The organism is Nitrobacter hamburgensis X14, from assembly GCF_000013885.1.
In the GTDB taxonomy this organism is placed as follows: domain Bacteria; phylum Pseudomonadota; class Alphaproteobacteria; order Rhizobiales; family Xanthobacteraceae; genus Nitrobacter; species Nitrobacter hamburgensis.
In genome coordinates this window covers 3752798-3810468 of the sequence record NC_007964.1, presented here as the reverse complement: position 1 = coordinate 3810468, position 57671 = coordinate 3752798, and the positions used below count along the sequence as shown (strand labels likewise).

Genomic DNA, 57671 nt, shown 5'->3' with positions numbered 1-57671 from the left:
CGTTCTACAACTGGTTCTGCCGCGCCACCGGTTTCAATGGAACCACGCAGGTCGCAAAAGTCGCGCCGAGCGCGGCACCGCTTGCGCGCACGGTGGCGGTGCGCTTCGACTCCAACATCTCCGGCGGGCTGCCGTGGAAGTTCGAGCCGGAACAGACCGAGATAAACGTCCGGATCGGCGAGGTCGCCACCGTATATTATACCGTCACCAACCATGCGGCGACCGCCACGACGGGGCAGGCGGCCTATAACGTCACGCCGCTGACGGTCGGATCGTATTTCACCAAGATCAACTGCTTCTGTTTCACCGAGCAGACCCTGGCGCCCGGTGAGAAGCGGGAGATGGCCGTCGTCTTCTATGTCGACCCGAGCTTCGCCGCCGACAGCGAAAATGACGGCGTCAGGACCATAACCCTGTCCTATACCTTCTTCCCGGTGAAGGACGCCGCGCCGAAGCCGGTGGCGGCGAGCGAACCGGACAGGCCAGGGGGAAGCATCTGACCTTCGACGGCTGACGCGTTTGGTTGCTGACGCGTTTTGTTTTTGGGATGGATTAGGTGCCAATTCAATCGGCACCGCTAACGCAGACGGAGAGAGACCGCAATGGCTACGGCGCAAGTCAAGCACGATTACCACCTTGTCGACCCGAGTCCGTGGCCGATCGTAGGCGCGACCGCGGCCTTCGTCATGGCCGTCGGCGCCATCCTGTGGATGCATCATCTGACCGCGGTCGCGCCGATCATTTTCGGCATCGGCGTGGTCGGCGTGCTCTACACCATGGCGAGCTGGTGGGCGGACGTGATCCGCGAAGCCGAGCACAAGGGCGACCACACCCGCGTGGTGCAGATCAGCCATCGCTACGGCATGATCCTGTTCATCACCTCCGAGGTGATGTTCTTCGTCGCCTGGTTCTGGGCCTTCTTCAATTCGGCGCTGTTCCCGGGCGATCCCGTGCACGCGACCCGCGAGGTGCTGTTCGGCGGCGTCTGGCCGCCCAAGGGCATCGAGACCTTCGACCCCTGGCACCTGCCGCTGCTCAACACCCTGCTCCTGCTGACCTCGGGCACCACGGTGACCTGGGCCCATCATGCCCTGCTCAATGGCGACCGCAAGGGACTGAAGTGGGGGCTGATCCTGACCATCGCGCTCGGCGCTACCTTTACCTGCGTGCAGGCCTACGAGTACTCTGAAGCGGCCTTCAGCTTCGCCGGCAACGTCTACGGCGCCACCTTCTTCATGGCCACCGGCTTCCACGGCTTCCATGTGCTGGTCGGCACCATCTTCCTGATCGTCTGCCTGTTCCGCGCCAATGCCGGACACTTCACGCCGACGCAGCACCTCGGCTTCGAATTCGCCGCCTGGTACTGGCATTTCGTCGACGTGGTGTGGTTGTTCCTGTTCGTCTGCATCTATGTCTGGGGCAACGGCGCCTCGGCCATGGCGCACGCCGCGCACTGATCCGGGACGCAAGCAGCTCAAATATGGAAAGGGCGGCCGCTGGGGCCGCCCTTTTCTCTTCCGGGGAATGTCCGATGTCCAATTTTTACGCCCGGGCGACCTTGTTCGAGGCCATCCTGCGCGGGGTCGCCTGCAAATGTCCGCGCTGCGGCAAGGGGAAGCTGTTTTCCGGGTTCCTGACGCTGCGGCCATCCTGCCAACGCTGCGAGCTGGATTACGCCTTCATCGATTCCGGCGACGGCCCCGCGGTGTTCATCATCCTGATCGGCGGCTTCATCGTCGTCGGCTGCGCCCTGATCGTCGAGGTCAAGTATCAGCCGCCATACTGGGTTCACGCCGCGCTCTGGATCCCGCTGATCCTCGCCGTCACCCTGGCGCCGCTGCGCGCCATGAAATCGCTGCTGATCAGCCTGCAATTCCACCACAAGGCCGCCGAAGGCCGCTCCATCCGGCCAAACCCATGACCAAGCTCGCAAACAAAAGCGGGCTCGGCCTTGGTCTCTTTACGCTGGCGGTGATCGCTCTGTTCATCGGTCTCGGCGTGTGGCAACTGCAGCGCCGCGCCGAAAAGCACGCGCTGATCGCGGCGCTCACCGAGCGGCTGGCCGCCACGCCCAGCGCCTTGCCCCCGCTGGCAGACTGGGCGGCATTGTCGCCGGCCAGGGACGAGTTTCGCCGCGTGAGCTTTTCGGCGACTTACGAGTCGCGGCCCGACGCAATGGTCTACAGCTCCGGGTCGGCGGTGCGCCCCGATGTCGGTCTTGGCACTTGGGCATTTCTGCCGGCGCAACTGCCGAACGGCCGCACTGTTATTGTCAATACGGGTTTTGTGCAAAACACCATGCAGGACCGCAGCCAGCAGGATCGTGCCGTGAGGCCGCTGGTGACTGGCCAGTCTGTCGCGATGACTGGCTATCTCCGCTTCCCGGAGAAAGCTGGTCTGCTGATGCCGCCACCGACTCGCGACAAGCGGCTGTGGTTCTCCCGCGATATCGGCGAGATGGCGCAGGATCTCGGCTGGAAAAACGTTGCACCCTTCTACATCGACCTTGAGATGCCGGTGCCTGCGAGCGGCGTTCCGAAGCCCGGGCCGCTCAACGTGCATCTGAAGGACGATCACATGCAATACGCCATCACCTGGTTCGGCCTCGCCGCCGCCCTGCTGGTCGCCTTTGGCGTGTGGTGGCGCAGCCAGCGGCGTTCGACGTAGCTCGCAAATTTTCCCCGACTGGTGCGCGACTTTTTTTATATGCCCAGATAATATTGGCGTCCTGCGCGGTAAGGCGTGGTCGGCGCTTATGTGCGAGAAGTCCAGCTTCTTCAGGAACGTCGAATAATTGCGCTCGTGACAGTCAACCGGCGGCCTTGCCGCACATCCTTCGACATTCGCGCCAGACGAAGTTCGGTCGCCGGATAGTCCGCCCCAATTCTCCCGTTGATCCCGTGGCCAAGTCCTCCTCGGTCCAAGGAATCATGGTTTGCGCAGTGGAGGACCATCCCGATGAGTCACGATCCGCCCATCGGTAACGCCTCCACGGCGAGCCGGAGCGACCTCGTCTCGACACCACAGCACCGGCATCAAGCCGCCGGCATGCCTTGATGGATCGCTTTCCTGACTTCCATGCGGAACTCCGGCGTGTCCTTCTGGCCATGCACCGTTGTCGCGTGCTGCACGGCAGCGTTCACGAGTTCATCCTCGCTGTCGGCCGAAATGGAAACAGTGCATTTCATCTCGCTCGGGAATTCCCGGCAATCAATGTACTTCCGTGTCATTTTTGTCTCCCAATGTTCGGAGCCCTCCCTTATGCCGATGTCCTAAAATACACCCGCGGGATTGGCCGAACAAATCACAAAGCAGCCGTCTCCATGGTGACGATGCCCCGTCGCCACAACCTGTCTCGGCCCTCCAGAGCGTTTTTCGAGTAAGGCATGTCCTCGGGCTCGACCCGAGGGATGGGTACCGGTTCGCAGGAAGAAAACGCGTCAAATCAAAATCATAGAGCCCGCTCCTGATTCCATCAGAAGCGAAAGGCTCCAGACTAATCATCCCAAGACAGACATCCCCCGCACGCCTATACACCTTGAGGTTGCCGGATATGCTGGTTCCCAATTTATCAGCACCAATGCGGGCGATCTATTTCTTCTGTCTTCGTTGGTGCCGGCAGGCTGACGGTGGAGGCGAAGGACAGCTCAACTGCTTCGGCGAAAGCCGCGGGGGTGGGGCGGCGCGACCGGATCGTGCGTTTGCAATTCTACCGCTGATACCGTGCTCGAATCTTTTCTCAGTCCCAAGAATTTTTCTCAGTCCTAGGAATCATGATTTGCGATGCGGAGGGATCTCCCGATGAGTCACACTCCGATGCCATCGGTATAAGCTCGCAGGAAGACGACTGTGCGGCGGTGCGGATGTTCCGCGGCGGCTGTTATTGCTGTCGGGATTGTTGATAACATAATGTGGCCGCTTCGAGCGCGGGCACCAACCCGGCCCGACATAGGTCAGAAAAGTTCGGCCGTTGATCGGCTCATTCGATCGGCGGGGGCCGCGGATCCGGTTATGGCGCGATCGCATCGCCTCCCGTCGCCTACGTCATGCGGTAATAGCGATCGAACATGATCCATAGCGTGCCGCCGACCAGAATCAGGAGCACGACGGCGGCGAAGCAGAGCGCGACCAGTTTATTCTGCGATGACGGTTTGAAGTCGAGATGCAGGAAGTACCTCAAGTGGACGACGACCTGTGCAATCGCCGCGACGCCGATGATGACAAAGGTCTGTATCGGCGGCAGCGTGTGAGCAGCGACGAGGCCGAATGGAATCGCGGTCAGCGCCAACGCTAGAACGACGCCGATAAGGTACGACTTGATCGTGACATCCGCGCGGCGCGGCAGAGTCGGTCTTTCGGACGATCGCGGCGCGGCCGCCATGCTAGAGAAGCCCCGGCAGGTAAACGAGGGAGAAGATGTTGACCCAGACGATAACGAGGAAGTGCCAGAACAGGCCCAGCCGGTAGAGGCGCGAGGCAGCAAACGGGGTCAGCCCGCGCACTGTGACCTCGCATCCCAAGAGAACGATCCAGACCAGGCCGATGCTGACGTGAGCGCCGTGGGTGCCGACCAGCGTGAAGAAGGCCGAGAGAAAACCACTCCGCCACGGGCCGGCGTCGGCGACGGCCATGCTATAGAATTCCGAAATCTCCATGGCGACGAAGCCGAATCCGAGCAGGAACGTCACGCCCAGCCAGACCACGGTGCGTCGACGTTGGCCGGCTGCGATCGCAACGCTGGCGAATCCGAAGGTCGCGCTGCTCGCCAGCAGTAGCATGGTTTCGGCAAAGATGCGTGGGAGCCGGAATAACGTGTGTCCGGCAGGCCCGTCAGCGGTGCTATGCGCCATCGCCACAAAGATTACGAACAGCAGCGCAAAGACGATCGCGTCGCCCATCAGGCAGAGCCAGAAGCCGTAGGTCTTCTCCTCGATGGCGCGTTGGGCTGTTTCGGCTTCTGTTTCATCGCCGTGATCGGCGGTGACGACGGCGTCGGTCACGTCGGCGCCTCAAGTGCGAGTGCGGGGGATATAGCGCGGCGGCTCTCGATTGCTTCGACTTCGCTCGCCGGGATGCGATGCTCGGCGTGATCATGGAACGTCTGCGACAGCGCCGCGGCAAACATGCCCAGCCCTCCAACGGCGGCCAGCCACCAGATTTGCCAGATCATTGCAAAGGCGAATACGAACGACATCGCACCAAGCACGATTCCGGCACCGCTATCGTCGGGCATGATAATGTCGTGAAAGCGGGCGGGTCCGCGGTCCGCCGCTCGCGTCTGCTTCATGGTCCACCATGAATCAATGCCATGCACCTGTGGCACGACGGCGAAATTGTAGGCCGCCGGCGGCGAGGCGGTCGCCCATTCGAGTGTCCTGCCGTTCCACGGATCGCCGCTCGAGCCTGCAAGCGCCGCGCGGTCGCGGATGCTGACGGCGATCTGGATGGCGAGGCAGGCGATGCCGCACATGATGAAGAGGACGCCGAATTGGGCGACGATGAGATACGGCTGCCAGTCGGCGACAGCGTTGCGATTGAGGCGCTGCGGCATGCCCATGAGGCCGAGAACATACAGCGGCATGAAGGCCAGACAGAAGCCGATGATCCAGCACCAGAAGGCTCGTCGGCCCCACTTTTCCTCGAGACGAAAGCCGAACGCTTTGGGAAACCAATACTGGTAGCCGGCGAAATAGCCGAACAGCGCGCCGGGGATCAGCAAATTGTGGAAATGCGCCACCCGGAAAGTGGTGTTGTGCATATCAGACGGTGCGACCGCGAACAAAAAGCCGGTCATGCCGCCTACGAGGAACGTTATGACAAACCCAAGCGTAAACAGCATCGGCACCGAGAATTGCACGCGGCCGCGATACATCGTGAGCAACCAGCCGACGATCGTCACGACTGTCGGCACGGCGATGAGCGGGGCCGCGCTGCCAAAGAAGGCGTTCACGTCGGCGCCTGAACCCATGGTGAAGAAATGGTGCAGCCAGACGACGAACGAGAGCGCGGTGATGGCCACGGTGGAGTAGACGAGCGGGGTGTAGCCGGACAATCGCCTGCCCGAGAAAGTTGCCACGACTTCGGAATAGATGCCAAACGCCGGCAAAATCAGGATGTAGACGTGGGGATGACCCCAGATCCAGAACAGGCTGACATAGTTCGTGACGTTGCCGCCTTCGCCGGTGAAGAAGTGCATGCCGAGATGGCGATCGAGACCAAGCAGTGCAGCGGCAACGATCAAGGCCGGATAGGCGAATATTATCAATATGCCGGTGCATAGCGCCGTCCACGTGAACAGCGGCATCATCATCAGCCGCATGCCGGGTGCGCGACGCTTGACGATGGTGACGAGAAAATTGAGTCCGCTCAGCATCGCGCCGACGCTGCTGAGCAGGATTGCCCAGATCCAGTAGTCGACGCCGACGCCCGGACTGAGTTGCACTCCCGATTGGGGCGGGTAAGCGGTCCAGTAGGCAGTGGAGAACTTGCCGACAACCAGCGAGATCATCACCAGGGCGGCGCCGGACGCGGTCAGCCACAGGCTCGCCGAGTTCATGAACGGAAACGCCATTTGGCGCGCACCGATCTGCTGCGGAACGACGATGTTGAACAGGCCGAGCACAAACGGCATCGCCACGAAGAACATCATGATGGTGGCGTGGGACGTGAAGATCTGATCGAAATGCTCCGGCGGCAGATAGCCGTGCGGTTCGAATGCGAACGCCTGCTGGGTCCGTATCATCAGGGCGTCGATGACGCCGCGCACCAGCATGATCAGCGCCAGTGCCACGTACATGATGCCGATTTTCTTGTGGTCGAGGCTCGTCAGCCATTCGGTCCACAGATAGCGCCATCGGCCGAGCCACGTGATGAGCACGACCACGCCCAGCACGCCGCACACGACGGTCAGCGCACCTGCCATGGCGATGCCGCTATAAAACGGCAGGGCGTCAATCGTCAGCTTACCGAACATATCAATTGGTCTTCGGACAGGGAGGGGTGCTGTCGCGACTTATAACGGAATGGGTCGATGCATTCTCCAGCATTTCGAGAGTACCGAGTAGGACCACGAGGTCAATTGAAATCGCGGGCGGGTCGTGCAGATCGATACAGTATCTGCGTATGTCATTGACATATATATTGATTCCTGGCGCAATCGATATTGTCTGCGCGGGATACTGAACTGCAGTGTCCGGCCGCGACAGGTCATCCGCCGGTCGGCGGCGCGTCGCCGGCAGCAGGCCCCGGCGACGAAACGGGACAGGCTCTCGTGGATGCTGTCGAAAGACGACTCGGGGCTCATCGAGGGGCCGAATTGGATACGCGGTCCGCCATCCATTGGCGTTCGCCATCGACCGCGAAGGGGGCATATTCGAGTGAAGCGGGGGCGAACGGAAAGGTCGATCGCCGGGCTACACAGGCTTGCCGGGCGGCGTCTCTTTTAGACACTTGGGTTTAGAGCCTTTATCGCTTCCGATGGAATCAGAAGCGGGAGCCCGGCTTTGATTGCATCAAAGCCGGGCTGGTTCTAGTCGTCTTGCGCGCTCTCCAGGTCTTTCACCTTGAGGCCGTGTTCGATGAAAAAACGATATTGTCTGGAATTTTCCTCGTAGAACGGTTTGTCTTCTACTGGTCCGTACAGCTCAAAGGCGTAGTTGTTAAACTCACCGGATGGCGACTCGTCCTTGACCGAGGCCATTTCCAAAATCACGCCAAAAGACGGGGCGCGCAGAACCCTCAATTGATCGATCAGCTTGGTTGCCGCCTTGACGGACGTCCGCTGCAAGGTCAGCACCGCAGGCGGCCAATTTTGCCGATCCGGAAATGAACATACGATCGAATACATGCGCGCGGCGGCAGGCGGCGAATTAGGGTCGTTCGGATTATAGCTGCCCCGTTTATTCAGACCCGACGCCGCCACCGTACGGCCAGTCCGCCATGTCACGTCGTCGCCATTCTTGAGCTTGACCGTAAACTCGGTATCGGCGGGCGTCCAATGCTTGCCGTCGTCGGCCCGAGCAAGAATTCCGCCGCCTGCCTCCCGCGGGCGCCACAGAATGAAGCACCAGTTGATAAAAACCGGGCAGATGCGAATGCTCGGTCCGATGTTTTTGCCGAGCAGGCTGTGCCAAAACTCGCCCTGCCTGGCGTCCTCGAATTGTGCAAGCTCAGGCGACGAGGCCTGAAGCAATTTCAGTCGCGGCACTTCCACGTTGCCAAGGCTGCCAAGACCAGGATGGTCCTGCAGGAACGCGGGCAAGTGCGACTTAGCCATGATGGTCTCCTAGGCCGTGGGGAGGGAACTCCGGCACATGATTGAGGATTCCGCGCCGGGCTTCAATGTAATTGATGGATCGCCGGCCATTTCGATGGCCCGTGTGTCCGCCACGATCGACGGGACTGGATTTGCGCTGCAGTTGTGTTCTGCAGTTGTGTCTGCGTCTCATTGCCGCGCCGCGGCCAATGGCAGCGCGTCTATTGCGGAGACTTGGTCTCACCGTGGCCGTGTCGCGCCGTTGTCTCGATTTACGATTAAGTACTTGATAAGCCGATGAGCAGGAAGCGCAATCTGAGCCTTGCGCACCAAGCTGTCGATGCGCTCGCGCAGGCTGGGAATATACGAGTTATCGGGCATCGATCTCGGCGACTGCTCTTTCGCTGATCACACGATAGTCGGCGCTTAATCGCGCGCGAAAAAAATGCACATTTGTGAGATCAACGCCCTTGCGCTTTCTAACGATTCTAGTCTAGCATAAACCTACCGTCGCCGATCATGTGGATCTGAGAACGGCGGGTCACGAGCGGGAAACGTCTGTTTTTCTACCATAAACTTAACGCCCGCCCGATCATATGGATCTGAGGACGAGGGATCATGAGCAAAAAGCCCCTAGCGTCACGGCAAATATTGCCTCTTGTTGCGCTAGTTACGACTACAGCCATATGGGCAGCGTTGCCGACCGTGGCTAACGCGGCCGATGCAGCGGCAGGTAAAAAGTTATTCGACGAGAAGACGTGCAATGCATGTCACTCCGTCGGTGGTGGGGATCTCGTAGGCCCCGACCTGAAGAACGTCACGAAAGAGCGTTCGCACGAGTGGCTGCATGAGTGGATCATGGCGCCAGACGCAATGATCGCCAAAAAAGATCCGGTCGCGATCGAGCTGCTCAAGAAGTATAACGGCATGGAGATGCCGAACCTTGGGCTTAGTGCCTCTGACGTTGACTCAATCCTTGCATATCTGGGTTCGGCTGCGGGCGGCGCTGCGTCGACGGCTGCGCCTGCGCCCGCTCTCAAGGGTGATGCTGAGAAGGGCAAGGATCTGTTCACGGGCAATGATCGTTTCGCCAATGGTGGGCCGCCGTGCATGGCCTGTCACAGCACCGGCGGCCTCGGGGCTTTCGGTGGTGGACACCTTGGGCCTGATTTGACCGAAGTGGCAAAGCGCCTCGGTGGAGTGACCGGTCTTAATGGCTGGCTTGCAGGCTTGCCCACGCCGACCATGAAAGCTGTGTGGACGAAGCAGCCGCCGACTCCGCAGGAACGCGCCGACGTTGCTGCCTTCCTTTCTCAGGAAGGGCTGGCTGTGCGCTCGTCCTCGGCGATATGGCAACTGGCGGGTCTGACCGGGCTCGGTGCTCTGATCCTGTTTCTAATCGCGGGCTTCAGATGGCGGAACCGATTAAAGTATGGAGTGCGGCGTCCGATGATGGCTGCGCCCACGACCGGACGAAGCTCCGGCCCATATAACGGCGGTTGGTTTACGGGTATGTATCCTGACGGCTGGATAGGCAGGTTTAAGGGAACTGACGGTAATAGGCCCCGCGGCCGGACGAATGCACCGAGGAGACACTAATGAGCTGGATTCTTGACCTGGTTAATCCCCGGGAGCGCAAGTGGGAAGAGTTCTACCGCAACCGCTGGTCCCACGATAACGTTTTCCGCAGTACGCACGGCGTCAACTGCACCGGTGGCTGCTCCTGGGCGATCTACGTCAAGGACGGGATCATCACCTGGGAGATGCAGCAGACGGACTATCCGCTCCTTGAGCGCAGTCTGCCTCCTTACGAGCCGCGAGGCTGCCAGCGTGGCATCTCCGCCTCGTGGTATGTCTACAGCCCGATCAGGGTGAAGTATCCCTATATCCGCGGTCCGCTTCTCGACATGTGGCGCGAAGCGAAGGCGTCGAGTGCCGATCCGGTGCAGGCCTGGGGCGCGCTGATCGGAGACGAGCAGAAGCGGTCGCGCATTCAGAAGGCGCGCGGCAAGGGTGGTTTCCGCCGTGCCAAGTGGGAAGAGCTGGTCGAACTGATTGCCGCTGCCAGCTTGCACACCGCGCGCAAGCACGGGCCGGACCGGATAATGGGCTTCTCGCCGATCCCGGCGATGTCGATGCTGTCGTTCGCGGCCGGCACACGCTTTTTGTCGCTTATGGGCGGTTCGCTCATGAGCTTCTACGACTGGTACGCCGATCTGCCGACCTCGTTCCCGGAAATCTGGGGCGATCAGACCGACGTGTGCGAAAGCGCGGACTGGTACAACTCCAAGTTCATCGTTTCGATGGCGTCGAACATGAACATGACGCGTACCCCCGACGTGCACTTCATCTCGGAAGCGCGCACCGAGGGAACCAAGTTCGTGGTTCTCTCGCCGGACTTCAGCCAGATCGCCAAATACTGCGACGAATGGATTCCGATCCAGGCCGGACAGGACACGGCGTTGTGGATGGCGGCCAACCACGTCATTCTCAAGGAATACTACGTCGACCGTCAGGTTCCCTATTTTGTCGACTACATCAAGCGTTACACCGACCTTCCGTTCCTTGTGGAACTGGAGTCCAACGGCAACACCTACAAGACGGGTCGCTTGCTGCGTTCCAACCGCGTTCCTCGCTACAAGGATGTCGAGAACGGCGACTGGAAGATGCTGTTGCTTGACGCCAACAGCGGCGAGCTACGGGCGCCGAAGGGTCAGGTCGGCGACCGCTGGGGTTCTGTGCACGGTAAATGGAACCTGTCCGGCGAGGACACCCTGGACAACAGTCCGCTCGATCCGGTGCTGAGCTTTATCGATCGATCCGATGACGTGGTGCAGGTTGGGTTCGACGATTTCGCGAACGGACGTATCGTCTCGCGAGGCGTCCCGGTGAAGCGCGTCGCCACGGACAAGGGCGAGATTCTGTGCGCGACCGGCTTCGACATCATGATGTCCCAGTTCGGCATCAGCCGTGGCCTGGAAGGCGCTTTTGCGACCAGCTATGACGACGAGGATGCGCCCTATACCCCGGCGTGGCAGGAACGCCATACCGGTATCGGTCGTGAAACCGCGATCAGGTTTGCGCGTGAGTTTGCGACCAACGCAGAACTCACCAACGGCAAATCGATGGTGATCGTGGGCGCCAGCGCCAATCACTGGTACTACAACAACCTTTGTTACCGGTCGGCTACGGTCGCTCTGATCCTGTGCGGTTGTTGCGGCGTCAACGGTGGTGGTATCAACCACTACGTCGGCCAGGAAAAGCTTGCGCCCGTTGCGCCTTGGGCCACGGTTGCGCTGGCTCTCGACTGGGCCAAGCCGCCGCGGCTCGTGCAGTCGTCGACCTGGCACTACGCCCATAGCTGTCAGTGGCGCTACGAACAGGAGTTTACCGAGTACGGCCTGACGGCGCCGAATCCGAAATGGGCCAAGGGTCATGCGATCGACCTCGAGGCAAAGGCGGTGCATAATGGCTGGATGCCGTTCACGCCGCACTTTAACCGCAATCCGATCGAAGTTGCGGCTGAGGCCGAGCGGTCTGGCGCGAAGAATGTTCAGGATATCGAGACTTATGTTGTCGATCAGGTCGTCAGTAAGAAGCTTCAGATGGCGATCGACGACCCCGATGCTGCCGAGAACTGGCCGCGGATGTGGTTCATCTGGCGCGGCAACGCGATCCAGTCGAGCGCCAAGGGGCATGAGTTCTTCCTGCGGCATTACCTCGGGGCGCACGACAACGCCATCGCCGAGGATCGAGCCAAGGGCAAGGCGCAGGTAGTAAAATATCATGAAACGGCGCCGCGCGGAAAGTACGACCTGGTTATCGACCTTAACTTCCGCATGAATACGACGTCGCTCTACTCCGACATCGTGCTGCCGACGGCGTTCTGGTACGAGAAGAACGACCTCAACACGACTGACCTGCATTCGTTCCTGCATGTGCTGGGACAGGCGGTTCCGCCGGTGTGGGAATCCAAGACGGACTGGGAGATATTCAAGCTGATCGGTAAGAAGGTCAGTGAGTTGGCTCCGCTGGCGTTCTCCAAGCCGGTGCGCGATGTGGTCCTTCAACCGCTCATGCACGATACGCCGGACGAGTTGGCGCAGCCGGAGATTCTCGACTGGTCCTTGGGTGAGTGCAAGGCGGTACCGGGCAAGTCGTTCCCGCACGTGCGGGTGGTCGAGCGTGACTACGCGAATTTGTACAACAAATTCATCTCGTTCGGACCGAAGGCGCGGGAGGACGGCATTTCTGCGGTCGGGGTGCAGATCCCGATCAAGAAGCAGTACGACCAGATGCTCGACAATCCCATCATGCCGATGCCTGATCCGAGGCATATGCGGTGTGTGGAGTGGGGTGGCAAACGGTATCCGAGCCTTGAGGACGTGCTCGACGCCTGCAACACGGTGTTGCTGTGTGCTCCGGAGGCGAACGGTGAGGTTTGCTACCAGGCCTTCCATAATGAGGAGCATCACGTCGGTCTTCCGCTTGTCGACCTTGCTGAGCCTAACCGCAACGTTGCGGCGACGTTCTATGACCTTACGCGTCAACCGAGGCGAATCATTACGAGCCCCTGCTGGACGGGCATGGTTAACGACGGTCGCGCGTATTCGGCGTGGTGTATGAACGTCGAGCGCCTGGTGCCTTGGCGGACGCTGACCGGCCGGCAGTCGCTGTATCTCGACCACCAGTGGTACCTTGATTTCGGCGAGCACATACCGACCTACAAGCCGCGGCTCAATCCGCGCAAGACCGGCGATATCGTGAAAAGCCGGGTCGATGACCGCTCTCTGGTGCTGAACTACATCACTCCGCACGGAAAGTGGAACATTCACTCGACCTACAAAGATAACCACCGCATGTTGATGTTGTCTCGCGGCATGGATCCGGTGTGGATCAATGACAGGGACGCGGAGAAGGTAGGGATCGAGGATAACGACTGGGTCGAGGTCTACAACGACAACGGTGTGGTCGTGACCCGCGCCAACGTGAGCCGCCGAATTCAGCCTGGCACCTGCATGTACTACCACGCGGTCGAGCGTACGGTGTACATTCCGAAATCGCAGGAGCGTAAGTGGCGTGGCGGCGGACACAACAGCCTGACGCGTACTCGTATCAACCCGCTGTTCCTGGCCGGTGGCTATGCCCAGTTCACGTACGGCTGGAACTATTGGGGTCCGACTGGTATCTTAACGCGCGACACCCACGTCGTCGTGCGCAAGATGGAGAAGTTGGAATGGTAGGTGATCTCGCGACGCATGATCATGATCACGAACATGATCATGAACCGGCTCCGGCGCATTTCGGTGCGCCTGAGCGGGTTAGCGTCGGGAAATACGTGACCATTAACTACACGCTGCGTACCAACGGTACGATCCGTCACATTCGATCTGCTGTGTGGGGCGACGAACCGTTGGAATATCAGCAGGGCAGTGGGCGACTCCTGCCTGCCCTCGAGCGAGCGCTCGAGGGCAAGGTTGCGGGCGAGCGCTTCGAGGTGATTTTGCCTCCCGAAGAGGCTTACGGAGAACGAGACAAGGCGTTGCAGCAGCGAGTGCCGGCTGAAACGTTTGGTGGTGTTGATCAAATAGAGCCGGGTATGTGTTTTCTCGCGCATAGCGACGACGAGCGTCGGGTTGAGAACGTGTTGGTCACCGAGGTTGATGAGGATAACGGGTATGTGGTGGTTGATACCAATCACCCGCTCGCCGGCATGACGCTTGAGTTTGAGGGTAGCGTTGTGGCAGTGCGGGACACTCCAACCCCGGCGGGACATGTCGATCCGACGATGGCGAGTATGGGCGATGGGCTGGCGCTTGCTGCGGCGCAAGCGACAATTGACTCGCGGCGCAAGCGGACGATTGATGAGTCACCGAAACCATCGACGCCCGGCACTGTCAATGACACTGGCAACGCATAATCGCGAAGCGATAACCTAAAACGAAGCCATAAGAACGAAGCCATAGGAACGAAGGAGTACTACAACATGGACATCCGAGCTCAAGTTTCGATGGTCTTTCACCTGGATAAGTGCATCGGTTGCCACACCTGCAGCATCGCGTGCAAGAACATCTGGACCGATCGCAAGGGCACCGAGTACATGTACTGGAACAACGTGGAGACCAAGCCGGGTACGGGATACCCGACACGTTGGGAAGACCAGACCAAGTATCGCGGCGGCTGGGTGGTCGACGGGACGAGGCAGAAGAGCCTGCGGCTGCGGCTGCAGGGCAAATGGGGAACGCTGAGCAATATCTTCTACAACCCCTATCTGCCGACGCTCGACGACTATTTCGAGCCATGGACCTACGACTATCAGAACCTGATCAACGCGCCCCTGGCCGACGAGCAACCGACCGCGCGCGCCATCTCGATGGTGACGGGCAAGTACATGGACACGATCGAGGCGGGCCCGAACTGGGACGACGATCTTGGCGGCTCGCAGGTCTACGCCAACAACGATCCGAACTTCGATGGCGCCTCCGACGAGGAAATGCGCCAGATCAACGAGATCAACAGCACGGTCTTTTTCTACCTGCCGCGCATCTGCAACCATTGTCTCAATCCGGGCTGCGTGGCGGCGTGCCCGCAGGGAGCGATCTACAAGCGCGGCGAGGACGGCGTGGTGCTGGTCAGCCAGGAGCGCTGCCGTGCCTGGCGCATGTGCGTCTCCGGCTGCCCGTACAAGAAGACCTACTTCAACTGGTCGACCGGCAAGGCCGAAAAGTGCATCCTGTGCTATCCGCGCCTCGAGAGCGGCCAGCCTCCGGCCTGCTTCCACTCGTGCGTGGGACGCATCCGGTATATCGGCCTCGTGCTCTACGATGCCGATGCGATCGAGGAAACCGCCAAGGCCCCGCAAGACCAGTTGGTGATGGCGCAGCGCAACATCATCAAGGATCCGTTTGATCCTGATATCATCGCGGCTGCCAGGGCCAACGGTATCCCCGATTCGAAGATCGAGGCGGCGCAGAAGTCGCCGGTCTACCAGTTCGTCAAGAAGTGGGGCATTGCGCTGCCGCTGCATCCGGAGTTCCGCACGCTGCCGATGCTGTTCTACGTACCGCCGCTGGGGCCGGTGCTCGCCAAGGTGGAAAACGGCGTGTACGACAACATTGCCTCGGAATCGCGACTGGGTCCGTTGATGAGTTCACTCGAAAGGTCGCGTATACCGCTTCGCTATATGGCGAGCCTGTTGTCGGGCGGTAATGAGGACATCATCCGCGACGTCTACAAGAAGCTAGTCGCGGTGCGCGTCTATATGCGCTCGAAGAAGGTCAAGGACATTCCGGAGGAAGAGGTGCAAAGGGCGCTCGCCGAAGGCAAGACCACTGCGGCCGAGGTCGAGGCGATCTGGCGGCTCACCTCGTTGCCGACCTTCGAGGAACGCTTTGTGGTTCCGCCGATGGAGCGTGAGACAGCAGTCGATTCGCTGTTCCCGCAGCTCGATCCGGTGTCACGCAACTACCCGGTTCGGAAGGGTGAGGTCGGCGTCGGCTTCCACACCGACCCGGCGAGAGGACCATAGGCTTCTTCTCGTCACGATGCAGGCGCGAGACAGCGGTTGGGTTTCATATACCCAACCGCCGGGTCTCGCGTAATCGTCCGGCTCGCAAGGCGAGGCCGGAGAGTTTATAGATCGGTCATCATAGCAGATCATGAGTCGCTTTTCGCACCGCGCAGAGGTTCTGTATTCGAATCGCTCCAAGGTTTTGGGGTTGTTCGCGGACATCCTCGATTATCCCGTCCCGGGATTGGAACGTAAGGCGGACGAATGTGCGGCGTTGGTCGGTGCGGTGCAACCGCAGGCAGCCGCCTTGCTCAAGAGCTTTCGGAACTTTACTGAAGAGACTTCGGTCGGGAAGTTGCAGGAGGTTTACAGCGGTTTTTTTGATCTGAACTCGATATGCCATCCGTATGTTGGCTATCAGCTGTTCGGTGAAAACTACAAACGCAGCATTTTTCTAGTTGAGCTTAAGAAGAGCTATCGCGCGAGTGGGTTTGAATCCGATGCCAGCGAAATTCCTGATCGGCTGTCGATCGTGCTGCGATTTGCTGCGCAGAGCGACGGCGAGGAGATCGATGCGCTGTTGAATAAGGGGTTGCTGCCAGCGCTTGAGCGCATGACGACGAAGCCAGAAACCGAGAGTCACCAGCATGGGGCGGCTGATATCGATGGCGATACCGGTATAGAGCGGGCTAAGCTGGATGACCGGGAATTGCGCAAGCAGCAAAAAGACCAGCAGCGCGAGGCACGAAAGGCGCTTGAGGGGCAGAGTCAGGGCGACGATCGTCAACAGCTCAAGGGGCAAAACCAGGGCGACGTTCTTGAAGCCGGGTTTCTGTTAGCGATGAGCGAAGATTATGATCTCCAGGAAGCGGAAAAACGCACGCACCCTTACCATCAGGTGCTTGATGCACTTCGCCTGTTGTTACATGAAGGCATGACGAAGAAGCGTGCTGACCGTACGGCGGAGCAGGAGCGTGTTCTTAGCTGGACGCGTGAGCGTTTCAACCTCGACGAGGACGAAACCATTATGGTGTCGGAACTTCCATGTTCTGATCCTGGTTGTCCGCCGGTTGAAACGCATGTCGTGTTCTGGACGCAGGCCGGGCGGCAACACTTCAAGGTTTTCAAGCCACTCGCGGAGGTCGCCGCAGACGACCTGCTGGATTGGCGGGCGTGAGAGGCATATCCTATGTATGACGGAGGCAACTTAAATGTATGACGTGTTCCTATTTTCGGTCGTGCCATACTTGGCGATCGGGGTTGCGGTAGTTGGAGGTGTCTACCGTTACCGCAATAATCGCTTCTCCTATTCCACGCTGTCCTCGCAGCTCCTTGAGAATCGTCGGTTGTTTTGGGGCTCAGTGCCGTGGCATTACGGCATTGTTGTGGTTCTGTTTGCGCATCTAATAGGGTTCCTTGTGCCTGGCATGTGGGCGAGCCTTACGGCTACACCGACAGCCCTGTACACCATCGAGTTGATCGGCTTTACGTTCGGTCTGGCTGCGCTGATCGGGTTGTGCGTACTGATTGTACGCCGTTTCACGACGGAGCGGATTCTCGCCGTCACGAGTCCAATGGATGGCGTGTTGCTACTTGCACTGCTCGTGCAGGTAGCGCTCGGGTTCTGGGTTTCTCTGGCTTACCGCTGGGGTGCTGATTGGTACATCGATACGGCGGTGCCGTGGCTTATCTCCCTTGTCTCTCTGAACCCTCAGACCCACTATGTTTCGGCGTTGCCGCTCGCGGTCAAGGCGCACATGTTGACCGGGTTCGTGGTGATCGCACTGTTCCCATTCTCCCGACTAGTGCATCTGATTATGTTCCCGTTCTGGTACTTGTGGCGGCCGTATCAACTTCAGATCCGAAACACCGTAAAGTCTGCTCACTAACGCTTGGCGCAGTGATCAGCATCTGATAAAGTAATCGTGTGGTGTTTAACATGCACATCGCCGGCGAGTTTTACTCGCCGGCGAGTGTTGTGCGACAGTAGAGAACAGAACGGAGGGGGTAAGGCTTGGCTAAACCGTTGGGGCAACCGCGGCGGTAAGCCGGTAGCTTAAGATTCAGTCAGCAGCTAGATAGCCTTTATCCAGATCGTCTTTGTGAAGCACGCAGCGCTAACCAGCTAGATACATTTCTCGTAGGAGCTACCGGTGGAACATCCAGTTGTCGGGGTTAATGCGACTGACGAGCCGCAGGGCAACAGCAGGGTTTTGTTTATATCGACCATGGCGTTTTCGCTCGGTTTTGCGATTTGGGGGATGTTTTCCGCGCTCGCCCCGTTTCTGATCGAGTGGTATCATTTCACGAGCACTCAGGTGCTGGTATTGGCAGCGATGGAACCGCTTTTCGCGGCAGCCATCAGCATCCCGCTTGGGATCTGGACTGACAAATATGGCGGCCGAACAGTTTTTACGATTTTGCTGGTTTGCCTTTCCGTAGTTCTGATTTGCGGAACCTTTGCGGAGGGCTATTACTCATTCCTGTTTCTGGGTTCGATGCTCGGACTTGGAGGCGCGACGTTCGTGGTCGGTAACGCTCACGTCTCGTGCTGGTATCCCAAATCGAGGCAGGGGATGGCTTTGGGCCTCTTCGCTCTGGGCAATATCGGAATTACCGTCGGGATGGTGGCAGTTACATTCATTATTACCAGCGTCGTGGACCCGAACGATCCGGAGGGTTGGCGTATCATATTCCCGATCTTCGCCATTCCTACGCTGTTAATGGCGGCGATCTACATGTTTTTTACGTCCGATCCTCCGAATCGAAAGCTCAAAAATACGTCGATGCGTGAGATCTTCGCCGTATACCGCTCGGGCGTGATCGTCTGGCTGGTGCCTGGTCTTTACTGGGTGGCTTTCGGCACCCTGGTTTTCTTCGCGTCGATGATGCCGACTTATCTGGTCGACTATTGGCATGTGGACGCAACCAGCGCGGTCGCGTTTTATACCCCAGTGCTCGTGGTCTGTGTTGCCATTACCAGGCCGCTTGGTGGCTGGCTCGCTGATCGATACGATGTTCTGTCAATTCTGAGCTGGATGTTCGGTGTTATGTCCGTTCTGGCCGTGCTGATGGCTTTGCAGATATCATTGAGTGCCGAGTTGTTCGCATTCTATGGGCTTGCGCTGTTGTCCGGCGCCGCCGCGGCGGCGGTCATCAAGCTCATCCCGATCTACTTTGAGCACGTCGGCGCGGTCAGCGGCTTGGCGAAAGCCGCCGGCGCGGCCTGCGGCTTCACGATGACTGCGGTCCTGGCCGCCAGCAACTTCCTTCTGGGCGGCTACACCCTGGGGTTCGTCGTCTGGGCGCTGATGAACATGGCCGCGTTCTACGTCTCGTTCTCGCGAGTCGGCTTCAGGGATGCAAAACCGCTCCATGGAGCGATTGCAGTCGCTCCCGCACATTGAAGCCGTCCATTAGGATTGCCTCGAATTTGATGTCGGTCTATTCAAGCATCGCTACCGCCCTGGCGACGGGGTGGTAGCGCCGCCAGCGGTGCTTAAGCTCAAGGTCAAAAAAATCTAGTGCAGCCGTTCGACAAATCGAAACGTCGCTTTCGGCTTCGCATGCGCGGTGCCCGCCGCCTTTCACCGGCTTATTTCGCGTTGGTCATGGCCACCGGGATCGTCTCCATCGCCTCAGAGAAAGCTGGATTCCACTTTATCGCCATTGCCCTCCTGTGGCTGAATGCGACCCAATTTGTGGTGCTCTGGGTCCTCACGTCGTGGCGACTCGTGCGCTACCGTCGGGCACTGATTGCCGATTTGACAGACCATCGATCGGCGCCAGGGTTCCTCTCCGCAGTGGCCGCTACCGGCGTAATGGCAAACCAGCTGGTACTCGCTGGCGCTGTGGACGTCGCCATGGGACTCTGGGTTTTCGGCATTTTCCTCTGGATCACCCTGACTTATACGATTTTCGCTAACCTGACGATCATGGAGTCCAAGCCCACGATCGATCAGGGGATCACCGGAGCTTGGTTGCTCGCGGTTGTCTCGACGCAAGCAATCTCGCTCCTCAGCGCGCTTCTCGCGCGCCATATCAGTCAGCCCCTCCGTCTGGATGTCAATTTCCTCGCCCTGTCGATGTTGCTATGGGGCGGCATGATGTACATCTCGATTATTTCGCTGATTTTCTATCGCTACATGTTTTTTAAATTTTCGCCGGCCGATTTCGTGCCCTCATACTGGATCAATATGGGGGCGATGGCCATTTCGACGCTCGCCGGCTCGATCCTGATTGAGAATGCCGCGGATGCGTGGTTCCTCGAAGAGCTGCTTCCTTTTCTCAAGGGGTTCACGATCTTCTTTTGGGCTGCGGGAACCTGGTGGATCCCCCTGCTTATCGTTTTGGTCTTTTGGCGGCATTTCTATCGGAGATTCCCGCTCAGATACGACCCGGCGTATTGGAGCGCTGTCTTTCCGTTGGGTATGTATACTGTCTGCACCTACGAAATGGCCGGCGCCATGAGACTGGAATTCCTGCGCCCGATCGCAGACGTGTTCGTTTACGTGGCGCTATTGGCGTGGGCGGCCGCCTTTGTCGGCCTTGTCAAGAAGCTCGTCGGTAATCTGATCCCCGCACTCAATCCCCGCTAATGACGACGCTTTCAGGCAGCCTGGATCCCGATCAAAGGCCAGATTCGGAATCCGACGCCCAGCGGCTTGGATGCCCTTGAACTTGTAATTGACGGAGCGGTTGCCACTCGGACGGAAACATCTCGATCCGGAAGATGGATGATGGCGTGCTCGTTCGCGAAGACCTCCCAAGCCGTTGATTTGGAATTCGAGAACAACACGGCTCTATAATGGATTTGCCGTGGGCCTGTGGAGCAGGATTCCTTGCAAACTTGACTTGTGTTTCACTCGCCTCCGACTGCTTTGGACGAGGAAGGGGACTATGCGACCGCGGGAGCGGAGCGAGACCGGAGAGCAGGATCTTTGGCTGCTCCGGCTCGATCAGATTATCGACAAGAGGCACCCGCTGGTGACGCTGGGCCGCAAGGTGATTGGGGCTTCCTGGAGGTGCAGATCGGCGAGGCCTTGACGTGCGCCAAGCCGGTCGCCGTTGCCGACGCGTTTGATCGCGGGGCTGGGGCCATCTTCAAACACACTTACGATGCCCGACGAGGCACTGCTGCGAACGGCGGGTGGAGAACCCTCTGTTACCGGTACTTCTGCGGCGACGAGGCCATCGACTGTTGTTCGATCGCTCGTCGCTGACGTGCCGGCGCAACCGAATGAGCGAAGAAGTTGCCACCCGCCCGACTGTCGCGGGTGATCGTCGACACGACAGTGTAGCCCAAGAACGTGACGTCCCCACCGATGCGAAGCTTCTGAACCGGGCGCGCAAGAAACGGTGCGGCTGGCGCTACGCCATCGGGTGGTTTTGCGCCAGCCTTATGTGAGGGTGGGCATTACCCACGCTGATCCAGCATCCGCACTATGCCCACGTCAGGCACTTCAGCGTGCCAGCCGGATGCTCAAAAAGCAGCGCGCTTTTCTCGGTCGCGTCGTTCGCAACATCGCCAGCAAAACCGAGCAAAATCGAGGGAAACGGTATGCTTGAAGCGACGTTCACTGCGGCGCGCGCGCGAGCGCCATCAGCGCGGACCGAAAGTCTATTCCCTGCACGCGCGGAAGGTCGAATGCATCGGCAAAGTCAAGGCTCATCGGCCTTACGAGTTTGGCGTCAAAGTCTCCGGCGCCACCACGAGAGACCACGCCAAGGGCGGCCGTCACCCATTGCTTGCACGCTGGCCACGGTGAATCCCGGACATGGAGGCGCTCGTCCGTCAGCCATGTCATGACCGACAACGGCAGTTGTTATATATCCTTCGCTTTCCGCGATGCCTGCAAAGAGCTGGACCTCATTCGCACCAGGCCCTATCCTCCGAGAACAACCGGCAAGGCCGAGCGCTTCATCAAACCGCGCTCAGGGGATGGGCCTAGGCCAGAGCCTGTCCAACATCAGCCCACCGCGCCGAGGTGTTGGCGATCTGGCTGCTTCGATACAACCGACATCGGCCTCACGGCGGTATAAAATATCGCACTCCAATCAGCAGAGTCAGCCTCGCCGAGGGCAACCTGTTGAGGCTCCACAGCTATAGCGTTTTCGAGCGAAGCATGTCCCCGGGCTTGACCCGGGGATGGGTACCGGTTCGCGTCAAGAAAACGCGTCAAACAAAAAGCTGGAACTCGACTTTGATTCCATCAGAAGCGGAAAGGCTCTAGCAGGCTGTTGAAGAAGTCTCTGGCGCAGCGGTTCTGGGCATGATTCTCTTGATGCGGATGCGTCGAGGGGGGAGCGATGCGGGGAAGCGACGAACGGTCAGGCTCGCTGTTCAGCTATGTGGACTTGGAGGCTCGGATTCGCTCCGACCATCCGCTGCGAACGATCCGACAGATCGCGAACGCGGCGTTGAATGATCTGTCGAGGGACTTTGACAAGCTCTACACGGCGTTCGGCCGTCCCTCGATCGCACCGGAGAAGCTGCTTCGGGCAATGCTGCTGCAGGCATTCTACGGGATCCGCTCGGAACGGCAGTTGATGGAGCGGCTGGAGTTCGACCTGCTGTTGCGCTGGTTCGTGGGCTTGGGCGTGGACGACCCGGTGTGGGACCACTCGACCTTCTCGAAGAACCGCGACCGATTGCTTGAAGGTGAGATCGCCGCGAAGTTCTTGAACGCGCTGATGGGGCAGCACCAGGTCAAGCGGCTGTTATCAAGCGAGCATTTTTCGGTCGACGGCACGCTGATCGAGGCGTGGGCATCGATCAAGAGCTTCCGGCGCAAGGACGGCGGTGACCAGGACAGTGATGGACCGGGACGCAACGCCGAGCGCAGTTTCCACAACGAGAAGCGCTGCAACGAGACGCATCAGAGCACGACCGATCCCGAGGCACGGCTCTATAAGAAGGGCGGCGGCCAGCCGGCGAAGCTTTGCTACATCGGCCATGCCCTGATGGAGAACCGCAACGGACTGGCGGTGCTGGGTGGCGTGAGCCGGGCGACCGGAACGGCGGAGCGGGATCAGGCGTTGGCGCTGATCGACTGCCACCGCGGCCAAAGCGAGCGGCGGATCACGCTGGGCGCCGACAAGGCCTATGACGTCACCGCATTCGTCGAGGACTTAAGACGGCGTTCGGTCACGCCGCACATCGCCATCGACGGGCATTTGAGCAAGACCGGAAAGCCGCGCAAGACCGCGATCGACCAGAGGACTCTCCGTCATGCCGGATATGCCGTCAGCCAACGCTGTCGCAAGCGCATCGAGGAGGTGTTCGGCTGGATCAAGGCCTCCGCCGGACTTGCCAAGATCAAGCTGCGAGGCCGCGACCGCGTCAACGCCACCTTCACCCTGGCGCTGGCGGCCTACAACCTGATCCGCTTGCCCAAACTCCTGGCAGCCGCCGCGTGAAACACAAGTCGTGCACCGTCAAGATGCTCGATCAGGACCCTGATGGTGGCGCCGCCCGCAGATCACGCTGACTCCATTCCATATCCGTCTCCGTGGGAAACTTCTTCAACAGCCTGCTAGGCGTAGGCGAGCGGATGCGGTGCCGTTCTTCGAACGGTCACGCCCGCGCGTGTCGGAGCCCGGATTGATTCCGGGTAATCGAGATAAAGCCAACTATAAATGTGGAAGATAACTGCGCGGGATGGCCAAGACGGTAATGGGTCTCCGGTCACAAAACTCAGAAAATATGAGCTGCAGCCCTTTCCAAAGCAAACCTGTGTTGGTACATACGTTTCGCGCTGCGAGCGTTTTGCTCGGGTCGCCTTCTCAGGATCCTAAGGACGGAATTGATCGGCGCCTCGAGTGCCGATGAAGTACCACCCGACATGGATGTTCGAAGGCGCGCAGAAGCTTAGCGCGGGGTGGAGCAGCCCGGTAGCTCGTCAGGCTCATAACCTGAAGGTCATAGGTTCAAATCCTATCCCCGCAACCAGTCGCTAAGCCCCTGAAAACATGATGTTTTCAGGGGCTTTTGCTTTCTGGTTTCTGTCGCCGAAAATTGACTCGTGAAAGCGCCGTGAAGCACCCGGAGGACAATCGCAGCGTAGAATCTGCGGAGTTTGGCTGCGATGATCTCACTCACTCCCGACCAGGCTGCTCGATCAATCGGATCCCGGCGCGCGCGGAGGAGCCGCGATTTTGCCTGCGTCGATCCGGCACAAAAGCTTGTTTCAGACCCTGCGAAATGCGGCCGACTCTCGGTGATGGGCTTGGGTCTGTGACTGATTAAGGTGCAACTACGACGTTTGCCGCTGTCTTCCTGGTCGCCGCCACGCATTACTTGGACCAGCACCGCTCGGATATGAGGATGGGCCGATCGGCTATGATCGATTAACGGTCGCTCCCATGAGATATCGAAGCGTCGCATCTTATTAGCGAGGTGCAGGCCAGCGCCGCGATTGCGATGCTCGGCCCCAAAGTCCGCTCTATTCGCCCTGAAAGCAGTCGGTCAGCTATCGGCCCTTCCAGTTGTCTACACAATACGCTAAGTGTCTGCTGCTGGTGCCTTGTTGCAAGGCGACGGACGGAAAGGCGCATCAATGATCGCCATCACGGCGAAGCTGCTATGAAGGATATCTCCATGATTCTTCCTGCTGACGCCGATGATCGCCACCGCCCTCGAAATCCTCAAGACCGTCTACGGCTATGATGCGTTCAGGGGGCCGCAGGCGCGCATCGTCGCGCATGTCATTGGCGGCGACAACGCCTTTGTGTTGATGCCGACGGGCGGCGGAAAGTCGCTCTGCTACCAAATCCCCGCCATCGCTAGACCCGGCATGGGACTTGTGGTGTCGCCGCTACTGGCGCTGATGGCCGATCAGGTGGCGGCCTTGCGGCAGGCGGGCGTGAGGGCGGCCGCCCTCAACTCGGATCTGCCGGCCGACGAGCGGCGCGCGCTGTGGCGCGACATCCACGGCGGCAGTCTCGATCTGCTCTACGTCGCGCCCGAGACGCTACTGCGCCAGGCGGTGCTGGAGCGGCTCGGCCAGACGCGGCTGTCGCTGATCGCCATCGACGAGGCCCATTGCCTGTCGCAGTGGGGACACGACTTCCGCCCTTCCTACCGCCAGCTCGACGCCCTTGTCGGGCTGTTTCCCGACACGCCGCGCATGGCGCTGACGGCGACGGCCGACGAGCCGACGCGCGCCGAAATCCTGTCGCATCTCGACATCGCCGAAACTGACGCCTTCATCGCCGGTTTCGACCGGCCCAACATCCGTTACACGATCGAGGAAAAGGACAATCCGCGCGCGCAACTGAAGGACTTCCTCAAGCGCCACAAGGGCGAGAGCGGCATCGTCTACTGCCTGTCCAAGCGGAAAACGGAGGAAACCGCCGCCTGGTTGCGCGACCAAGGCTATGACGCGCTCGCCTATCACGCGGGGATGGACAGGGCCGCGCGGGAGGCCAACCAGATGCGTTTCCAGCACGGCGAGGCGGTCGTCATGGTCGCGACCATCGCCTTCGGCATGGGCATCGACAAGCCGGACGTGCGCTTCGTCGCCCATATCGACCTGCCGGGCAGCATCGAGGCCTATTATCAGGAGACGGGCCGCGCCGGGCGCGACGGCCTGCCGTCCGATGCGCTGATGCTTTACGGTTACGAGGACATCGCGCTGCGCAGCCGCTTCATCGAGCAATCGGATACGCCCGACCCGCGCAAGCGCATGGAGCGCCAGAAGCTCGACGCGTTGCTGGGGTTGGCCGAGACGGCGGGCTGCCGCCGGCAGGTGCTGTTATCCTATTTCGGTGACGATTGCGAGCCATGCGGCAATTGCGACACCTGCGCCGAGCCGCCAAGGTTGTTCGATGGCACGATAGCCGCGCAGAAGGCGCTGTCGTGCGTCTACCGCACCGGCGAGCGCTTCGGGCAGGCCTATATCGTTGACGTGCTGCTCGGCGTCGAGAACGACCGCATCGCCCAGTTCGGCCACAATCGTGTTTCCACCTTCGGCATCGGCACCGAGCACGACAACCGCACTTGGCGGGCGATCCTGCGCCAGTTGATCGCGCTGCGCCTTGTCGACGTCGATCTGGCCGGCCATGGCGGCCTGTCGATCACGCCGGCCGGCCGCGACTTTCTGCGCGACAAGCCGACGCTGATGCTGCGGGTGCCGGCGGCTCCGCGCGCGCGGCGCCAAAAGGTCGCGCGCAGCGCGGCGCAGTCTGCCGTCACTGAGGCGGACCGTGACCTGTTCCAGGCGTTACGGCAAAAGCGCATGGACATAGCGCGCGCGCAAAACGTGCCGCCCTATGTGATTTTCCACGACAAGACGCTGATCGAACTGGCGGCGGCGCGGCCCGCGTCGCGCGCCGAGATGGCGAAGGTGCCCGGTGTCGGTGACGCCAAGCTCGACCGCTATGGCCCGGCCTTCCTGGCGGTGATCGCCGAGCACGCATGACGAGGTGGCGGCGGGACCGTGCGGCCACAAATCCGGTTGCGTGGCTTTCTATGTCGGGCAGGGTGGAAACCGCTCCGGACCTTCAGGTCAAATACGGACAGAACCGTTTGACATAGGAGAGGAAGCGCTCCGCCATCGATGGTTTGCGCTCGTTGCCCGGGTGAGGCCAGGAATGATTGCCGTTTGCGTCAGCCATGGATCCCTCCGGATAGGTGAGGGCATAGAGCTCTCAATTAGAGCGTTTTCTTCACGCGAACCGGTATCCATCCTTGGGTCAAGCCCGAGGACATGCTTCGCTCGAAAACGCCATAGACACCTCGTTAGAGGCGATCAGCTTTCATCCGGGCTGCCTTAACGGCGATGCCGGTCAGATCCTCTCGGCGATAAACACCATCCGCTGCAGCCTTTAGAATCTGTTCTGCCATGAATGCCTTGGTTGAGGAATCTGACTGGATTTGGATGGCAGCATCATCAAGAGCTGCGCATAGTGTTCGGATAAATTCCGGTGAGAATTGCGACACGCGGTTCCTCCGGTTTTCGCTTTTTGGTGCTCCATTCGTTATATTTTATAGAATATATCGTAGCCGATGTAGAGATGTCCATGCATAAAATGGCAGGCGGCGATCGTGATCGTGGCGGCAATCGTGCTGCTCGCGCTTCGCCGGCTGATGTCATGACCATGCGAAATTCAGCTATACAATTTCGAGGTATTGCGCTATATTCACACGAATACGCCGGTGGGAAAGGTTCCCCTTCCGTCCGTATCCGCCGCAAGGCGGTGGTGACCAGTCCAAGTCGCTAGAGCGTCGGGCGATCATTTGGAATCGCGGCGGATTCACAAACGAGGCTCAAGGTGATTCAAAGTCTGCGGGGGTGATTTGCCATGCCGCATCCTTTGTCGAACGATCTGCGTGAGCGTGTTGTTGCCTATGTCGAGGCGGGGAACTCGTGCCATGGGGCTGCTGCCCGTTTTGGGACTTCGGTATCTTTTGCGGTGAACCTGATGCGGCGCTGGCGGGAGACGGGTCGGGTCGATCCGCGTCCGCGTGGCGGGTTCCGGCATGGCAAACTCGGTCAGCACCGCGACTTCATTCTTGCGACAGTCGCGGCCGAGAGCGACATCACCATGCCTGAACTGGCGGAAAAACTCGCCAAGGCCAAGGGCGTCAAAGCAGACCCGTCGAACCTGTCGAAGTTCTTGATCGCCTGCGGGCTCAGCTTCAAAAAAAACTCTGCGGGCCAGCGAACAAGACAGGCCTGAACTGGTCAAGGCTCGGGCCGAATGGAAAGCAGGCCGCCAGCCCATCATGCGCAAGCAGCGCGAGCGGCTGATCTTCATTGACGAAACCGGCACCACCACCAAGATGGTTCGCCAGCGTGGACGATCGCTGAAAGGAACGCGGCTGAACAGCAAGGCTCCATTCGGTCACTGGGGAACGCAGACCTTCGTAGCAGGCCTCAAGTGCGATGGCCTCGTCGCCCCCTGGGTTATCGATGCCCCAATGAACCGGATCATCTTCGAGACCTATGTCGACACCCAACTCGCGCCCGCCCTCAGGCCCGGTGATGTCGTCATCCTGGATAATCTCTCCAGCCACAAGAGCGAGAAGGCCGAAAAAGCCATCCGCGCACGGGGCGCGTGGCTCCTGTTCCTGCCGCCCTACAGCCCGGATCTCAATCCCATCGAAATGGCCTTCGCAAAACTGAAAGCTCATCTGCGAGCCGCCGCAGCCAGAACCATCGACGCTCTCTGGAAAGCCATCGGCAACATCTGCGCGCTCTTCTCTCCGCAAGAGTGCTCAAACTACTTCAAAGCCGCAGGATACGGATTCAATTGACTACCCGAGGCTCTAGCGTTCCCAACCAGAACTTTCCGCGCTGTCCGCCTGGGTGGACAGCGCGGGCTTTTCTTTATGATGATGCGGAGAAGAGAATGTCTACAGGTACGGTAAAGTGGTTTAACAGCCAAAAGGGTTTTGGATTTATCCAGCCGGATGGTGGCGGCAACGACGTGTTCGTGCACATCAGCGCGGTTCAGCGCGCCGGGCTGAACGGTCTTGGAGAAGGTCAAAAGGTGTCGTTCGAAACCAAGACCGACAAGATGCGTGGAAAGGCGAGCGCAGAAAATCTGTCGCTAAGGTAATGACTGGCAGTTCACGGATGTACTGAGCTGACCGGTGGCGGAGCAGTCAAGACGAGTCTTGAGAGCGAACGGGAGCAAGGGTGCGGTTTCAGGAGTCACTGTCGCGCACGAAAAACGTTCCCCGCCGCACGCTTGGCGATCGTTTCTCGAGACGGCCAGACCGCTGGCCGGCTCGCCTCGGCAAAGGTTTATCTCGCTGCTGAAATCAAAAGCCTCAGCGTAAAAGACCTCATTCCACACTACTCGCCCTTCGTTGACTTCGGAGCTGCTATGCTGTCCTGACAGCTTCGCGACTTCGTCCAGATACTCAACTCCCTCATCACACGCTGGAAGACAGACGCTTATCGCGTTCGTCGTCCACTATGGCGTTCATCGCGATGGTCTCCCGGTCGGTCCGCTTCACCTCGGCCCCGGACGTGTCGACGTCTATTTGTTTGCCGTCGGCGCCGATGAGACAAATTGAGGGGCGGCGTATCTGGCGCCGAAGGTCCTTCAGCCCTTATTCGGCCGGCGCTTTGCCCGGTCATGGAAAACGCCGGTCGGCGATGATGATCGCCTGTTGAGCTGCCCGGCCGCGGTGGGGCCGTCGGTGATATTCCCTTAAACTACCTGTTCGCCCGCTCGATGACGGCCATCAACTCGGTGATCTTGCGGCGCTGATCGGCCTTGTCGCCGCTTGTGATCGCGTGCTCGACGCAATGCGCCACGTGATCCTTCAGCACTTCCTCCTCGACGCGCCGCAGCGCAGCGCGCACGGCTGAGATCTGCGTCACGATGTCGATGCAATAGCGGTCTTCCTCCACCATTCGGGACAGGCCGCGCACCTGACCTTCGATCCGGTTGAGGCGCTTCCGGCAGGATATCTTGATATTGTCGCGCATGGGGTCTATATACCCCACCAGGGTATACACTGCAAGGCCGATTGCGGAGATCCGGATGAGCACAGCAGGGCAGGCAGAGTCCAAAAATGGAAACGACTGCGGCTGCGCGGCCGAGGCGCAGCCCGCATCATCCGCCCGCGCATCAAGCGGGTCGAACTGCTGCGGCGGGGAAGCTGCGACCGCCCATGCCCACGGCGCGCACGCACATCATCACGAGCATCACCATGGTCACGCGGCCGACACGAATGATGGAAAGGTTCTCGATCCCGTCTGCGGCATGACCGTCGATCCGCAAACCAGCAAGCATCGCTTCGATCATCACGGCACGATCTATCATTTCTGCTCCGCCGGTTGCCGGACCAAATTCGCCGCGGCGCCGCAGTCGTATCTCGACAAGCCCAAGACTTCCAAGTTCAAAACTCCACCGCCGGCGGATGTGCCCGAAGGCACCATCTACACCTGTCCGATGCATCCGGAAGTTCGCCAGGTCGGCCCCGGCCCCTGTCCGATCTGCGGCATGGCGCTGGAGCCCGAGCTGGTGTCGCTGGACGACAAGCCAAATCCCGAACTCGCGGATATGTCACGCCGGTTCTGGATCGGGTTGATCCTCGCTGTGCCTGTGATCGCGCTGGACATGGGCGGGCATATTGTCGGAACGCATGGCTGGATCGGGCAAACGCTGTCGAACTGGATTCAGCTCGCGTTTGCGACGCCGGTGGTGATCTGGGCCGGCTGGCCGTTCTTCGTGCGCGGCTGGCAGTCGCTGATGACCCGCAACCTCAACATGTTCACGCTGATCGCGATGGGCACCGGTGTTGCTTATATCTACAGTCTTGCCGCTACCTTTGTGCCTGCGATGTTCCCGCCGGCCTTTCGCGGACACGACGGTGCGGTCGCGGTCTATTTCGAGGCAGCGGCGGTCATCACGATCCTGGTGCTGCTCGGGCAGGTGCTTGAGCTGCACGCGCGTGAGGCAACGTCGGGTGCGATCAAGGCGCTGCTCGATCTCGCGCCGAAGACCGCGCGCCGCGTCGATCTGTCGGGCGCGGACCACGACGTGGCGCTCGACGATGTGGCTGTCGGCGACCGGCTGCGGGTTCGCCCCGGCGAGAAGGTGCCGGTGGACGGCGTCATCGCCGAGGGCCGATCGTCGCTCGATGAATCCATGGTGACCGGCGAATCCATGCCGGTCAGCAAAGAGGCGGGCGCCAGCGTGATCGCCGGCACCATCAACCGGTCCGGCAGCTTCGTCATGCAGGCCGAAAAAGTCGGCCGCGATACGCTCTTGTCCCGGATCGTGCAGATGGTCGCGCAGGCGCAGCGGTCCCGCGCGCCGATCCAGCGTCTGGCCGATCAGGTGGCCGGCTGGTTCGTGCCCGCCGTGATCGCTGCGGCCGTTGTGGCATTCGCGGTCTGGGCCTTCGTCGGACCCGAGCCGCGTCTGGCGTTCGGCCTGGTTGCAGCGGTGAGCGTGCTGATCATCGCCTGCCCATGCGCGCTCGGACTCGCGACGCCGATGTCGATCATGGTGGGCGTCGGGCGTGGCGCGCAGGCCGGCGTCCTGATCAGGAACGCCGAAGCGCTCGAGCGCATGGAGAAGGTCGACACGCTGGTGGTTGACAAGACCGGCACCTTGACCGAGGGCAGGCCCAGGCTCGTTGCCATCGAGGCTGCGGAAGGTTTTCAGAAAGACGACCTGCTGCGTCTTGCCGCGAGCGTCGAGCGATCCAGCGAACATCCGCTGGCGGACGCCATCGTGGCCGCGGCAAGGCAACGCGATCTGCCGTTGAGCGCGGTGCAGGAGTTCGACGCTCCGGCTGGCAAGGGCGTGACCGGAAAGGTCGAGGGCAGGGCGGTGCTGATCGGTTCGGCATTGTTTTTGGAATCGCGCGGCGTTGCGGCGCAGGCCATGCAGGACCGGGCCGAACAACTGCGCGCCGGCGGCGCTACCGTCATCAACGTCGCCGTCGACGGGCGGCTCGCCGGTCTGCTCGCGATCGCCGATCCCGTTAAGCCGTCGACGCCGGCCGCCCTGAAAGCGCTGGCAGGCGACGGCATCAAGGTCATCATGCTGACCGGCGACAATCGCACCACCGCCAACGCGGTAGCAAAGCAGCTTGGCATCGCCGATGTCGAGGCGGATGTTCTGCCCGAGCAGAAGAGCGCCGTCGTCGCCCGACTTCAGAATGAGGGGCATGTCGTAGCGATGGCGGGAGACGGCATCAATGATGCGCCGGCGCTCGCCTTCGCCGATGTCGGCATCGCCATGGGCACCGGGACCGACATCGCCATGGAGAGCGCCGGCGTGACGCTGCTCAGGGGCGATCTCATGGGGATCGTTCGCGCCCGCCGTCTCTCCGAGGCGACAATGCGCAATATCCGGCAGAACCTGTTCTTCGCCTTCATCTACAACGCCGCCGGCATTCCGATCGCGGCCGGAGTTCTCTATCCGATCTTCGGCCTGCTGCTGTCCCCGATCGTGGCGGCGGCGGCGATGGCGCTGTCGTCGGTGAGCGTCGTCGGCAACGCGCTGCGGCTGCGCGCTGCAAGGCTTTGAGGGCGGTGCTATAGCGCTTTCGAGCGAAGCATGTCCTCGGGCTTGACCCGAGGATGGATACTGGTTCGCGTAAAGAAAACGCGCCAGATCAAAACCATGGAGCCTCGCTCCTGAATTCTATCAGAAGCGGAAAAGACTCCAAAGACTCTAGGGTTGGTCCTGTTCTTCAGCGGCGGGAACGTGTCCACATTTCTCCGCTGCACAACACGCCGACGCAGCCTTCGACGCGTAGCGCGCCGGGTCCCGCGACAGAGACGTTGCTGGCGTAGGTGTTGCCGTCATCGGCGTTGTAGATCGTGCCGGACCATTTGTTCGGGCCGCTTTGCGACATGCCATGGAACAGCGGCAGCCCGATCATCGGTCGCCTGGCCAGCGCCGGGTTGCGATTCTTGTCGTCGACGGCCGGCCTTCCGGTCGCGGGATCGATCGGGCTGCGCAACCAGACCACAACGCCGCAAATTCCGTCGCGGCATCTGCTGACACGGACTTTGGCGTCACCGGCTTGTGTCAACCAGATGCCGGTGGGGTCGGCCGGTGTCTGTGCGTCGGCAGCAGATAACAGGACGGCAAGGATTGCAATCGCAAAACCAGATCGCACGAGCATGACAACCTCCGGAGATATCCGGTGTGCATAACAAAAAAACCGGGTCTTGCAACGTCATATGGGCGGCGAAGCCGTGTTCGGTCGCGACAGGATGCCTCAGCGATTGCCCTGCCGGCACCGCCGGACATCGCCACGGTCAGATCGCGAGCCGCAACAGCGTCGGCAGCTTCGGGTAGCAAGCTGATGTTGGCGGCCAGCCGTGCATCTCATGAATACGCAGCCTGCAAGACTAGATACTCAGCGTTGACCACTCTTATGTTATGGTATGTAACGGCTATTGTAGCATGTACTGGCCGAGAGCCCCTGGTCGGGGGGATCCTGTCAGGCCCCCCTTTAATCTCCTATAATTCGGACAATAACCCATGACCTTCACGCTTCCGGACCTGCCTTACGCCCATGACGCGCTCGCGCCCTATATGTCCAAGGAAACCTTGGAATATCATCACGATAAGCATCATCAGGCTTATGTGACCAACGGCAATAACGCGCTCAAGGGGACCGAGTACGAGGGGAAATCGCTTGAGGACATCGTCAGGGCGGCGCACGGCAAGAACCCGTCAGTCTTCAACAACGCGGGTCAGCACTACAACCATCTGCATTTCTGGAAATGGATGAAGCCGAACGGCGGCGGCAACAAACTGCCCGGCCGTCTGGAGAAGAAGATCATCGAGGATTTCACCAGTCTGGACAAGTTCAAAGCCGATTTCGTCGCGGCCGGCGCCGGACAGTTCGGTTCGGGTTGGGCGTGGCTGCAAGTGAAGAACGGCAAGCTCCAGGTGTCCAAGACGGCGAACGCCGAAAGTCCGCTGGTTCAAGGCGCTACACCGATTCTCGGCTGCGACGTCTGGGAGCACTCCTATTACATCGACTACCGCAATCGTCGCCCCGATTATCTCAAGGCGTTCCTCGATAATCTGGTGAACTGGGACTACGTCGACGAACTGTTCTCCAAGGCCGGCTGATAATCGCGCGGGCGAATGTGGAAACTCAAAAAGGCGGCACGACGGTGCCGCCTTTTTTCGTCGGCCCTGAACGCGTGGCGGCGGTCCTCCGTCTTGCCGCAAAGAGCGGGATGAGGAAAAGTGTGCAGCGGTTTTCCGCCCGCATCCCGCTCTAAAATATTGGAATCGATCACGTTCATGATTTTGGATCGAGTCGATCCAAAATCATCGTGATCTAACGGTTTTCGGCAAAACGATGCGATTGCCGATGCGTCGCCTCGATGGCGGGGACAAACGATGAACTATCTCCTGGTTTTTGTCGGCGGCGGTCTCGGCGCGACCGTGCGCCACGCTGTCAACATGATCTGCGCCCGCGCTTTCGGCACACACTTTCCGTTCGGCACATTTCTCATCAATGTTTCGGGATCGGTCGTGATGGGTCTGATTGCCGGCTATCTTGCATTCAGGGGCAGCGCCGCGCAGCCGTGGCGGCTGTTCGTGATGACCGGCGTTCTCGGCGGTTACACCACCTTCTCGGCATTCTCGCTCGATACCGCACTGCTATACGAGCGCGGCGAGATCGGTCTCGCTGCCCTCTATGCGATCGGATCGGTCGTTCTCGCGGTCGTAGGCTTGTTTGCCGGTCTCGCGCTGGTCCGCCATCTGACCTGAGGCGGGGGCGGTTGGACGCGCCTCGGGTCGCGGAGGCGGTTGTCCGCTGGACACCTGTGATGTTATAATATAACGATAGGTCGGATGTCGACGGTTTGGCTCCTTATATCTCGTTCCGGGCCGGAAAGCGTATTCAAGTGCTCCATTCTCACGATAGCGATCATGCTCAGGCTCACGAGCATGGACATGCCCATGGACACACCCATGGATCGTCGTCGCCGCATCCGGCCCAGGCGGTGCCGTGGTCGATCCTGCGGATGGCGCTGGTTGCACGGCTCGGGACTGCGCTTGTGGTCAGCGCCGGGCTTTGGGCCGCCGTGCTGCTGGCGATGCGGTGAGATGGCGGCGCGACTGCAGTTCCGCGACGTTACACTAGGCTACGACCGGCATCCGGCCGTGCATCATCTGAGCGGTGAAATCGCCTCCGGAGCACTGCTGGCGGTGGTCGGCCCGAACGGCGCGGGCAAGTCGACGCTGTTTCGCGGCCTCGTCGGCATCCTGAAGCCGCTGGCCGGATCGATCGCCTGCGGTGACCTCGACGTCCGCGACATCGCCTATTTGCCGCAGAGCGCGGAGATCGACCGCAGCTTTCCGATTTCGGTGTTCGATTTCACCGGCTCCGGGTTGTGGCGCGCCACCGGCGCGTTCGGCGGACTCGGCAGGCGCGAGCGTCGGCGGGTTGTTGAAGCCCTCGCGGCCGTCGGCCTCAACGGATTCGAAAACCGTCCCATCGGCACGCTGTCGGGCGGGCAGATGCAACGGATGCTGTTCGCACGGGTGCTGTTGCAGGATGCCGGTGTGATCGTGCTCGACGAGCCGTTCAACGCCATCGACGCCAAGACGTCGGCCGATCTGCTCGCTTTGGTGCGGCGATGGCATGAGGAGAAGCGCACGGTGCTCGCGGCGCTGCACGACATGGATCTGGTGCGCACGAATTTTCCGGAGACGCTGCTGCTCGCGCGCGGCGCGGTGGCATGGGGGCCGACGGCGCAGGTGCTGACGGCCGACAACCTGTTGCGGGCCCGGCAGATGTGCGAAGCCTTCGACGATGGGGCGGCCGCCTGCGCGGCGCCTGTGCTGCCGCCGCGCGCGGCCTGAGGCATTCATGGTCTACGACTTTCTGGTCGCTCCCTTCGCCGATTTCGAATTCATGCGCCGTGCGCTGGCGGCGGCGATTGCGCTCGCGCTCGGCGCCGCGCCGATCGGCGTGTTTTTGATGCTGCGGCGGATGAGTCTGGTCGGCGATGCGATGGCGCACGCGATCCTGCCGGGTGCGGCCATCGGTTTCCTGCTGTCGGGCCTCAATCTGTTTGCGATGACCGTCGGCGGGTTGATCGCGGGATTCGCGGTGGCGATTCTGGCGGGGGTGGTGTCGCGCGTCACCGAATTGAAAGAGGATTCCTCGCTGGCGACCTTCTATCTGGCGTCGCTGGCGCTGGGCGTCACCATCGTGTCGGTCAAGGGCACCAACATCGACCTGCTGCATGTACTGTTCGGCAACATCCTTGCGATGGACAACCAGACGCTGCTGGTGATCGCGGTCAATGCCACCGTGACGCTCGTGGTGCTCGCAGTGATTTATCGCCCGCTGGTGATCGAATGCGTCGATCCATTGTTTCTGCGCACGGTGAGCCGCGCCGGCGCGCCGGCGCATCTGGCGTTTCTGGCGCTGATCGTCGTCAACCTGGTCAATGGCTTTCATGCTCTCGGCACCTTGCTTGCGGTCGGGCTGATGGTGTTGCCGGCCGCCATTGCGCGATTCTGGTCGCGCGACATCACCGGCATGATGGTGATCGCCGTGGTCAGCGCGATGCTGTCCGGCTACGCCGGACTGGTGCTGTCGTTTCACAGCAAGGTACCGTCCGGTCCGGCGATCATCCTGGTGGCCTCAGTGCTCTATGTGGTGTCGGTGCTGTTCGGAAGCGTCGGCGGGATGCTTCGGCAACTCTTCCCCGCCCCCCATCTCGAAGCATGATGATGAGCGCCATGGTGCGGTCTCGCCTTCTCGGATTTTGGTTGATCGCGATGGTGCTGGCGGCACTGGTCCCCGCCCGCGCCCAAAGTCATAACGATGACCGCATCGACGTCGTCGCGAGTTTCTCGATCCTCGGCGATTTCGCCAGGGCCGTCGGCGGCGTGCGGGTCGATGTCACGACGCTGGTCGGGACCGACGGTGACGTGCATGTATTCACCCCGGCGCCGGCAGACGCCAGGAAGATCGCGGCCGCGAAACTGGTCATTGTCAACGGCCTCGGCCTCGAAGGCTGGCTGCCGCGGCTGGTGCAGGCTTCGGGCGGCAAAGCGGCGATCGTGGTGGCGACCACCGGCGTTCCGTCGCTCGGGATCGCTGCCGGTGAAACGTCCGGCACGCACCACGGCGATGATTCGGCCGATCCCCACGCGTGGCAGTCCGTCGCTAACGCCAAAATCTATGTCGCCAATATTCGCGACGCGCTGATTGCGGCCGACCCCGCCGGCGAGGCGGTTTATCGGGCCAACGCGGCGGCCTATCTGGTGAAACTGGATGCGCTGGATCGCGAGGTTCGTGAGGCGGTGGCCCGGATTCCACTGGCGCGCCGCAAGGTGATCTCGACCCACAATGCCTTCAGCTATTTCGAGGCGGCCTACGGGATCGCTTTCATCGCCCCGCAGGGGGTCTCGACCGACAGCGAGCCGAGCGCACGCGACATCGCTGCGACCGTCACGCAGATCAGAACCGCAAAAATCCCGGCCATTTTTCTGGAAAACCTCAGCGATCCGCGGCTGATCCGCCAGATCGCCGCCGAATCCGGGGCGCGGATCGGCGGGACTCTGTATTCCGACAGTTTGAGTGACGAAAAGGGCGATGCCCCCACTTACATTGACATGGTCAGGCATAATATAAAGGCGCTGACGAGCGCGCTGACGGAATAGTCGGGCGGCGCCTTCTTTGCCTTTTTCCCCCTAGGAGAGGGCCGGTCGCGAAGCGGCCAGGGCGGTCGCCGAATGTCTGCGCGCTATTGACACCCCAACCTCTCCCCGCAAGGGGAGGGGAGCAGCCACGAGTGCAGTTGATGTCCGATGTAAACGCTCCCGCCTCGACGAAAATCCCCGTCACCGTGCTGACCGGCTATCTCGGCGCCGGCAAGACCACGCTTTTGAACCGTATCCTTTCCGAAAATCACGGCAAGAAATACGCCGTGATCGTCAACGAATTCGGTGAAGTCGGCATCGACAACGACCTGATCATCGGCGCTGACGAAGAAGTGTTCGAAATGAACAACGGCTGCGTCTGCTGCACGGTGCGCGGCGACCTCGTGCGCATTCTCGAAGGACTGATGAAGCGTAAGGGCAAGTTCGACGCCATCATCGTGGAGACCACGGGCCTCGCCGATCCGGCGCCGGTGGCGCAGACCTTCTTCGTCGACGAGGACGTGCAGAACAATGCGCGGCTCGATGCCGTGGTGACGGTGGCCGACGCCAAGTGGCTGAGCGAACGGCTGAAGGATGCGCCTGAGGCCAAGAACCAGATTGCCTTCGCCGACGTCATCGTTTTGAACAAGACCGACCTGGTGTCGAAGCCGGAACTGGCCGAGGTGGAAGCGCGGATTCGCGGCATCAACCCCTATGCCAAGCTGCATCGCACCGAGCGCTGCCAGGTGGCGCTGTCGGATGTTCTGGAACGCGGCGCATTCGATCTCGACCGTATCCTCGAACTCGAGCCGGATTTCCTCAAGGAGGACGATCACGATCATCACCACGATCATGATGATCACGATCACGATCACGATCATCATGGGCACGATGATCATGGGCATGACCATGACCACGGCCTGAAGCATTATCACGACGAGGAGATGCAGTCGCTGTCGCTGCATTCGGACAAGCCGCTCGATCAGGACAAGTTCATGCCGTGGCTGCAGGAGCTTCTGGCGGCGGAGGGGCAGAAGATCCTGCGCTCGAAGGGGATTATGGCGTTCAGCGGCGATGATGATCGCTACGTCTTCCAGGGCGTCCACATGATGCTGGAGGGCAGCCGCCAGCGCGAATGGAAGCCGGACGAGAAGCGCGAAAGCCGTCTCGTGTTCATTGGCCGTGAATTGCCGGAAGCGCTGATCCGCGACGGCTTCCAGAACTGCATCGCCGCGTGATGACCGTCTCCAACGCTCCGCAGCAGAACTCCATCGCCTCGGTCGGCGAACGCGTTCGTCCCGTAGCCATCGGTACGCCGGTTGCTGCCGTGTATTTCATCGGCGATCGCGCCGCATTCGTCGGGGACGAGGAGACGATCACACTCGTTTCCAGCGATGGCGAGAAGGTTGTCGTGACCGTTCATGGCGGCGCGATCCTGTCGTCGGTTTCGGACGGCAGGCGGATCGTCACCGGCGGCGACGACGGCAAGGTTGTCGCGCTCGATATCAAGGGCGAGAGTTCGGTTCTTGTGACCGACGCAAAACGCCGCTGGATCGACAACGTCGCGGTCCATCCCGATGGCACGCTTGCATGGTCCGCCGGCAAGACCGCGTTCGTGCGCGGGCTCAAGGGTGAGGACAAGTCGCTCGAAGCGCCCTCGAGCGTCGGAGGACTTGCGTTTGCGCCGAAGGGCCTGCGGCTCGCGCTCGCGCACTACAACGGCGTGTCGCTGTGGTTTCCGAACATGACGGCGAAGCCGGAGCGGCTGGAATGGGCCGGTTCGCACCTTGGCGTTGCGTTCAGTCCTGACAGCAGGTTTCTCATCACCACCATGCACGAGCCGGCGCTGCACGGCTGGCGGCTGGCGGATGCGCAGCACATGCAGATGACCGGCTATCCCAGCCGCGTCAAATCCATGTCATGGGGCATGGGTGGAAAATTTCTGGCCACGTCCGGCGCGGACCGTGTGGTGGTGTGGCCGTTCGCCAGCAAAGACGGTCCGATGGACAAGGAGCCGGCTATGCTGGCGCAGTTGGAGGCGCGCGTCACCGCGGTCGCCTGCCATCCGACGCAGGACTTCCTCGCCGCCGGTTACGACAACGGCACCATCCTGATGGTGCGGCTCACCAACGGCGCCAAGGTTGTCGTCCGCCGCGACGGTGCTGCACCTGTCGCCGCGCTGGCATGGAACGCGAAAGGTTCGATGCTGGCTTTCGCCCTGCAGAACGGCGATGCAGGGCTGGTGGATCTCTAGAGTCTGCTAGAGTCTGATCCAACTTCGTTGAATCAGACTCTAGCCTTATCCCTGTGATAGAGCATGATCTTGTCCGAAAACCGGTTTCCACTTTTCGGGATCGCCCATATCCATATCGCTCGCGTGGATCACCGTACCAGCACGTTCCTGAACTGCCACGGATCCGACGTATCGATGTCGTCAGGAAAAAGCCCGGGGCGATCGGCGAGCGGCGTCCAGTCGGTGTAGTAGCCCTTCATCGGGCCGAGATAGGGCCGCTGGATTTCGAGGCAGCGGCGGAAGTCCATTTCGTCGGCCTCGACGATACCGGCTTCCGGATTTTCCAGCGCCCACACCATGCCGGCCAGCACCGCCGACGATACCTGCATGCCGGTGGCATTTTGATACGGCGCAATGCGGCGGGTTTCCTCGATCGAGAGCTGCGAGCCGAACCAATAGGCGTTCTTGCTGTGACCGTAGATCAGCACGCCGAGTTCGTCGATACCGTCAACGATTTCGGTCTCATCCAGAATGTGCCACTTCGGCTGCGCCTTGCCTTCCGCGCCGAACATCTCGTCGAGCGACAGCACCGCGTCGTTGGCGGGGTGGTAGGCGTAGTGGCAGGTCGGACGATAAATCACGTTATGGCCGTCGCGAACGGTAAAGTAGTCGGCAATCGAGATCGCTTCGTTATGGGTGACGAGGAATCCGTATTGCGGGCCCGGCGTCGGGCACCATGAGCGCACGCGGGTATTGGCGCCGGCCTGCAGCAGATAGATGGCGGCCTGACATCCGGTGTCGTGCTTGCGGGCATTCTCCGGCATCCACTTTTCGTGGGTGCCCCAGCCGAGTTCGGCTGGCTGAAGACCTTCCGAGACGAATCCTTCGACCGACCAGGTGTTGACGAACACGTTCATCGGCTTCGGCGTCTTTGCGCGCTGGGTATCGCGCTCGGCGATGTGGATCCCTTTGACACCGAGCTTGTGTGCGAGCTGGCCCCAGCCTTCGCGGCTCTTCGGTTCGTTGAACGGCGTGTTGGTATCGCGCGCGATGTCGAGCATCGCCTGCTTGACGAACCACGACACGATGCCGGGGTTGGCGCCGCAGGTGGAAACTGCGGTGGTGCCGCCTTCGCTCTTGCGCTTGGCGGCGAGCAACGTTTCGCGCAGCGCGTAATTGGAGCGTTTTTCGGGGCCGGCGCTCTTGTCGAAATAGAATCCGAGCCACGGCTCGATCACGGTGTCGATATAAAGCGATCCGATCTCGCGGCACATGGTCATGAGATCGACGGAGCCGGTGTCGACCGACAGGTTGACACAGAAACCCTGGCCGTCGCCTTGCGTCAGCAGCGGAACCAGGACGTCCTGATAGTTGTCGCGGGTGATGGCCTGCCTGATGAATCTGACGCCGTGCTTTTTTGCCAGCGTGTCGTCCGCATGCGGATCGATGATGACGAAGCGCGATTTGTCGAACTCGAAATGCTTCTCGATCAGCGGCAGGGTGCCTTTGCCGATCGAACCGAATCCGATCATGACGATCGGGCCGGTGATGCGTGCATGCACGGGCGAAGCATTGGACGGCATCTTATATATCTCCAAATTGTCGGGGGACTTGCGGGCCGGCAAAAGCGGCTGCTGCGCGCTTCTGAAGACGACAAAACGCCGATGAAATCAAGGCCCCGCGCGGTTTCGCGCTATCATGCCGCGGCCAGACGATTACGGATCTCATACGATCATACGACATGGTCGGGTGCGAGCGCACAAGCGACGTCGGCCGATGTCTCGATTTGCAGCGTGGCGTGGCCGATGCCGAAACGGCGCTGCAATTCACGGCAGGTCTCGGTCAGGAATGCATCGCCGGGATTTCCCTCCGGCATGACCAGATGTGCGGTCAGCGCCGTTTCGGTGGTGCCCATCGGCCAGATATGAAGGTCGTGGATCGACGCAACGCCGGGATATCCGGCGAGGAAGGTGCGCACCGCGGCCGGATCGATACCGGACGGTACGGCCGCCAGCGTCATCGCGGTACTTTCGCGCAAAAGGCTCCATGTGCCTGCGACGATGACCGCGACGATGACGAGACTCATCGCCGGATCGAGCCAAAGCCATCCCGTCATCATGATCACCGTGGCGGCAAGAACCACGCCGAGCGAGACGGCGGCATCCGCCATCATGTGCAAGTAGGCGCCCCGAATATTGAGATCGGTCTTGCGGCCCGATGCGAACAGCCACGCGGTGATGCCGTTGATGATGATTCCGATCGTGGCGACGACGATCACGGTCAGGCTCGCGATCGGCTCGGGATGGATCAGCCGCTGGATCGCTTCGAGCAGGATCGCGCCGCATGCGATCAGCAACAGAATCGCGTTCAGCAGCGCGGCCAGGATCGAGGTATTGCGCAGGCCATAGGTCAGACGCGGCGTCGGCGGGCGCTGCGACAACACGGCTGCGACCCACGCCACCAGCAGTCCCAGCACGTCGGACAGGTTGTGCCCGGCGTCGGCGAGCAGCGCCGTGGAATTCGCGGCGAAGCCGTAGCCGGCCTCGACGAGGACGAACGTCGCGTTCAGGCCGATCCCGATCGCGAAGGCCCGGCCGAAATTCGCGGTGTGACCAGGGTCGGCATGACTGTGCCCGCCATGACTGTGCCCGCCAGGATCGCGTTCGTGGCGCACATGATCCCGATGGGAGTGGTCATCATGAAGGGGGCCGCGCTTCATGTGCCAAGTCTATAGCGTTTTCGAGCGAAGTGGATACCGGTTCGCGTCAAGAAAACGCGTCAGAACAAAAAGCTGGAACCCGGCTTTGATGCCATCAAAGCCGGTGATTCTGGCGACCGGTGCAAAGCATAGTCATCGCACCGATATTTTCTAACGTAACGTGCTTGTCCCCGCCTGCGCGGAGGCAAGCACGTCGTCGCTACTATTTGCGAGTCGGCGGCGCCGACCAGGACGACCCGACCGCGATCACCGTCAGGGAACGCCATCCGCCGGACGGTGTTTGAAACTCGATGCTCTGTCCCGCGGACAAGCCGATAAGGGCCGCGCCGATGGGAGTGAGAATCGAGATCTTGCCGGCATCGACATCGGCGTCTTCCGGATAAACCAGAATGACCGTTCGCTTCTGGCCGCTGATATCGTCGATGAACGTCACTTCGGATTGCATCGTCACGATATTGCGGGCGGACCGGTCGGCCGGAATGATTTCGGCGCGATCGATTTCCCGGGCGAGAAATTCCGCCGTCGCGGGATATTTTTCCATCGCGGCCTCGGCAAGGTGCCGCAGGCGATCGATATCGCGCGAGCTGATGGCGATGGCGGGGAGGCGTGTTTGCAGATTGTCGAGCATGTCGTTCACCGCGAGTTGGCCGTGGCGAAGTGATCGTGTTGAGAACGATCACGAGCCAGGGCGGCACGACTTGCGACGACAACGCATCGCTCGATGTGCCAGGATGATAGAAGTGGTCAGTTGGGAATGCAGTCGAACTTGATATATCCCGGACGGCACGGATGCGCGTCCGTCCGGGTCACCTTCCTGCTTGAAGGTGACCGGCGCGCAGCAACAAACGGTTATTGCAAACGTTCGACATCATCATCTCAAGGTAGGGTGATCCGCGCGGAAGTCAATGCTCCAGCAGCTCGGTTCCGACATCCGCATGCGTCGTCGGCATACGCGTTTGCGACGGTTGGGGTCAAACTTGCGGTGAAGTGGTCACGAATATCAAATCCATGGCTCCGCTCGCTGTGAATGGCTCCGTTCGCTGCGGCATTTTGGCGCGAGCTATGGTTGTCAACGCGACGCCCGCCGGATCTCGGCGTCTCCGGCGTTGTTATCGGCTGATGTCGTTCACGCCGCGTGCGGCATCGGCCAGCGGATTGTCCGCTCGCCGTGTCCTTTCGCTGCCGGTGCCAAGGCACCGGTCGGCACGATCAGGCCCGAGGCATCTTCAAGTTCGCCCGCGCGCAGTTCGACCGCCAGCAGCCGGTCGCGTTCGAACGGGCCGGGCAGGGATAGGCTGCCTGTTCTGAGCGCCGAGAAGCCGAAGCGTGAATAATACGGCGCATCGCCGAGCAGGATCACCGCGCCATGGCGGTGCGCCTGCGCAATATCGAGCGCGCGCTTCATCAATGCGGCGCCGACGCCAAGCTTGCGGCATGGTGCATCGACCGCGAGTGGCCCCAGCACCAGCGCCGGGATGCCGCCGGCACTGACGTGCCACAGCCGCACGGTCCCGATCAGGTTGCCGTTGCCCACCGCCGCCAGGGCGAGGCCTTCGGCCGGTTTCCGTCCGTCGCGCAAACGCTGGCAGGTTCGCGCGTGCCTGCCGTCGCCGAAGCTCGCATCCAGCAGCGCTTCGCGCGCGGCGACGTCGGAGACACGTTCCGCGCGGATCGCGAACGGGGTGGCGCCGGATGAGAGGGGAGCGGTCGTTTTCCAAACAGCGGTCATGGCGCGTCAGTCCCCACGCGAACGGCCGCAAGGGCCGCCCCGCGTGTTGCCAGGAAGGGGTGGTTTAGTCCGGGGCTACCTCTCCCTCCCGCAAACGGGGAGAGAGAGGTGAAGTGATCAGATGTGATACGTCTTCAGCGGCGGGATGCCGTTGAAGGCCACTGACGAGTAGGTCGACGTATAGGCGCCGGTGCCCTCTATCAGCAGCTTGTCGCCGATCTCGAGCGTCACCGGCAGCGGATACGGCTGCTTCTCGTAGAGCACGTCGGCCGAGTCGCAGGTCGGACCCGCCAGCACGCACGGCGTCATCTCGGCGCCGTCATGCGGTGTCCTGATGGCGTAGCGGATCGACTCGTCCATGGTTTCGGCAAGGCCGCTGAACTTGCCGATGTCGAGATAGACCCAGCGGTTCTCGTCGTCGTCGCTCTTTCTGGAGATCAGAACGACTTCCGTCTCGATCACGCCGGCGTTGCCGACCATGCCGCGGCCCGGCTCGATGATGGTCTCCGGGATCTGGTTGCCGAAGTGCTTGCGCAGCGCGCGGAAGATCGACCGGCCGTACTGCACGACCGGCGGAACGTCCCTGAGGTACTTGGTCGGGAAGCCGCCGCCCATGTTGACCATGGTCAGGTTGATCCCGCGCTCGGCGCAGTCACGGAATACTTGCGAGACCATCGCCAGCGCACGGTCCCACGCCTTCACCTTGCGTTGCTGCGAGCCGACATGGAACGAGATGCCGACCGGCTCGAGGCTCAGGCGCTTGGCGAGGTCGAGCACATCGACCGCCATTTCCGGGTCGCAGCCGAACTTGCGCGACAGCGGCCACTCGGCACCGGCGCAATCGTACAGGATGCGGCAGAACACCTTCGCACCGGGAGCGGCGCGTGCGATCTTCTCGACCTCGGCGGTGCAATCCACTGCGAACAGGCGAATACCGAGCGCGTAGGCACGCGCGATGTCGCGCTCCTTCTTGATGGTGTTGCCGAAGGAGACGCGGTCCGGCGTCGCACCGGCGGCCAGCGCCATTTCGATCTCGGCGACGGTCGCGGTGTCGAAGCACGAGCCGAGCGAGGCCAGCAGGCTCAGCACCTCGGGCGCCGGGTTGGCCTTCACCGCGTAGAACACGCGCGAATCGGGCAACGCCTTCGCAAAGGTCTGGTAGTTGTCGCGCACGACGTCGAGATCGACCACGAGGCAGGGCTCGGTGTCGTTGCCTTCGCTGCGGCGGTTGCGCAGGAATTCCTGAATGCGTTCGGTCATAGCACTCTCCCGAACGGCCCAGCGATGGGATCCGTTCAAAAAATTGTTCTCGGACATGAGCGCTCTGGCGATGCCGCACGATGGAGACGCGACAAAGCCTCGAACTCAGTACCGAGTTGTGCTGCCGTGGATTGGTTGGGATAATCCCGCCCGCACACCTGGCAATGAAGGACAAGCCTTTTCAGTAGCCCGCGCCGGCGGTGGAAGGCCGGTAGAGACCAAAAAAGCCCGATCCGTCGTTGCTTTAAGTCGCGTCCCCCGTTGAGAGCGGGGTGCGCCGGTTCGCCTCCGGCTGCCAGTCACGGTTGCAAGGAGCGAAGTGCCTTCAACGGCATCCCTGGAGAGAGATGCTGGCCTCTCAGTTCCGATCGATCCGACCGACCTGAGCGACCCTCGGCTGCTTCACCCTTGGCGGCTGTCCGGCCTCTTGTCCGGATACCCACCGACTGACACACGACCACAGGCACGTGCGAAATTGGGCAGGAGCGGACATAAGTGTTTTGATCCGGCTTCGCAACAATTTTCTTGGGAGCGCGACGCGGTTTCCCCACGCTGCGGTCGATATGACGCGCAAGCGCGCGCCGAGGATGAACGGATGTTCAAGTTGTTTAATGAAACGACAAGTGAGCTTGGCACACAGGAAGCAAGGTTAGCCCTGTGCCGCAGCGGTTTCCGTCACGCGCGCCGGACGAAGGGTTCGACGCGCTGGGCGGCGCGGATGAAGTTGATCATCACGAACACGCCGATCGCGAACAGCACCGCCTGGAGGATGTGCGCCTCCGTTACGCTGAGCCCGAACAGGATGGCGAGCGCCCAGCCGCCAGCGAAGGCGGCACCGAAAACTTCCGCGCCGATCAGGATCGCCGCCGAGATGACGGTGACGACGCTGGACCAGACGATCCGGCGCGGGGCGGAAGGGGTAGGTTGCGAACTCATGTCAAGAAATCCCGTTGCGGGTGGCAATCTCTCCGAAAATGCCGGCCACGGCAAGCGCCAAAGGCCTTAAAAAGCCCCGCCGGGTGTTATAGCTTTGATGTCTTCCGGGTAGCGGCAGAAATGTGCAGCAACGGGCAAAAGCAGGACCCCCATGTCAGACACGCCTCAATCGCCGCCATCCGCCTCCGACCTGGACAACCCGTTGCTGAAGCCGTGGCAAACGCCCTTCCAGACCCCGCCGTTCGGCGAGATCGCGCCGGAACACTTCCTGCCGGCCTTCGAACAGGCGTTCACCGACCATGCCGCCGAGGTCGCCGCCATCACTCACGATCCCTCGGCGCCGGACTTCGCCAACACCATCACCGCGCTGGAACGCTCCGGCAAGTTGCTCGCGAAGGTGTCGGCGGTGTTCTACGACCTGGTGTCGGCGCACTCCAATCCGGCGCTGCTCGAGATCGACAAGGATGTCTCCTTGCGGATGGCGCGGCACTGGAACCCGATCCTGATGAACGCGGTGCTGTTCGGCCGCATCGCGCAGCTTCACGAGAATCGCGTCACGCTCGGACTGACGTCCGAACAGTTGCGCCTGCTGGAACGCACCTACACCCGCTTCCACCGGGCCGGCGCTGGGCTCGACGATACCGCGAAGACGAGGATGGCCGAGATCAACGAGCGGCTGGCCCATCTCGGCACCAGCTTCAGCCACCATCTGCTCGGCGACGAGCAGGAATGGTTCCTGGAACTCGGCGAGGGCGATCTTGACGGACTTCCGGGTAGCTTCGTCGCGGCCGCGCGCGCCGCGGCCGAGGAGCGCGGGCTGCCCGGCAAGGCGATCGTAACCACCTCGCGCTCCTCGATGGAGCCGTTCCTCAAGAGCTCACACCGTCGCGATCTGCGCGAGAAGGTCTACAAGGCCTTCACCGCGCGCGGCGACAACGGCAACGCCAACGACAACAACGCGACCATCGTGGAGATCCTCGCGCTGCGCGAGGAAAGCGCAAAACTCCTGGGCTACCCGACCTTCGCCGTCTACCGGCTTGAGGACTCCATGGCCAGGACGCCGCAAGCCGCCCGCGACCTGCTGGAGCGGGTCTGGAAGCCGGCCCGTGCGCGGGCGCTCGCCGACCGCGATGCCTTGCAGGCCCTGATCGCCGAGGAGGGCGGCAACTTCACCCTCGCGCCGTGGGACTGGCGTTACTACGCCGAAAAGCTGCGGCATGTCCGCGCCGATTTCGACGACGCCGCGATCAAGCCATATCTGACGCTGGAGGGCATGATTGCCGCTGCCTTCGACTGCGCGCATCGGCTGTTCGGGCTCACCTTCTCCGAGCGCAAGGACATCCCGGTCTGGCATCCGGACGTTCGGGTGTGGGAGGTGAAGGATGCCTCGGGCAAGCATCGGGCGCTGTTCTACGGGGATTACTTCGCTCGCGCCTCGAAGCGGTCCGGCGCGTGGATGACATCGCTGCGCGACCAGCAGAAGCTCGACGGCGAGGTCGCGCCGCAGGTCGTGAACGTCTGCAACTTCGCCAAGGGCGCGGAGGGCCAGCCCGCGCTGCTGTCGCCGGACGATGCGCGCACCCTGTTTCATGAGTTTGGTCATGGTTTGCACGGCATGGCGTCCAACGTGACCTATCCGTCGCTGTCGGGCACCAGCGTGTTTACCGATTTCGTCGAACTGCCTTCGCAACTCTACGAGCACTGGCAGGAACAGCCGCAGGTTCTGCGGCAATTCGCAAAGCACTACCAGACCGGCGAGCCGCTGCCGGACGATCTGCTCACGCGCTTCCTCGCGGCGCGGCAATTCAACCAGGGCTTCGCCACCGTCGAATTCGTCGCCTCGGCGCTGATCGACCTGGAGTTCCACAGCCAGCCGGCCTCAGAGGTTCGCGATGTCAGGGCTTTCGAGCGTACTGAACTGGAGAAGATCGGCATGCCCGCCGAGATTTCGCTGCGGCACCGGCCGACCCAGTTCGGCCACATCTTCTCCGGCGACCATTATGCCGCCGGCTACTACAGCTACATGTGGTCGGAAGTGATGGACGCCGATGCCTTCGGCGCCTTCGAGGAGAGCGGCGACATCTTCGACCCGGCCACCGCGAAGCGGCTGCACGATGACATCTATTCGTCCGGCGGTTCGCGCGATCCGGAAGAAGCCTACGTCGCGTTCCGCGGCCGCAAGCCGGAACCGGAGGCGCTGTTGCGCCGTCGCGGGCTCGTCGAAGAGCCGCAGGCGGCGTAGGGCGCTTCGTTCTGGAATTCGACCAGTCCCGGCACGATAGTTGGTTTCATTGATCGCGTTTAAGCCGGCCTCTTAAGGCAGCCAGTGCCGGATCGCCGGCAGGAAGAAAATTGCGGTGTTGATCGCAAAGCCGATGCTCCAGAGGATCGATCGCAGCGTCGGCCGGTCGCCGAGATAGGTCAAAACATAGGCGGCGCGCACGATCAGGAACAGGATCGCCAGCTCGTCGATCAGATGCTGGGGCGAGACGCGGAATTCCGCAAGCAGCACGGCCGCCGCGAAAAACGGAAAGGCCTCGATGCCGTTCAGGTGCGCCCCAAGCGCGCGGGCGCGCAGCGGTTCCTCGTAGAATCCGGGATCGCGCGGGCGGGCGTTGTCGAAGCGGGGAGACCCCAGCGCCTTGAACGGCACGATCGTCAGCAGGTACAGAATGACCGCCCCGAAGACACACCATTCGGCGACCGTCATGGCAAACCCCCTCCGCGGTCAACGCAGCAACAGTATCGGCAGATACGCGGGCTTGACAAGAACGGGCCGGCGCGCGAATCCAGACGGTATGACAGTCGTTATACCTATCGGCAGGGGCCGGAGCCCGGCGGGTGCGTCGCGCGAACGCGTCGGCGTTTTGCTGGTCAATCTCGGCACCCCCGATACGGCCGATGCCCGCGGCTTGCGGGTCTATCTGAAGGAATTCCTGTCCGATCCGCGCGTCATCGAGAAGCAGGGCCTGGTCTGGAAGCTGGCGCTGAACGGCGTCATTCTGAATACCCGCCCGCGCCGCAAGGCGCGCGACTACCTGAAGATATGGAACACCGAGCAGAACGAGTCGCCCCTCAAGACCATCACGCGTGCGCAGTCGGACAAGCTCGCGGCTGCCATTGCCGATCACGGCCATGTCGTCGTCGATTGGGCGATGCGCTACGGCAATCCGTCGATGCGCTCGCGCATCGCGGCGCTGACGGCACAGGGCTGCGACAGGCTGCTGGTGGTGCCGCTCTATCCGCAATATTCGGCGGCTACCTCCGCCACGGTGTGCGACGAAGCATTTCGCGTGCTCGGCGAGATGCGCGCGCAGCCGACGCTGCGGGTGACGCCGCCATACTACGACGATCCCGATTATATCGACGCGCTGGCGGTTTCGATCGAGAGGCATCTCGCCTCGCTCTCGTTCACGCCCGAAATCATCATGGCGTCATTCCACGGCATGCCGCAGGCATATATCGACAAGGGCGATCCTTATCAGGCGCAATGCGCAGCGACCACCGAAGCCCTGCGCAAGCGGATGGGGCTTGATGCGTCGAAATTGATGCTGACGTTCCAGTCGCGCTTCGGCTTTGATCAGTGGCTGCAGCCTTACACCGACAAGACCGTCGAGAAACTGGCGAAGGACGGCGTGAAGCGTCTGGCCGTCGTCACGCCCGGATTCTCTGCTGATTGTCTGGAGACGCTGGAGGAAATCGCGCAGGAGAATGCGGAGATCTTTCGCCACAACGGCGGCGAGGAGTTCAGCGCGATTCCCTGCCTGAACGACAGCGATTCCGGCATGGACGTGATCCGGAAGCTGGTGCTGCGCGAGCTTCAGGGCTGGATTTAGTCTGGAGCCTTTTCGCTTCTGATGGAATCAGAAGCGGGATCTATGATTTTGATTTGATGCGTTTTCTTCACGCGAACCGGTATCCATCTCCGGGTCAAGCCCGAGGACATGCTTCGCTCGAAAACGCTCTAGCAGGCTGTTGAAGAAGTTTCCCACGGAGACGGATATGGAATGGAGTCAGCGTGATCTGCGGGCGGCGCCACCATCAGGGTCCTGATCGAGCATCTTGACGGTGCACGACTTGTGTTTCACGCGGCGGCTGCCAGGAGTTTGGGCAAGCGGATCAGGTTGTAGGCCGCCAGCGCCAGGGTGAAGGTGGCGTTGACGCGGTCGCGGCCTCGCAGCTTGATCTTGGCAAGTCCGGCGGAGGCCTTGATCCAGCCGAACACCTCCTCGATGCGCTTGCGACAGCGTTGGCTGACGGCATATCCGGCATGACGGAGAGTCCTCTGGTCGATCGCGGTCTTGCGCGGCTTTCCGGTCTTGCTCAAATGCCCGTCGATGGCGATGTGCGGCGTGACCGAACGCCGTCTTAAGTCCTCGACGAATGCGGTGACGTCATAGGCCTTGTCGGCGCCCAGCGTGATCCGCCGCTCGCTTTGGCCGCGGTGGCAGTCGATCAGCGCCAACGCCTGATCCCGCTCCGCCGTTCCGGTCGCCCGGCTCACGCCACCCAGCACCGCCAGTCCGTTGCGGTTCTCCATCAGGGCATGGCCGATGTAGCAAAGCTTCGCCGGCTGGCCGCCGCCCTTCTTATAGAGCCGTGCCTCGGGATCGGTCGTGCTCTGATGCGTCTCGTTGCAGCGCTTCTCGTTGTGGAAACTGCGCTCGGCGTTGCGTCCCGGTCCATCACTGTCCTGGTCACCGCCGTCCTTGCGCCGGAAGCTCTTGATCGATGCCCACGCCTCGATCAGCGTGCCGTCGACCGAAAAATGCTCGCTTGATAACAGCCGCTTGACCTGGTGCTGCCCCATCAGCGCGTTCAAGAACTTCGCGGCGATCTCACCTTCAAGCAATCGGTCGCGGTTCTTCGAGAAGGTCGAGTGGTCCCACACCGGGTCGTCCACGCCCAAGCCCACGAACCAGCGCAACAGCAGGTCGAACTCCAGCCGCTCCATCAACTGCCGTTCCGAGCGGATCCCGTAGAATGCCTGCAGCAGCATTGCCCGAAGCAGCTTCTCCGGTGCGATCGAGGGACGGCCGAACGCCGTGTAGAGCTTGTCAAAGTCCCTCGACAGATCATTCAACGCCGCGTTCGCGATCTGTCGGATCGTTCGCAGCGGATGGTCGGAGCGAATCCGAGCCTCCAAGTCCACATAGCTGAACAGCGAGCCTGACCGTTCGTCGCTTCCCCGCATCGCTCCCCCCTCGACGCATCCGCATCAAGAGAATCATGCCCAGAACCGCTGCGCCAGAGACTTCTTCAACAGCCTGCTAGGCTACGCCTGCGCGCAGCAGGTCGTGCAGATGCACGATGCCGACCGGCTTTTTCCCGTCGGTCACGATCAGTGCGGTGATCTTCGACGAGTTGAGGATTTCCAGTACCTCGCCCGCCAGAAGGTCGCGTCCGATCGTCTTCGGGTTTTTGGTCATGACATCGTCGACGCGGACGGTCATCAGGTCGGGGCGCATGTGACGGCGCAGATCGCCGTCGGTGACGATGCCGACGAGGTGTCCGTGGCCGTCGATGACGCCGACGCAACCGAACCCCTTCGATGTCATCTCGACCAGCGCATCGGACATTTTGGTGCCGAGCGGTCTCAGCGGGATGGCGTCGCCGCTGTGCATCAGGTCACGAGTGTATTTCAGCAGCGCGCCGAGTTTTCCGCCCGGATGTAGAACGCTGAAGTCGACCGAGGTGAAGCCGCGGCCCTCCAGCAGCGCGATGGCGAGCGCATCGCCCAGCGCGAGTTGCATCAGCGAGGACGTCGTCGGCGCGAGGTTGTGCGGGCAGGCTTCGCGCGCCCTGGGCTGCACCAGCACGACATCGGCGGCTTTGCCCAGAGTGGAGTCGCGCTCGGCGGTCATGGCGATCAGGGCGATACGAAAGCGCTTGGCATAGGTGATGAGGTTTTTCATCTCCGGCTGCTCGCCGGACCAGGACAACGCCATAATGACGTCGTCGGCGGTGATCATGCCGAGATCGCCGTGACTGGCTTCCGCTGCATGAACGAAGAAGGCCGGCGTCCCGGTCGATGCGAAGGTCGCCGCGATCTTGCGGCCGATATGGCCGGACTTGCCGAGGCCGGTGACGATCAGCCGCCCTTTGGCTTTGCGGATCATGTCGGCGGCAGCGGCGAATGCGGGGCCGAGATCGGATTTGAGCGACGCGGCGAGCGCAGTCACGCCGCCAGCCTCCGCCTCGAATGTTCGCAACGCGGACTCGATGGCCGCGTTGGCCTGATCGGTCATGGCGACCGTCCGTGATTTTAATGAGGTCATGCCTGGTTCCGTAATGGGACGGAGAAGCGCCGTTCCGGTCTATTGACCGTGCTTAGCACGGCTGCTTGTGCGATGCGATGCAGGCTGTCGCAATCTCAACGGCCCATTAACCATAATTGTTTTAACTCCATTAACGATAAGGTCCGCCGCGCCTCCGGCGAACTTTTGTAAATATATGTTATTGTTGGAGTTATTTTGATCGTGACTTGGGGTCCAGCGACGGGCCGCCGGCAGCGCGCATTAACGTGGCGCGCGGTTTTGGCCTGCCTTGCCCTCATAGCTCCGGGATGCTCGGCCGCCGAAGCGCAAACACTCACCCGCGATCTCATGAATCCGGCCCGTGGCGGATTTTTTCAGCCGCAGGATTCTGGCCTGCGCCGGATCAGCGATGCCGGCGACGGTGACGATGCCGCGCCGCCCTCGTCGACAATAGCCCCGTCGCGCATCGGCAGTATCCCCACCTATGGCGTGCCCGCGGCGACAGGTGCGGGCGACACCGGTTACGATTCGCTCAATCGCCGGCGCAAGAAGCCGAGGCCCTATCCCGGCGCGACCAAACCGAAACGGCCGCCGGGGCCGGGCAACTTCGTCGCCGCTCCGCCGCCACCGCCGTTGTCGGTCCCGCCGTCATCGACCGCGAACACTGCTTCGATCGCACCCGCGATGGCGGGGAGGGTGGAGGGACAGCCCGCGCGCCGCCGCCTGAAGCGGGATGACGATCCGTTCGGCGCCGTGGGCAATTATGTCGGCAGCTTCCTCGTCAAGTCAGCGGTCGAGTTGTGGGGCGGCTACGACACCAATCCCGGCCGGTTCCGTAACCCCAAGGGTTCGGCGTTTTATATGGTATCGCCCGAGTTCGTCGCCGCATCCGACTGGGAGCGCCACGCCCTCCTCGTCGATCTGCGCGGATCGTTTACCGGGTATGGCAAAACATTTCCGCCTGATATCGACAGTGCAGGTCAGCCGATCGTGTCGCCGGTACCGACGAACGTGGATCGGCCGGATTTCACCGGCAGGGTCGATGGACGTCTCGACGTTACGCACGACACCCGCATCAATTCGGAGCTGCGGTTGCGGATCGGTACCGACAATCCCGGCAGCCCCAATATCCAGGCCGGCCTCGAGAGGTATCCGCTCTATGCGACCACCGGCGGGACCGCCGGCATCGAGCACGACTTCAACCGGCTGCAACTCTCGCTGAACGGGACCGCAGACCGCACCACCTATCAGAATTCGCGATTGACGGATGGCACATCGACGTCCAACGACGATCGCGACTTCAACCAGTATGGCGCCGTGGCGCGCGCGAGCTACGAACTGCTGCCCGGCGTCAAGCCGTTCGGCGAGGTCGAGGCGGACACGCGCGTCCACGACACGCGGTTCGATCGCAACGGCTTCCAGCGCGACTCCAACGGCGGCTACGCCAAGGTCGGGAGCAGTTTTGAGCTGACGCGGCTGCTGACCGGCGAAGCCTCCATCGGCTATGCCGCGCGGAGCTATGCAGACCCGCGCCTCAACCAGTTGACCGGACTGCTCACCGACGCATCCCTGATATGGTCGGCGACGCCGCTGACCACGGCGAAGTTCATCTCCGTCACCTCGGTCGATGAATCTACGCTGGCCGGCGTCTCCGGGGTGCTGACGCGTACCTATACCTTCGAGGTCGATCACGATTTCCGCCGCTGGCTGACCGCGATCGGCAGGTTCACCTATGGTACGCGGGATTATCAGGGCTCCAGCCGCTCCGACGAGATCTACTCGCTTTCCGGCGATCTCGTTTACAAGCTGACCCGCGAATTCCAGATCAAGGCCCAGGTGCGCCGCGATATTCTGGCCTCGAACATTTCCGGCGCGAGTTCGGCGTCGACCGTGGTGATGCTCGGCGTCCGGTTGCAGCGCTAGAGACGATCGGGCATTTCAGTGCGTCATGGCAGCAAATAGCTGGAACAATGGAATCGCTTCGCTTAGATGGCTTCGTGTTTGAATGAAACATCTCGATCACTGTCATTGCCGGGCTTGACCCGGCAATCCATCATTTTCGAAAGAAGATGGATGCGCGGGTCAAGCCCGCGCATGACGGCCAAGATTAGGCTGAAAACGAATGTGGCTCTGCCGGCCCGTTGCCTCCCATCAAGCGAGCCGCGATACCGCCCGGCGATGCTCGTGCATCAATAGAAACGCGCGGTAACGCCGGTCGAAAAAATCGCGCGCCGCAGCGGCTGGCTGCACGGTTCGGCCGATCCGGGTCATCGCCGCAGCCGCCGCCGTGACCGACGGATAAAGCCCACAGCCGGCGGCGGCGACACATGCGGTTCCCAGCAGCACCCCGTCGGGTTGTTCGGGCAGCGATACCGCGACATCGGTGGCGTCGGCGTAGAGCTGGACCAGCAGCTGGCTCGCAGCATGGCCTCCGGTCAAGCGGATATGCGCGATGGCGTAGCCGGCGTCGTTCAGCGCATCGATGATGTGCCGCGTTCCCAGCGCGATGCCCACAGCGGTCGCGAAATAAAGCCGGGTCAGCGAATGGGCCGAGGCATCGAGACGCAGCCCGTGGATCACGCCGACCGAATCGGGATCGGCGAGCGGGGAGCGGTTTCCGTGAAAGTCCGGCAGCACATGCAGGTCGTCGACGAATGCGAATCCGTCGGCGGCGAGCGCGGCCTCGATCCGCGCCGCGATCACCGCGTGCCGATCCGCGCCAAGCGATTGTCCCTCGGCGTGGAGGTCGAGAATGTGATCGAGCAACGAGCCGGTGGCCGATTGACCGCCTTCGTTCAGCCAGTGGCCAGGTAGCATCGCGTCGTAATAGGGGCCCCATAGGCCGGGAATTTGCCTGGGGTCGGGCGAGGCCGCCATGTGACACGAGGAGGTGCCGGCGATCATGGCGAGAGTCTCGTTGAGGCCGGTTGCGTCGAGCCCGCCGAGCACGCCGATGCCGCCGGCATGGGCATCGATCGCGCCGACGCCGACAACGCAGTCGCGCGGCAGGCCAAGCTGGCCGGCGCTTTCGGCAGTCAGCGGGCCGGCGCTTGTTCCGATCGGCAATGTCGAGGCGGGAAGCGATGCCCGATCCTGCAAATCATCGAGCCCGACGCGCGACAGGAAATCGCTTTGCCAACCCGGCTTCTCGTGGGCGAGATAGGTCCATTTGCATGTTACCGTGCAGGTGGAGACCGCGGCGCGGCCGGTCGCCTTCCAGGTCAGGAAGTCGGTGAGGTCGAGCATAAGCCCGTAGCGGTGCCAGGCATCGGGGCAATGCCGCTTCAGCCAGAGCAGCTTCGGGATTTCCATTTCCGGCGACATCACATTGCCGACGTGATCGAGCACGCGATGGCGGGTGGCGGTGATCTCGTCGGCTTCCGCGGTGGCCCGATGATCGGCCCACATGATCACGTTCCAGCGATCCTCGCCGGTCAGAGAGGCTGTGACCGGCCGGCCGGCGCGGTCAAGGGTGACGAGCGAGCAGGTGGCGTCGAAGGCGATGCCCTTGACCGCTTCGGCAGCGATGTGTCCGGCCGTAATGGCTCCGCGCACAGCCTGGCAGACCGCCGTCCAGATTTCATCCGAGCTGTGTTCGGCATGACCGGGTTCAGGGTGTGCGGTCGCGAACGGAGCTTCGGCGCGCGCAAGCAGAACACCGCGCTTGTCGAACACGCCGGCGCGTGCGCTGCTCGATCCGACATCCACTGCGATCACGAGGTCCGGCATCCGGCATCTACCGATGAAACGCGACTGTTGTGTCAAACGTCATGCGGGTAGACAAGCGGTTCCGACTGACAAACACGACGTCGGCAGGCCAGTGGCTTTCCGGAACGAGCAACCTATTTGATAACTTCGCACACCGTCAAATGATCGGGTCGGCGCAGGCTGCCGGCACGGGCCGACACGAGGCTCCACCACGCATCCAGCGATTCGCGGTCGCAATGCAATTTGACGGTCATGCCGCCGGCGAATGTGATCCAGTCCGCAAAATGGTGGCTCGGCACCGCGATCACGACCGGAATATCGGCGCCGAGTGCGTACTCGACCAGATGGGCAAGGCCCTTGCCCTCGCGCTCCTGCCGGCCAAAGCGGTTGACGATCAGGATGTCCGCACCCTCGTCGAGGGTCCTTGCAATCCGTTCGCCGGCGCCGGTCAACTGTCCGAGGTCGAGCCGGCACCCCGAACAGGCGTCCATATCCTGAAACAGCCGAAGTTGCTCGCCGGTAGGCACCAGCGTTGCTGACAGGCTCGCATCGGGGTAGTGGCGGCCCAGCTGAACGATGCCCACGGCCCGGTGGCCGTTTGCGTTCAGACCGGAGGCGAATTCATGCAGGATCTGGTCGGGGTCCTGGTCTTGCGTATAAACCAAAGCGGCAAGGTCGCATTGGGCGTCGAACATGGTCCGCCTCCATTCAACAGCGCGGCAGCGCTTGCCGTGATCCCCGGCCTTTAGTCGATATATTTAATCATATATCACGAATGAAACGATAAAGCCAGAGCGGGGCGCCTCGGGCTATGAAAGTAAGGGCGTGAGCGGTGGGGCAGCGGCAAAGGCGGCCGCCCAGTCTTGCCGGGCGTGGGCTTGCTATCGTTCCGCGCTTCTCTTTGCGTGCTTGATATCGTTTCGCAGCGCTTCAAGGTCCTTGCGGGCCGCGCTGGCGGCATCGCGCTCGATCTTGCGATAACGCGCGACCAGGGAGATGCCGAATGGGGTCAGGACCGCGCCGCCGCCATTCTTGCCGCCGGTCTGCCGCGCCACCGCCGCCTGGCGGCAGATGCGGTTTATTTCATCGACGAGATCCCAGGCGCGCTTGTAGGACATGTTCATGGCGCGCCCGGCGGCCGAGATCGAGCCGCAAGCCTGTATGCTCTCGAGCAACGCGATTTTGCCCGGTCCAATACGGCCTTTCGCGTCGAGATCGATCCGCAAGCTCAATGAGGGTAGTGATCTGTTGGAAGAGGCCTGCATGTCATGCCCGATGGAATCTGGAGATTGAAACTATACATCATTCTATATCGAGCGTCAGCTTTCTTGAGCGCGGTCGGTTTGAATCCGACCCGCGGAGCGGTTCGCCAGAAAGGCGGCTCTTCCTTGCGGTTCTCCTCAACAACGCGCGCGGCCGTGGATACGCTGACCTGTTCGGAGGAGAGTTGGCGGCGTTCGCCCACGATCATTTTGCCGTGATTGGGGAGCGATCCGGGCGCGAGAAGTTCGACCGTGCCGTCAGCTTCGCCCTTGGATGCGGGTGCCGAATCCGGCGCTATGATGGGCTGGAGCGTTCGGGGCGGACCAGTTCGCGCACCAGAGCTTCGATGCGATCGAGATCCCGTACATGCAGGTCCCGTTGAGGGTTTGGAAGGTCGATTCCCTCCTTGCGGAAGCGTTTGAGGATCTCGAGCCTGACCTCATTGGCGGCTCCGGCGTCGATGCCGATATGCGCGACGTGAAAGAACACCATGAACTCCAGCCCGTCGGCGGCGAAATTGCCGAGAATGGCAAACGGCTCGGGTGACTTCAGCGCGCGTGGATGGTGCGCGACGATATCGAGCAGGATTTCGATGACCTTGTCCGGGTCTGCATCACCGGAGGTGCCGACCGTCACCGACAGACGGGCCGAATAGCTGCCATGCATCCAGTTGACGACCTGTCCGCTGATC

General features: G+C 61.4%; 51 protein-coding genes, 1 tRNA gene and 1 pseudogene (2 of these 53 running past the window's edge). 30 read left to right on the top strand and 23 right to left on the bottom strand.

The window, feature by feature from the left end; all coding sequences use genetic code 11:
* The 4 genes from NHAM_RS17745 to NHAM_RS17730 form a co-directional block, all read left to right on the top strand.
* On the top strand, window positions 1-500 hold the 3' portion of the coding sequence (locus tag NHAM_RS17745; protein WP_011508863.1) for a cytochrome c oxidase assembly protein. Its footprint begins 151 nt before the window's first position; the window shows 500 of its 651 coding nt (coding positions 152-651); its start codon lies beyond the left edge, outside the window; the stop codon is at window positions 498-500.
* A gap of 102 nt (window positions 501-602) precedes the next feature.
* Window positions 603-1457 (top strand): cytochrome c oxidase subunit 3, encoded by an 855-nt coding sequence (locus tag NHAM_RS17740; RefSeq protein ID WP_011508864.1) that lies wholly within the window; start codon window positions 603-605, stop codon window positions 1455-1457.
* Between the two features lie 74 nt (window positions 1458-1531).
* Complete coding sequence (locus NHAM_RS17735; protein WP_011508865.1) at window positions 1532-1921, top strand: DUF983 domain-containing protein; 390 nt, start codon at window positions 1532-1534, stop codon at window positions 1919-1921.
* Window positions 1918-2667 carry an SURF1 family protein gene (locus NHAM_RS17730; protein ID WP_011511834.1) on the top strand — a complete coding sequence of 250 codons (750 nt, stop codon included), beginning with the start codon at window positions 1918-1920 and terminating at the stop codon, window positions 2665-2667. Before NHAM_RS17735 ends, NHAM_RS17730 begins: the two co-directional genes overlap by 4 nt.
* A 368-nt stretch (window positions 2668-3035) precedes the next feature.
* Here the strand turns inward: NHAM_RS17730 and NHAM_RS17725 are convergent, their stop codons facing one another.
* From NHAM_RS17725 to NHAM_RS17705, 5 genes are all read right to left on the bottom strand, one after another.
* Window positions 3036-3230, bottom strand: a complete 195-nt coding sequence (locus NHAM_RS17725; RefSeq protein ID WP_011511833.1) for a DUF1059 domain-containing protein — start codon at window positions 3228-3230, stop codon at window positions 3036-3038.
* An 809-nt stretch (window positions 3231-4039) separates the two neighbouring features.
* Window positions 4040-4381 (bottom strand): cytochrome o ubiquinol oxidase subunit IV, encoded by a 342-nt coding sequence (gene cyoD / locus NHAM_RS17720; RefSeq protein ID WP_011511832.1) that lies wholly within the window; start codon window positions 4379-4381, stop codon window positions 4040-4042.
* A gap of 1 nt (window position 4382) precedes the next feature.
* On the bottom strand, window positions 4383-5000 hold the full coding sequence (locus NHAM_RS17715) for a cytochrome c oxidase subunit 3 (RefSeq protein ID WP_011511831.1): 618 nt from the start codon (window positions 4998-5000) through the stop codon (window positions 4383-4385).
* Entirely contained in the window at window positions 4997-6973 is a 1977-nt protein-coding gene (locus NHAM_RS17710) for a cbb3-type cytochrome c oxidase subunit I (protein WP_011511830.1), read from the bottom strand. Before NHAM_RS17710 ends, NHAM_RS17715 begins: the two co-directional genes overlap by 4 nt.
* 555 nt (window positions 6974-7528) lie before the next feature.
* Entirely contained in the window at window positions 7529-8260 is a 732-nt protein-coding gene (locus tag NHAM_RS17705; RefSeq protein ID WP_245269934.1) for a hypothetical protein, read from the bottom strand.
* Window positions 8261-8959: 699 nt separating this feature from the next.
* Here NHAM_RS17705 and NHAM_RS17700 point away from each other — a divergent pair.
* The 8 genes from NHAM_RS17700 (at window position 8960) to NHAM_RS17665 (ending at window position 20362) form a co-directional block, all read left to right on the top strand.
* The gene (locus tag NHAM_RS17700; protein ID WP_245269933.1) at window positions 8960-9853 is read left to right on the top strand and encodes a c-type cytochrome; all 894 of its coding nucleotides are present in this window, start codon (window positions 8960-8962) and stop codon (window positions 9851-9853) included.
* Window positions 9853-13497 carry a nitrate reductase subunit alpha gene (locus tag NHAM_RS17695; protein WP_011511827.1) on the top strand — a complete coding sequence of 1215 codons (3645 nt, stop codon included), beginning with the start codon at window positions 9853-9855 and terminating at the stop codon, window positions 13495-13497. Before NHAM_RS17700 ends, NHAM_RS17695 begins: the two co-directional genes overlap by 1 nt.
* Window positions 13491-14174, top strand: a complete 684-nt coding sequence (locus NHAM_RS24145; protein WP_011511826.1) for an FKBP-type peptidyl-prolyl cis-trans isomerase — start codon at window positions 13491-13493, stop codon at window positions 14172-14174. The genes NHAM_RS17695 and NHAM_RS24145 overlap by 7 nt, the downstream gene beginning before the upstream one ends.
* A 66-nt stretch (window positions 14175-14240) precedes the next feature.
* Entirely contained in the window at window positions 14241-15782 is a 1542-nt protein-coding gene (narH, locus tag NHAM_RS17685; protein ID WP_011511825.1) for a nitrate reductase subunit beta, read from the top strand.
* 130 nt (window positions 15783-15912) lie between these two features.
* Window positions 15913-16941: a nitrate reductase molybdenum cofactor assembly chaperone gene (gene narJ / locus NHAM_RS17680; protein WP_011511824.1), complete on the top strand. Its 1029-nt coding sequence runs from the start codon at window positions 15913-15915 to the stop codon at window positions 16939-16941.
* A gap of 34 nt (window positions 16942-16975) precedes the next feature.
* Complete coding sequence (gene narI / locus NHAM_RS17675) at window positions 16976-17653, top strand: respiratory nitrate reductase subunit gamma (protein WP_011511823.1); 678 nt, start codon at window positions 16976-16978, stop codon at window positions 17651-17653.
* 264 nt (window positions 17654-17917) lie between these two features.
* Window positions 17918-19171 carry an MFS transporter gene (locus NHAM_RS17670; RefSeq protein WP_011511822.1) on the top strand — a complete coding sequence of 418 codons (1254 nt, stop codon included), beginning with the start codon at window positions 17918-17920 and terminating at the stop codon, window positions 19169-19171.
* Window positions 19172-19288: 117 nt separating this feature from the next.
* Entirely contained in the window at window positions 19289-20362 is a 1074-nt protein-coding gene (locus NHAM_RS17665) for a tellurite resistance/C4-dicarboxylate transporter family protein (RefSeq protein ID WP_011511821.1), read from the top strand.
* Window positions 20363-21340: 978 nt separating this feature from the next.
* On the opposite strand, the gene NHAM_RS27660 is transcribed toward NHAM_RS17665, so the two are convergent.
* Window positions 21341-21571 (bottom strand): hypothetical protein, encoded by a 231-nt coding sequence (locus NHAM_RS27660; RefSeq protein WP_198137055.1) that lies wholly within the window; start codon window positions 21569-21571, stop codon window positions 21341-21343.
* Here NHAM_RS27660 and NHAM_RS25215 point away from each other — a divergent pair.
* The 4 genes and pseudogenes from NHAM_RS25215 to recQ all read left to right on the top strand — a co-directional run.
* Window positions 21555-21868: pseudogene (locus NHAM_RS25215) on the top strand (integrase core domain-containing protein); the annotation flags it as partial. The gene NHAM_RS27660 and the pseudogene NHAM_RS25215 overlap by 17 nt on opposite strands.
* A 205-nt stretch (window positions 21869-22073) precedes the next feature.
* Complete coding sequence (locus NHAM_RS17655) at window positions 22074-23183, top strand: IS5-like element ISNha7 family transposase (protein ID WP_011509106.1); 1110 nt, start codon at window positions 22074-22076, stop codon at window positions 23181-23183.
* A gap of 455 nt (window positions 23184-23638) precedes the next feature.
* Window positions 23639-23715 (top strand) — tRNA-Met (locus NHAM_RS17650).
* Window positions 23716-24385: 670 nt separating this feature from the next.
* Complete coding sequence (gene recQ, locus NHAM_RS17645; protein WP_011511819.1) at window positions 24386-26185, top strand: DNA helicase RecQ; 1800 nt, start codon at window positions 24386-24388, stop codon at window positions 26183-26185.
* A 320-nt stretch (window positions 26186-26505) separates the two neighbouring features.
* On the opposite strand, the gene NHAM_RS26895 is transcribed toward recQ, so the two are convergent.
* Window positions 26506-26706 carry a hypothetical protein gene (locus NHAM_RS26895; RefSeq protein WP_157043672.1) on the bottom strand — a complete coding sequence of 67 codons (201 nt, stop codon included), beginning with the start codon at window positions 26704-26706 and terminating at the stop codon, window positions 26506-26508.
* A 362-nt stretch (window positions 26707-27068) separates the two neighbouring features.
* Here NHAM_RS26895 and NHAM_RS25210 point away from each other — a divergent pair.
* A protein-coding gene (locus tag NHAM_RS25210) for an IS630 family transposase (RefSeq protein WP_430707687.1) occupies window positions 27069-28023 on the top strand; the annotation gives its coding sequence in 2 pieces (ribosomal slippage) (window positions 27069-27388 and window positions 27387-28023; 957 coding nt in all).
* Between the two features lie 95 nt (window positions 28024-28118).
* Window positions 28119-28328, top strand: coding sequence for a cold-shock protein (locus NHAM_RS17630; RefSeq protein ID WP_011511817.1), 210 nt, complete (start codon window positions 28119-28121; stop codon window positions 28326-28328).
* Between the two features lie 605 nt (window positions 28329-28933).
* Here the strand turns inward: NHAM_RS17630 and NHAM_RS17625 are convergent.
* The gene (locus NHAM_RS17625) at window positions 28934-29209 is read right to left on the bottom strand and encodes a metal-sensitive transcriptional regulator (protein ID WP_011511816.1); all 276 of its coding nucleotides are present in this window, start codon (window positions 29207-29209) and stop codon (window positions 28934-28936) included.
* 55 nt (window positions 29210-29264) lie between these two features.
* Here NHAM_RS17625 and NHAM_RS17620 point away from each other — a divergent pair, with 55 nt between their 5' ends.
* The gene (locus NHAM_RS17620) at window positions 29265-31766 is read left to right on the top strand and encodes a heavy metal translocating P-type ATPase (RefSeq protein WP_011511815.1); all 2502 of its coding nucleotides are present in this window, start codon (window positions 29265-29267) and stop codon (window positions 31764-31766) included.
* Window positions 31767-31932: 166 nt separating this feature from the next.
* On the opposite strand, the gene NHAM_RS17615 is transcribed toward NHAM_RS17620, so the two are convergent.
* Window positions 31933-32370, bottom strand: a complete 438-nt coding sequence (locus NHAM_RS17615) for a DUF2147 domain-containing protein (RefSeq protein ID WP_011511814.1) — start codon at window positions 32368-32370, stop codon at window positions 31933-31935.
* A 362-nt stretch (window positions 32371-32732) separates the two neighbouring features.
* Here NHAM_RS17615 and NHAM_RS17610 point away from each other — a divergent pair, with 362 nt between their 5' ends.
* On the top strand, window positions 32733-33332 hold the full coding sequence (locus tag NHAM_RS17610) for a superoxide dismutase (RefSeq protein WP_011511813.1): 600 nt from the start codon (window positions 32733-32735) through the stop codon (window positions 33330-33332).
* On the opposite strand, the gene NHAM_RS17605 is transcribed toward NHAM_RS17610, so the two are convergent.
* The gene (locus NHAM_RS17605) at window positions 33299-33511 is read right to left on the bottom strand and encodes a hypothetical protein (RefSeq protein WP_011511812.1); all 213 of its coding nucleotides are present in this window, start codon (window positions 33509-33511) and stop codon (window positions 33299-33301) included. The genes NHAM_RS17610 and NHAM_RS17605 overlap by 34 nt on opposite strands.
* Window positions 33512-33608: 97 nt before the next feature.
* Here NHAM_RS17605 and crcB point away from each other — a divergent pair, with 97 nt between their 5' ends.
* From crcB to NHAM_RS17570, 7 genes are all read left to right on the top strand, one after another.
* The gene (crcB, locus tag NHAM_RS17600) at window positions 33609-33983 is read left to right on the top strand and encodes a fluoride efflux transporter CrcB (RefSeq protein ID WP_011511811.1); all 375 of its coding nucleotides are present in this window, start codon (window positions 33609-33611) and stop codon (window positions 33981-33983) included.
* A gap of 95 nt (window positions 33984-34078) precedes the next feature.
* The gene (locus NHAM_RS17595) at window positions 34079-34321 is read left to right on the top strand and encodes a hypothetical protein (RefSeq protein ID WP_011511810.1); all 243 of its coding nucleotides are present in this window, start codon (window positions 34079-34081) and stop codon (window positions 34319-34321) included.
* A 1-nt stretch (window position 34322) separates the two neighbouring features.
* Window positions 34323-35081: a metal ABC transporter ATP-binding protein gene (locus NHAM_RS17590; protein ID WP_011511809.1), complete on the top strand. Its 759-nt coding sequence runs from the start codon at window positions 34323-34325 to the stop codon at window positions 35079-35081.
* A 7-nt stretch (window positions 35082-35088) separates the two neighbouring features.
* Window positions 35089-35958, top strand: a complete 870-nt coding sequence (locus tag NHAM_RS17585; RefSeq protein WP_011511808.1) for a metal ABC transporter permease — start codon at window positions 35089-35091, stop codon at window positions 35956-35958.
* 11 nt (window positions 35959-35969) lie between these two features.
* Window positions 35970-36896 (top strand): metal ABC transporter solute-binding protein, Zn/Mn family, encoded by a 927-nt coding sequence (locus NHAM_RS17580; protein ID WP_041359227.1) that lies wholly within the window; start codon window positions 35970-35972, stop codon window positions 36894-36896.
* Between the two features lie 140 nt (window positions 36897-37036).
* Entirely contained in the window at window positions 37037-38113 is a 1077-nt protein-coding gene (locus NHAM_RS17575; protein WP_041359225.1) for a CobW family GTP-binding protein, read from the top strand.
* Window positions 38113-39129 (top strand): WD40 repeat domain-containing protein, encoded by a 1017-nt coding sequence (locus NHAM_RS17570; protein ID WP_011511805.1) that lies wholly within the window; start codon window positions 38113-38115, stop codon window positions 39127-39129. Before NHAM_RS17575 ends, NHAM_RS17570 begins: the two co-directional genes overlap by 1 nt.
* A 128-nt stretch (window positions 39130-39257) precedes the next feature.
* Here NHAM_RS17570 and NHAM_RS17565 read toward each other — a convergent pair whose 3' ends face one another.
* The 6 genes from NHAM_RS17565 to NHAM_RS17540 form a co-directional block, all read right to left on the bottom strand.
* Window positions 39258-40691, bottom strand: a complete 1434-nt coding sequence (locus NHAM_RS17565) for a homospermidine synthase (protein ID WP_011511804.1) — start codon at window positions 40689-40691, stop codon at window positions 39258-39260.
* A 149-nt stretch (window positions 40692-40840) separates the two neighbouring features.
* The gene (locus NHAM_RS17560) at window positions 40841-41827 is read right to left on the bottom strand and encodes a cation diffusion facilitator family transporter (RefSeq protein ID WP_041358317.1); all 987 of its coding nucleotides are present in this window, start codon (window positions 41825-41827) and stop codon (window positions 40841-40843) included.
* A gap of 202 nt (window positions 41828-42029) precedes the next feature.
* Window positions 42030-42455, bottom strand: a complete 426-nt coding sequence (gene rnk / locus NHAM_RS17555) for a nucleoside diphosphate kinase regulator (protein WP_011511802.1) — start codon at window positions 42453-42455, stop codon at window positions 42030-42032.
* A 498-nt stretch (window positions 42456-42953) separates the two neighbouring features.
* Window positions 42954-43556, bottom strand: coding sequence for a GNAT family N-acetyltransferase (locus NHAM_RS17550; protein WP_011511801.1), 603 nt, complete (start codon window positions 43554-43556; stop codon window positions 42954-42956).
* A 117-nt stretch (window positions 43557-43673) separates the two neighbouring features.
* The gene (locus tag NHAM_RS17545; protein WP_011511800.1) at window positions 43674-44816 is read right to left on the bottom strand and encodes a type III PLP-dependent enzyme; all 1143 of its coding nucleotides are present in this window, start codon (window positions 44814-44816) and stop codon (window positions 43674-43676) included.
* Between the two features lie 675 nt (window positions 44817-45491).
* Window positions 45492-45752, bottom strand: coding sequence for a hypothetical protein (locus NHAM_RS17540; protein ID WP_011511799.1), 261 nt, complete (start codon window positions 45750-45752; stop codon window positions 45492-45494).
* Between the two features lie 151 nt (window positions 45753-45903).
* On the opposite strand from NHAM_RS17540, the gene NHAM_RS17535 reads away from it, so the two are divergent.
* The gene (locus NHAM_RS17535; RefSeq protein ID WP_011511798.1) at window positions 45904-47994 is read left to right on the top strand and encodes a M3 family metallopeptidase; all 2091 of its coding nucleotides are present in this window, start codon (window positions 45904-45906) and stop codon (window positions 47992-47994) included.
* Window positions 47995-48066: 72 nt separating this feature from the next.
* On the opposite strand, the gene NHAM_RS17530 is transcribed toward NHAM_RS17535, so the two are convergent.
* Window positions 48067-48462 (bottom strand): MAPEG family protein, encoded by a 396-nt coding sequence (locus tag NHAM_RS17530; protein ID WP_011511797.1) that lies wholly within the window; start codon window positions 48460-48462, stop codon window positions 48067-48069.
* 88 nt (window positions 48463-48550) lie between these two features.
* Here NHAM_RS17530 and hemH point away from each other — a divergent pair, with 88 nt between their 5' ends.
* Window positions 48551-49588 carry a ferrochelatase gene (hemH, locus tag NHAM_RS17525; RefSeq protein ID WP_011511796.1) on the top strand — a complete coding sequence of 346 codons (1038 nt, stop codon included), beginning with the start codon at window positions 48551-48553 and terminating at the stop codon, window positions 49586-49588.
* A 248-nt stretch (window positions 49589-49836) separates the two neighbouring features.
* Here the strand turns inward: hemH and NHAM_RS17520 are convergent, their stop codons facing one another.
* Window positions 49837-50946 (bottom strand): IS5-like element ISNha7 family transposase, encoded by a 1110-nt coding sequence (locus tag NHAM_RS17520; RefSeq protein ID WP_011509106.1) that lies wholly within the window; start codon window positions 50944-50946, stop codon window positions 49837-49839.
* A 76-nt stretch (window positions 50947-51022) separates the two neighbouring features.
* On the bottom strand, window positions 51023-52030 hold the full coding sequence (locus NHAM_RS17515) for a KpsF/GutQ family sugar-phosphate isomerase (RefSeq protein ID WP_041358315.1): 1008 nt from the start codon (window positions 52028-52030) through the stop codon (window positions 51023-51025).
* A gap of 201 nt (window positions 52031-52231) precedes the next feature.
* Between NHAM_RS17515 and NHAM_RS17510 the strand changes: the two genes are divergently transcribed.
* On the top strand, window positions 52232-53932 hold the full coding sequence (locus tag NHAM_RS17510; protein ID WP_011511794.1) for an outer membrane beta-barrel protein: 1701 nt from the start codon (window positions 52232-52234) through the stop codon (window positions 53930-53932).
* Window positions 53933-54160: 228 nt separating this feature from the next.
* Here NHAM_RS17510 and NHAM_RS17505 read toward each other — a convergent pair whose 3' ends face one another.
* The 4 genes from NHAM_RS17505 to NHAM_RS17490 all read right to left on the bottom strand — a co-directional run.
* Window positions 54161-55738: an FGGY-family carbohydrate kinase gene (locus NHAM_RS17505; RefSeq protein WP_011511793.1), complete on the bottom strand. Its 1578-nt coding sequence runs from the start codon at window positions 55736-55738 to the stop codon at window positions 54161-54163.
* A gap of 113 nt (window positions 55739-55851) precedes the next feature.
* The gene (locus NHAM_RS17500; protein ID WP_011511792.1) at window positions 55852-56412 is read right to left on the bottom strand and encodes a DUF2478 domain-containing protein; all 561 of its coding nucleotides are present in this window, start codon (window positions 56410-56412) and stop codon (window positions 55852-55854) included.
* Between the two features lie 186 nt (window positions 56413-56598).
* Window positions 56599-56982 (bottom strand): winged helix-turn-helix domain-containing protein, encoded by a 384-nt coding sequence (locus NHAM_RS17495; RefSeq protein WP_041358314.1) that lies wholly within the window; start codon window positions 56980-56982, stop codon window positions 56599-56601.
* A gap of 292 nt (window positions 56983-57274) precedes the next feature.
* Window positions 57275-57671: the final stretch of a DUF3772 domain-containing protein gene (locus NHAM_RS17490; RefSeq protein WP_011511789.1), read on the bottom strand. Its footprint extends 2102 nt past the window's final position; 397 of the gene's 2499 nt are visible here — the last part of the coding sequence; its start codon lies beyond the right edge, outside the window; its stop codon occupies window positions 57275-57277.

Bases quoted from the DNA above. Each gene is read 5' to 3' on its own strand.
- NHAM_RS17740 (WP_011508864.1), top strand. From the start codon at position 603: ATGGCTACGGCGCAAGTCAAGCACGATTACCACCTTGTCGACCCGAGT.
- NHAM_RS17735 (WP_011508865.1), top strand. From the start codon at position 1,532: ATGTCCAATTTTTACGCCCGGGCGACCTTGTTCGAGGCCATCCTGCGC.
- NHAM_RS17730 (WP_011511834.1), top strand. From the start codon at position 1,918: ATGACCAAGCTCGCAAACAAAAGCGGGCTCGGCCTTGGTCTCTTTACG.
- NHAM_RS17725 (WP_011511833.1), bottom strand. From the start codon at position 3,230: ATGACACGGAAGTACATTGATTGCCGGGAATTCCCGAGCGAGATGAAA.
- cyoD (WP_011511832.1), bottom strand. From the start codon at position 4,381: ATGGCGGCCGCGCCGCGATCGTCCGAAAGACCGACTCTGCCGCGCCGC.
- NHAM_RS17710 (WP_011511830.1), bottom strand. From the start codon at position 6,973: ATGTTCGGTAAGCTGACGATTGACGCCCTGCCGTTTTATAGCGGCATC.
- NHAM_RS17695 (WP_011511827.1), top strand. From the start codon at position 9,853: ATGAGCTGGATTCTTGACCTGGTTAATCCCCGGGAGCGCAAGTGGGAA.
- NHAM_RS24145 (WP_011511826.1), top strand. From the start codon at position 13,491: ATGGTAGGTGATCTCGCGACGCATGATCATGATCACGAACATGATCAT.
- narH (WP_011511825.1), top strand. From the start codon at position 14,241: ATGGACATCCGAGCTCAAGTTTCGATGGTCTTTCACCTGGATAAGTGC.
- narJ (WP_011511824.1), top strand. From the start codon at position 15,913: ATGAGTCGCTTTTCGCACCGCGCAGAGGTTCTGTATTCGAATCGCTCC.
- narI (WP_011511823.1), top strand. From the start codon at position 16,976: ATGTATGACGTGTTCCTATTTTCGGTCGTGCCATACTTGGCGATCGGG.
- NHAM_RS27660 (WP_198137055.1), bottom strand. From the start codon at position 21,571: ATGACATGGCTGACGGACGAGCGCCTCCATGTCCGGGATTCACCGTGG.
- NHAM_RS17655 (WP_011509106.1), top strand. From the start codon at position 22,074: ATGCGGGGAAGCGACGAACGGTCAGGCTCGCTGTTCAGCTATGTGGAC.
- recQ (WP_011511819.1), top strand. From the start codon at position 24,386: ATGATCGCCACCGCCCTCGAAATCCTCAAGACCGTCTACGGCTATGAT.
- NHAM_RS17630 (WP_011511817.1), top strand. From the start codon at position 28,119: ATGTCTACAGGTACGGTAAAGTGGTTTAACAGCCAAAAGGGTTTTGGA.
- NHAM_RS17625 (WP_011511816.1), bottom strand. From the start codon at position 29,209: ATGCGCGACAATATCAAGATATCCTGCCGGAAGCGCCTCAACCGGATC.
- NHAM_RS17620 (WP_011511815.1), top strand. From the start codon at position 29,265: ATGAGCACAGCAGGGCAGGCAGAGTCCAAAAATGGAAACGACTGCGGC.
- NHAM_RS17615 (WP_011511814.1), bottom strand. From the start codon at position 32,370: ATGCTCGTGCGATCTGGTTTTGCGATTGCAATCCTTGCCGTCCTGTTA.
- NHAM_RS17610 (WP_011511813.1), top strand. From the start codon at position 32,733: ATGACCTTCACGCTTCCGGACCTGCCTTACGCCCATGACGCGCTCGCG.
- NHAM_RS17605 (WP_011511812.1), bottom strand. From the start codon at position 33,511: ATGAACGTGATCGATTCCAATATTTTAGAGCGGGATGCGGGCGGAAAA.
- crcB (WP_011511811.1), top strand. From the start codon at position 33,609: ATGAACTATCTCCTGGTTTTTGTCGGCGGCGGTCTCGGCGCGACCGTG.
- NHAM_RS17590 (WP_011511809.1), top strand. From the start codon at position 34,323: ATGGCGGCGCGACTGCAGTTCCGCGACGTTACACTAGGCTACGACCGG.
- NHAM_RS17585 (WP_011511808.1), top strand. From the start codon at position 35,089: ATGGTCTACGACTTTCTGGTCGCTCCCTTCGCCGATTTCGAATTCATG.
- NHAM_RS17580 (WP_041359227.1), top strand. From the start codon at position 35,970: ATGGTGCGGTCTCGCCTTCTCGGATTTTGGTTGATCGCGATGGTGCTG.
- NHAM_RS17575 (WP_041359225.1), top strand. From the start codon at position 37,037: ATGTCCGATGTAAACGCTCCCGCCTCGACGAAAATCCCCGTCACCGTG.
- NHAM_RS17570 (WP_011511805.1), top strand. From the start codon at position 38,113: ATGACCGTCTCCAACGCTCCGCAGCAGAACTCCATCGCCTCGGTCGGC.
- NHAM_RS17565 (WP_011511804.1), bottom strand. From the start codon at position 40,691: ATGCCGTCCAATGCTTCGCCCGTGCATGCACGCATCACCGGCCCGATC.
- NHAM_RS17560 (WP_041358317.1), bottom strand. From the start codon at position 41,827: ATGAAGCGCGGCCCCCTTCATGATGACCACTCCCATCGGGATCATGTG.
- rnk (WP_011511802.1), bottom strand. From the start codon at position 42,455: ATGCTCGACAATCTGCAAACACGCCTCCCCGCCATCGCCATCAGCTCG.
- NHAM_RS17550 (WP_011511801.1), bottom strand. From the start codon at position 43,556: ATGACCGCTGTTTGGAAAACGACCGCTCCCCTCTCATCCGGCGCCACC.
- NHAM_RS17545 (WP_011511800.1), bottom strand. From the start codon at position 44,816: ATGACCGAACGCATTCAGGAATTCCTGCGCAACCGCCGCAGCGAAGGC.
- NHAM_RS17540 (WP_011511799.1), bottom strand. From the start codon at position 45,752: ATGAGTTCGCAACCTACCCCTTCCGCCCCGCGCCGGATCGTCTGGTCC.
- NHAM_RS17535 (WP_011511798.1), top strand. From the start codon at position 45,904: ATGTCAGACACGCCTCAATCGCCGCCATCCGCCTCCGACCTGGACAAC.
- NHAM_RS17530 (WP_011511797.1), bottom strand. From the start codon at position 48,462: ATGACGGTCGCCGAATGGTGTGTCTTCGGGGCGGTCATTCTGTACCTG.
- hemH (WP_011511796.1), top strand. From the start codon at position 48,551: ATGACAGTCGTTATACCTATCGGCAGGGGCCGGAGCCCGGCGGGTGCG.
- NHAM_RS17520 (WP_011509106.1), bottom strand. From the start codon at position 50,946: ATGCGGGGAAGCGACGAACGGTCAGGCTCGCTGTTCAGCTATGTGGAC.
- NHAM_RS17515 (WP_041358315.1), bottom strand. From the start codon at position 52,030: ATGACCTCATTAAAATCACGGACGGTCGCCATGACCGATCAGGCCAAC.
- NHAM_RS17505 (WP_011511793.1), bottom strand. From the start codon at position 55,738: ATGCCGGACCTCGTGATCGCAGTGGATGTCGGATCGAGCAGCGCACGC.
- NHAM_RS17500 (WP_011511792.1), bottom strand. From the start codon at position 56,412: ATGTTCGACGCCCAATGCGACCTTGCCGCTTTGGTTTATACGCAAGAC.
- NHAM_RS17495 (WP_041358314.1), bottom strand. From the start codon at position 56,982: ATGCAGGCCTCTTCCAACAGATCACTACCCTCATTGAGCTTGCGGATC.